We start from the raw sequence: 57,671 nt of genomic DNA on the forward strand, positions 1-57,671 counted from the left end.
CGATGACGATCCGGTCGTGCGGGACGCCGGTGAGCGCTCCGAGTTCGGCGTTGGCGCGCAGGTGGCGCCACTCGCCGTGGACCGGCATGAGGTTCTTGGGGCGGCAGATGTTGTAGAAGTACAGCAGCTCGCCCGCGGACGCGTGGCCGGAAACGTGCACCTTGGCGTTGCCCTTGTGGACGACGTTGGCGCCCCAGCGGGTCAGGCCGTTGATCACGCGGTAGACCGCGTTCTCGTTGCCGGGGATGAGGGAGGACGCCAGGATCACCGTGTCGCCTTCGACGATCCGGATCTGGTGGTCCCTGTTGGCCATCCGCGACAGCGCTGCCATCGGCTCGCCCTGGGAGCCCGTGCAGACCAGGACGACCTCGTGGTCGGGGAGGTCGTCGAGCGTCTTGACGTCCACGACCAGGCCCGGGGGCACCTTCAGATAGCCCAGATCGCGCGCGATACCCATGTTGCGGACCATGGAGCGGCCGACGAAGGCGACCCGGCGGCCGTACTCGTGGGCCGCGTCCAGGATCTGCTGGATGCGGTGGACATGGCTGGCGAAGCTCGCGACGATGATCCGCTTGTGGGCGCCGGCGAAGACCTGGCGCAGCACGTTGGAGATGTCGCGCTCGTGCGGGGTGAAACCCGGGACCTCGGCGTTCGTGGAGTCGGTGAGCAGGAGGTCGATGCCCTCCTCGCTCAGCCGGGCGAAGGCGTGCAGGTCGGTGAGGCGGTTGTCCAGCGGGAGCTGGTCCATCTTGAAGTCGCCGGTGTGCACCGCCATGCCGGCGGGGGTGCGGATGGCGACGGCCAGGGCGTCCGGGATGGAGTGGTTGACGGCGACGAACTCGCAGTCGAAGGGGCCGATGCGCTCGCGCTGCCCCTCTGCCACCTCGAGGGTGTACGGGCGGATCCGGTGCTCCTGGAGCTTGGCCTCGATCAGGGCGAGGGTCAGCTTGGAGCCGATCAGCGGGATGTCCGGCTTCTCGCGGAGCAGGAAGGGGACACCGCCGATGTGGTCCTCGTGGCCATGCGTGAGGACGATTCCCTCGATGTCGTCGAGGCGGTCCCGGATGGACGAGAAGTCCGGCAGGATCAGGTCGATTCCGGGCTGCTCCTCCTCGGGGAAGAGCACTCCGCAGTCGACGATCAGCAGGCGGCCGCCGTACTCGAAGACCGTCATGTTCCGGCCGATCTCGCCGAGACCGCCGAGCGGGGTGACCCGCAGACCACCCTCGGGGAGGGGCGGGGGCGGGCCGAGTTCGGGATGCGGATGACTCAAAAGACTCTCCTCACCACACGCGCCACGTACCGGTCGGGCACGTGGCGCGTGAGACGTTCGTGCAGAAGCAGTTGTCGTTGTGGGGTGCGGGCACCGGTGGCCCGCTTCTTCTGTTTTTCTTCAGTTGTGAAGCCCGTTGGTCTTCAGCTGTGAAGCCCGTGTGCTGCCAAGTCTGTTGTCAGAGCTGTACCCCGCCGGCGGCAAGATCGATCTTGAGCTGGGCGATCTCCTCGGGCGAGCACTCGACCATGGGCGAGCGCAGCGGGCCCGCGGGCAGTCCCAGGAGGGCGAGCGCGGCCTTGGTGGTCATGACGCCCTGGGTGCGGAACATGCCGGTGTAGACCGGGAGCAGCTTCTGGTGGATCTCGGTGGCCTTGACGACGTCCCCGGAGACGTACGCGTCGACGAGCGCGCGCAGGTCGGGGGTGACGACATGGCCGACGACCGAGACGAAGCCGACCGCGCCCACGGAGAGCAGCGGGAGGTTCAGCATGTCGTCGCCGGAGTACCAGGCGAGGCCGGACTGGGCGATGGCCCAGCTGGCGCGGCCGAGGTCGCCCTTGGCGTCCTTGTTGGCGACGATCCGGGGGTGCTCGGCGAGCCGGACGAGGGTCTCGGTGTTGATCGGGACACCGCTGCGGCCGGGGATGTCGTAGAGCATGACCGGTAGCTCGGTGGCATCGGCGACGGCCGTGAAGTGCCGGTACAGGCCCTCCTGCGGGGGCTTGTTGTAGTACGGCGTGACGACCAGCAGGCCGTGTGCGCCGTCGCGCTCGGCCTGGCGGGCCAGCTCGACGCTGTGGTGGGTGTCGTTGGTGCCGACGCCGGCGACGACGTGGGCACGGTCGCCGACCGCCTCCAGTACGGCTCGTACGAGGTCCGATTTCTCCGCGTCACTCGTGGTGGGGGACTCGCCGGTGGTGCCGTTGATGATCAGGCCGTCGTTGCCTGCGTCCACCAGGTGGGCGGCGAGCCGCTGCGCGCCGTCGAGGTCGAGTGCGCCGTCCGCCGTGAAGGGCGTGACCATGGCGGTGAGGACCCGCCCGAAGGGGGTCTGCGGAGTCGAGGTCGGAGCCATGGGTAACACGCTACTCGGTGCTCCCTGTGCGGTCTGCCCTCGGGGGGTCGGGAAAGTCAGGACAAATGCGGAGCCCGGCACTGCCTGCTCGGGGGTTCAAGCAGTGCCGGGTCCGTTTGATCAGGCTAGATGAACTTCTCTAAATGCCGCAATACGGACACTTCGCGAGGCTGACCCGTACATCCGTTCCTGGTGGGGGAACAGGGCTTCGTCGGCCTTTCCTACGGGGCCACGCGGCCGTTCGCATTGAAGGCCGCGTACGTGAGCGGCATGAGCTTCGCCCACTCCGCCTCCATCTTCTCGCCGACCATCTCGATCTCCCGCTGCGGGAAGGACGGCACCTTGGCCAGCTCGTGCTGGGTGCGCAGGCCGAGGAAGTGCATCAGGGAACGGGCGTTGCAGGTGGCGTACATCGAGGAGTAGAGGCCGACGGGGAGGGCCGCACGGGCGACCTCGCGGGCGACGCCCTCGGCGAGCATCTTCTGGTAGGCCGCGTACGCCTGCTCGTACGACTCCCGCAGGGTGCTGGAGACCGCCTCGTGCTGGGCCGGGGTGCCCTCGACGAAGACGTACTTGCCGGGGCGGCCTTCCTGGACCAGCTTGCGGTCGGTGCCGGGGACGTAGAAGACCGGCTCGAGCTCCCGGTAGCGGCCGGACTCCTCGTTGTACGACCAGCCGACGCGGTGCCGCATGAACTCGCGGAACACGAAGATCGGGGCGCTGATGAAGAACGTCATCGAGTTGTGCTCGAACGGGCTGCCGTGCCGGTCGCGCATCAGGTAGTTGATCAGCCCCTTGGAGCGCTCGGGGTCCTTCTTCAGCTCGTCCAGGGACTGCTCGCCGGCGGTGGAGACCCGCGCGGCGAAGAGGACGTCGGCGTCCGAAGCACTGGACTTCACCAGCTCGACGGTGACGTCACTGCGGAACGTGAGCGACTCGGGGGTGGTCACGGGGTTAGGGGTCCTTCCCATCACAGCTGTGGTTCGCGCCCACCTTACGGGGCACCCGCCCGGGCCACGGCAGGACCCGGCCCCAGAAATCCCACCACGGATTTTTTCCGACATGGGCACCTTTTGTGTCACTCGAGCGTCTGTACCGGTGAGGCCCACTCATTCGAGCCGAAAATGTTGATCATGAAAGGAGACGTACCGCGATGTTCCGTCGGCGTGAGCCCGTACCCTTCGCCTTCCTGGCCGAGGCTGACAGGTTCCGCAGCAATGTCACTCCCCCGCCCCGGCCGCGGGCGTCCTTCGGGGAGATAGCCGGGCGCTGGCTGCTCGGACTCACCCTGGTCGCCGGGCTGGTGGGAGCCCTGATACTCGGCATGCCGGCGATGTCCACACCGTCCAGTACGCCGACGCAGCAGTCCCAGGCCTCGCAGGGGCACTGAACCCTTCCGGCCGCCCAGGGTGGTGGGCGGCAACCGCGGCGGATAGCCTCACCGGGCACAGCCCACGCACGCATGGAGTGAGGACCAGCCGTGCCCCTGTCCTTCCTGACGGCCGACCGCACCTTCGAGGCCGCTTCCGAGAGCGCGCTGCCCTACGACGACCGGGAGCGCTGGCGGCGTCCGTACCGTCCCGGTCCCTGGCGTGTGGGTGCGGCGGCGCTGGTGCTGCTGCTCGCCTCCTTCGTGCTGTTCTCCGCGGTGCTCATCGCCCTGACCGGCTCGGTCTCCTCCGCCGTGGCCACGCTGGTCTCAGGGCTCGTGGTCATCGCCGGCGCGCTGCGGCTGCTGCGCATGGGCGTGTGGGCGAGTGGCCGGGGGCTGCGCCACGTCGGCTTCCTGGTGACACGTACGGTGCCGTGGGCGCGGGTGGTGTCGGTGCGGACGGTGCAGCAGCCGGTGCGCTGGCTGGGGCTGCCGCGAACCGTGCAGGGGCAGGCGCTGGTGCTCGTACGCAAGGACCGGCCGGCCGCGGACACCTCTGCGCTGCTGACCACGCACACGCTGGACTTCCTGGGCCGCCCGGCGGCGTTCGACCGGGCCGCGGACACGGTGGAGGCATGGGCGGCGGAGAACCGCCACCACTGACCTCGGGGTCAGCCCGTAGCGGCCGCCCCGCGTGCTGTGGGGCGGCCCCTACGGCGTGCCAGGCCCACGGCAGGGCGTGTGCGGGCCGGTGAAAGGATCGGCTGCGGGATGTCCTCCGCGTCGGAAGGGAGACCGCTGTTGTCCGGACGTACCGTGCTGATCACCGGAGCGTCGAAGGGGATCGGCCTCGGCACCGCACACCGTCTCGCCGCCCAGGGGCACCGGGTGCTGGGAGTCGCCCGCGGCGCCCCGGACGGTGATTTCCCGGGAGTGCTGCACGCCTGTGACCTCGCCGACGCGGAGGCCACCCGTCAGTTGCTGGACACCGTGACGCATGAGGAGCGCGTGGACGCGGTCGTCAACAACGTCGGCATCGCCGTGCCGGAACCGCTGGGCGAGATCAGGCTCGACACGCTGCAGGCCGTGTACGACCTGAACGTACGCGCCGCCGTACAGGTCACCCAGGCCTGCGTCGGCGGGATGCGGGAGCGCGGCTGGGGCCGGATCGTCAATGTGACGAGCCGCTCGGTGCACGGCGCGCGCCGGCGCAGCAGCTACGCGGCGGCCAAGAGCGCGCTGGCGGGCCTGACCCGGACCTGGGCGCTGGAGCTGGCCGCGGACGGGGTGACGGTCAACGCGGTGGCTCCCGGTCCGGTGGAGACCGAGCTCTTCCGCGCCTCGCACCCCGTGGGCGGCGCGGAGGAGGCCAGAGTGCTGCGCTCGGTGCCCGCGGGGCGCCTCGGCCGCCCGGAGGAGGTGGCCGCGGCCATCGCGTTCCTGCTGAGCGAGGACGCCGGGTTCATCACCGGGCAGCAGCTCGGTGTGGACGGCGGCGGCAGCATTCCGGGGCGGTGAGGGCCGGGGGCAGGTCGTCAGGCCTGGACCGGCTTGCCGTCGTGCAGGGCGATGGCCCTTTGCATCGCCTTGCGGGCGCGCGGGGTGTCGCGGGCGTCGTGGTAGGCGACGGCGAGGCGGAACCAGCAGCGCCAGTCGTCGGGGGTCGCCTCCGTCTCGGCCTTGCGCTTGGCGAAGACCTCGTCGGCCGAGTCGCGGTCGACCCGGCCGCTGGGCAGCCGCTTCAGCTCGTCCACAGGCAGGCCGCCCTCGGCGTCGAGTTCGGCGGCGAGGGCGTTGGCCCTGCGGACGAACTGGGTGTTCTTCCACAGGAACCACAGACCGATGACCGGCAGGATGAGGACCGCGACCCCGAAGGTGACGGTCACGGCCGTGCCGGACTGGATGAGCATGACGCCGCGGCTGCCGACCAGGACGAAGTAGAAGACCAGGACGGCGGCCGTGACGAGGTAGGTGATCTTCGCGCGCATCGGAGGGTCTGTCTCAGCTCAGGTCCAGGAAGTGCTCCAGGCCGAACGTGAGGCCGGGAGTGGTCACCACGCGGCGGGTGCCGAGCAGGATGCCCGGCATGAAGCTGCTGTGGTGCAGGGAGTCGTGGCGGATGGTCAGCGTCTCGCCCTCGCCGCCCAGCAGCACCTCCTGGTGGGCCAGGAGGCCGCGCAGGCGCACGGCGTGGACCGGGATCCCGTCGACACTGGCGCCGCGCGCGCCGTCCAGGGCCGTCTCCGTGGCGTCCGGCGCCGGGGCCGTACCGGCGGCCCTGCGGGCCTCGGCGATGAGCTGAGCGGTGCGCGTGGCCGTACCGCTCGGCGCGTCCACCTTCTTCGGGTGGTGCAGTTCGACGACCTCGACCGACTCGAAGTACGGCGCGGCGATCTGCGCGAACTTCATGGTCAGGACGGCGCCGATGGAGAAGTTCGGCGCGATGAGCACACCGGTCTGCGGGGACTCCGCCAGCCAGCCCGTCAGCTGCGCGAGGCGCTCCTCGGTCCAGCCCGTCGTACCGACGACCGCGTGGATGCCGTGGCGCACGCAGAAGTCGAGGTTGTCCATGACGGAGTCGGGGGTGGTCAGCTCGACGGCGACCTGGGCACCGGTCTCCGTCAGGGTCTGGAGCTTGTCGCCCCGGCCGAGTGCGGCGACCAGCTCCATGTCCTCGGCGGCCTCGACCGCCTTGACCGCCTCGGAGCCGATCCGGCCCCTGGCTCCGAGGACCGCCACGCGCAGCTTGCTCATCTCTTGCTTCCTTAGGGAGTGACCGGGAGGTGTTCAGGCGACGGCGTCGTGCAGCCGCGCGGCCTGCTTGTCCTTCAGCGGGCCGATGACCGACAGCGACGGGCGCTGTCCCAGGATGTCGCGGGCGACCGAGCGGACCTCGTCCGGGGTGACCGCCGCTATCCGGTCCAGCATGTCGTCGACGGACATCTGCTCGCCCCAGCACAGCTCGCTCTTGCCGATGCGGTTCATCAGCGCGCCGGTGTCCTCCAGGCCGAGGACGGTGGAGCCCTGGAGCTGGCCGATGGCGCGGGCGATCTCGTCGTCGGTGAGGCCGCTCGCGGCGACGTGGTCGAGTTCGTCGCGGCAGATCTTCAGCACGTCGTGCACCTGGCTCGGCCGGCAGCCCGCGTACACGCCGAACAGGCCGCAGTCGGCGAAGCCGGAGGTGTACGAGTACACGCTGTAGGCGAGGCCCCGCTTCTCCCGGACCTCCTGGAAGAGGCGGGAGGACATGCCGCCGCCGAGGGCGGTGTTGAGCACGCCCATGGCCCAGCGCCGGTCGTCGGTGCGGGCGAGGCCGGGCATACCGAGGACGACGTGCGCCTGCTCGGTCTTGCGGCCGAGCAGCTCGACCTTGCCGGACGTGCGGATCGTACGGCTGCCGTCGCGCGGGCCGACGGGCTGCGCGTCCGGGCTCCGCAGGGCGCCCGCCTTCTCGAAGGCCGCGCGGACCTGTCGTACGACCTTGTTGTGGTCGATGTTGCCGGCGCAGGCGACCACCAGGTGGGTGGGGTCGTAGTGCTTTCGGTAGAAACGGCGGATGCGGTCGGCGGTGAGGGCGTTGACCGTGTCGACCGTGCCGAGGACGGGGCGGCCGAGGGCGTTGTCGCCGAACATGGTGTGCGCGAACAGGTCGTGCACACAGTCGCCGGGGTCGTCCTCGGTCATGGCGATCTCTTCGAGGATCGCGCCGCGCTCGACGTCGACGTCCTCCTCAAGGATGAGCGAGCCGGTCAGCATGTCGCAGACCACGTCGATGGCGAGCGGCAGGTCGGTGTCGAGCACGCGCGCGTAGTAGCACGTGTACTCCTTCGCCGTGAACGCGTTCATCTCGCCGCCGACGGCGTCGATGGCGGAGGAGATGTCCAGCGCCGATCTGCGGTTCGTGCCCTTGAAGAGCAGGTGCTCCAGGTAGTGCGTGGCGCCGTTCAGGGCCGCCGTCTCGTCGCGGGAGCCGACGTGCGCCCAGATGCCGAAGGTCGCGGAGCGGACCGAGGGCAGGGTCTCGGTGACGATGCGCAGGCCGCCCGGGAGGGTGGTCTTGCGGACCGTGCCGATGCCGTTCTGGCCCTTGATCAGGGTTTGGGTACGGGCGACGGCCCGCGCCTCCGAAGAGGGGCGGGCCGTCACCTTGGAGCTACGGGACGTCACTGCTCGGCGTCGTCCTTCGCCTCGTCGGAGCCTTCCTCGCCCTCGATCACCGGAACGAGGGAGAGCTTGCCGCGGGAGTCGATCTCGGCGATCTCGACCTGGACCTTCTGGCCCACGCCGAGGACGTCCTCGACGTTCTCCACGCGCTTGCCGCCGGCCAGCTTGCGGATCTGCGAGATGTGCAGCAGACCGTCCTTGCCGGGCAGCAGGGAGACGAACGCACCGAAGGTGGTCGTCTTCACGACCGTACCGAGGTAGCGCTCGCCGACCTCGGGCATCGTCGGGTTGGCGATGCCGTTGATCGTGGCGCGGGCGGCCTCGGCGGAGGGGCCGTCGGCGGCACCGATGTAGATCGTGCCGTCGTCCTCGATGGTGATCTCGGCGCCCGTGTCCTCCTGGATCTGGTTGATCATCTTGCCCTTGGGGCCGATGACCTCGCCGATCTTGTCGACCGGGATCTTGACGGTGATGATCCGCGGGGCGTGCGGGGACATCTCGTCGGGCCGGTCGATGGCCTCCATCATCACGTCGAGGATGTGCAGACGCGCGTCGCGGGCCTGCTTGAGGGCCGCGGCCAGGACGGAGGCGGGGATGCCGTCCAGCTTGGTGTCGAGCTGGAGGGCGGTCACGAACTCCTTGGTGCCGGCGACCTTGAAGTCCATGTCGCCGAAGGCGTCCTCCGCACCGAGGATGTCGGTGAGGGTGACGTAGTGCGTCTCGCCCTCGATCTCCTGGGAGATCAGGCCCATGGCGATACCGGCGACCGGGGCCTTCAGCGGCACACCGGCGTTCAGCAGCGACATGGTGGAGGCGCAGACCGAACCCATGGACGTCGAGCCGTTGGAGCCGAGGGCCTCGGACACCTGGCGGATCGCGTACGGGAACTCCTCGCGCGTCGGCAGCACCGGCACGAGCGCGCGCTCGGCGAGGGCGCCGTGGCCGATCTCGCGGCGCTTCGGGGAGCCGACGCGGCCGGTCTCACCGGTGGAGTACGGCGGGAAGTTGTAGTTGTGCATGTAGCGCTTGCGGGTCACCGGGGAGAGGGTGTCCAGCTGCTGCTCCATGCGGAGCATGTTGAGGGTGGTGACGCCCAGGATCTGGGTCTCGCCACGCTCGAACAGCGCGGAACCGTGCACCCGCGGGATGGCCTCGACCTCGGCGGCGAGCGTACGGATGTCCGTCACGCCACGGCCGTCGATGCGCTTCTTCTCCTTGATGACGCGCTCACGGACCAGGGTCTTGGTCAGCGAGCGGTACGCGGCGGAGATCTCCTTCTCGCGGCCCTCGAACTCCGGCAGGAGCTTCTCGGCGGCGAGACCCTTGACGCGGTCCAGCTCGGCCTCGCGCTCCTGCTTGCCGGCGATGGTGAGCGCCTGGGCGAGCTCGGGCTTGACCGCGGCGGTCAGGGCCTCCAGGACGTCGTCCTGGTAGTCCAGGAAGATCGGGAACTCGCCGACCGGCTTGGCGGCCTTGGCGGCGAGGTCGGCCTGGGCGCGGCACAGGACCTTGATGAAGGGCTTGGCGGCCTCCAGACCGGCGGCGACGACCTCCTCGGTCGGCGCCTCGGCGCCACCCTCGACCAGCTTGATGGTCTTCTCGGTGGCCTCGGCCTCGACCATCATGATCGCGACGTCGCCGTCCTCCAGGACGCGGCCGGCGACCACCATGTCGAAGACGGCGTCCTCGAGCTCGGTGTGCGTCGGGAAGGCGACCCACTGACCGCGGATCAGCGCGACGCGGACGCCGCCGATCGGGCCGGAGAAGGGCAGACCGGCCAGCTGCGTGGACGCGGACGCGGCGTTGATCGCCACGACGTCGTACAGGTGGTCGGGGTTGAGCGCCATGACCGTGCAGACGACCTGGATCTCGTTGCGCAGGCCCTTCTTGAAGGACGGGCGCAGCGGGCGGTCGATGAGGCGGCAGGTGAGGATCGCGTCCTCGGAGGGCCGGCCCTCACGGCGGAAGAAGGAACCGGGGATCTTCCCGGCCGCGTACATGCGCTCCTCGACGTCCACCGTGAGCGGGAAGAAGTCGAGCTGGTCCTTGGGGTTCTTGGAGGCGGTGGTGGCCGACAGCACCATGGTGTCGTCGTCCAGGTACGCCACGGCGGAACCGGCGGCCTGCTTGGCCAGGCGGCCCGTCTCGAAGCGGATGGTACGGGTACCGAAGGCGCCATTGTCGATGACGGCCTCGGCGTAGTGGGTCTCGTTCTCCACTAGCGTTTTCTCCGTTACGTATCGTCTTTCGTCCCTTGGCTGCCCGTGTGGCAGGGGGACGGTGGTGGAGAAGCGCGCCGTGCGGTGCGGGCCGGTCTTCGATCGAAGCACCCGGGGCTCGCTTCCCCCCGGGGGCCACTACCGAGGACCGGCGGCGGCTAGGTGCGCTTCTCCTCGTTCTGTGTCGTACGTCGTTCCGTGTCGTACGTATTGCGTTGTGCTACCACACTACAAAGCGTGAGTGACACTCCGCACGTTTCCGCATGTACGACGAAGGGAGCGGCCCCCGGATCTGCTTCCGGGAACCGCTCCCCTCACGGCGTCCTACTTGGCGCCCGCCGCACCACGGCGGATGCCGAGGCGGTCGACCAGCGCGCGGAAGCGCTGGATGTCCTTCTTCGCCAGGTACTGCAGCAGCCGGCGGCGCTGACCGACCAGGATCAGCAGGCCACGACGGGAGTGGTGGTCGTGCTTGTGGGTCTTGAGGTGCTCCGTCAGGTCGGAGATCCGACGGGAGAGCAGAGCGACCTGGACCTCGGGGGAGCCGGTGTCACCCTCCTTGGTACCGAACTCGGCGATGATCTGCTTCTTCGTAGCGGCGTCGAGCGACACGCGTACTCCTCATAGTCTGTGAGTGCCACCGAGTGCCCCCGGTCTGCTTCTCGGGGGAGCTTCCGTTACTCGGGAGGCGGGATCCGCTGGGCGCGGCCTCCAGAGCCTGTTCAAGAGGGCTCCGGGGGTGCGTACACAAACGGCCGTCACACAGGGTACCAGGACGGTTCGGCCGTCCGTGTCACTGGCTCCGCTTGGCGTTCCAGACCAGGAGGACCACGATCAGGACGACCAGGACGAGGACCCAGATCCACACGTCACCACCGCCGCCGGATCCGTGGCTGCCGTAGTGGTGGGAGCCGTAGTGGTGGTAGCCGCCGTGATAGCTGCTGTGGTAACCGCCGCCGCGGCCGCCGCGCAGGGCGAGTACGTCGGTCGACGGCGGGGACCATGGGGCGGTGCCGGGCATGCTCATGACCGGGAATTTACGTGAGCATGGGTTGGCATGGCCGCGCCCGTTGCATGCCCGTGACGAAACCTCCGCTCCCTGGGCACAAGCGGTCGCCGGTCCGCACCCGTATCCGGCCGTACTCCTTCGTACGGGCGTTGACCAGGTCGTTTCACAGTACGCGCGCGTGGTCTCCCAGTAGGGTGACGACGCAACGCAGTCCGTATGCCGAAGGGGGCCGCTTCACCATGACCGAGACACAGGGCACGAGCGCCGGCGCGTCGGCGCCGGAATCTCAGGAAGACGTCAAGGCGCGCAAGGAGCGGGAGCGGGACGAGCTGTACGCACTCGACATCTCCGGCGTGGAGTGGCACTGCGCACCGGGCACGGAGGCACACGAGGAGCGGGTCGAGATCGCGTACCTGCCCGGCGGTGCGGTCGCGATGCGCTCCTCCCTCGACCACGCCACCGTGCTCCGCTACACCGAGGCGGAGTGGCGCGCGTTCGTACTGGGGGCGCGGGACGGGGAGTTCGATCTGGAGCCACATGAGCGCAATGGGGGGCTTGCCGGGCAGTGAGCGGCGCTGAGGTTGGCAAAACATGAAAAGGGCGGCACGCATGTGTGCCGCCCTTTCTCCGTGGCCTCTGCTTCCCGCGCGTCGGCCCTCAGCTGGTCATCGCCCGTGCACGCGCGTACACGTCGAACACGGCCAGCGCCAGCGGGATCAGAGTGAGCAGGACGAAGCTCTCGGCGATCTCCAGGAAACGGCCCCAGAAGGGGGTGACACCGCGGCGCGGAGTGATCAGACCGATCGCGGTGACGAGGGCGGTGGCCGCGCCGACCGCCGCGGCGAGCCAGATGCTGCGGATGTCGAGGGACGAGGTGTCGCCCTGGATGGCATCGATCAGATAGCCCCGGGGCGGGTTCAGGGCCAGCCCGAGACCGAGGAAGACGATGGCGGCGAGGCCGGCGGCCAGGGTGGCGCCCACCTGCGCGGTGTAGCGGAACAGGTGCGCCCGCATCAGCATCGCCACGCCGGTCGCGAGCGCCAGGAGCTGGGCCCAGACGTTGCTGGAGAAGCCGAGGACGATCGAGGCGCCGACGGCGACGAGGGCACAGCCCCCGACGAGCCCGACGAGCAGTTCGTGGCCGCGCCGGGCCTGGGCGGCCACACGGTCGGCGTCCACGGGCTCCTGCGGGGCGGGCTCGCCGGTGTCATAGCCGCCGCGGGAGGGGTTGGGCGGTTCGAAGCCGATGGGCAGCCGGGCGAAGCGCATGGACAGGCCCGGCAGGAAGGCCAGGGCGACGACGGACAGCGGGGCGCCGATGGCGGCCGTCTCGATGGGCTTCAGATCGGTGAGAGTCGCGATGAAGGTGGTGATCAGGCCGATGGCGGAGGCGAAGAGGAACGCCACGAAGGGTCCGTCGCCGCCGGGCGACACCAGGGTGAGCACCAGGGAGGCGACGAGGACCGCCGTGCAGGCGAGCAGGAACTGGAGCCGTCCGATGCCCTCGTGGTGGGCGAGCGGCAGCAGCCCGGACCCGGCCACGCCGATGTTCGGCAGGGCGCCGAGTCCCAGCGCGACCGCGGAACCCCGGTCGTCGTACACGCGCGCGCGTACACAGGCGATGGTGACCAGCAGGATGCCGGTGATGCCCGCGATGATGCCCTGCAGGCTGTGCATGTCATGGCGGATCTGGGAGCTCCAGGCCACGAAGGCGAGCAACGCGGGCAGGATGCCGCCCGCGACGAGGCCGGCGGCGCGGGTGAGGTCGCCGCTCCACAGGGTCCGGTCGCGGGTGACGGCGGAGGCCACCGCCTCGGAGACGTCGTCGAGGACGGCGGGCGGCAGCGACTCGGCGAACGGGCGCAGGGTGAGCAGTTCACCGTCGAGGATGCGCTGTGCCGTGAAGGACCGGGCGCCGTCGAGGACGGTGCCGTCGCGCCGTACGAGGTGGTAGCCGACCGGAGCGCCCTCGGCGGGGCTCTGCTGGGACAGCCGCAGAATCTCCGGGTACAGGTCCGCGACCGGTACGTCGTCGGGCAGCGCCACGTCGATCCGGCTGTCGGGCGCCACGATGGTGACCCGGCAGAAGCCGAATCCCATACCCGCCCCGGAAGGGGCTCCGGTGCCGTGTCCGCCGGGCGCGCCGGCCGGCGCGGAGGCCGTCATGCTCACCTGCTGTTCCCCCTCGTCGGTGGTGGGGCGGCCTGCGGTGCCACCGCGCACCTTCCGCCCGTAAAAATCCTGTGTAGGTTGTGCGGCGCCACACGCTCCGCCGGTGAACCGAGCAGTCGCATCCGGGGTTTGCGGGGAGGCGCCTCCTTCGAACCGTTGCGGATTGCCCGGGTTTTCCCGGAACGATTCGCAACTGCTCACGCGTCTCACCGGCACCCTACCGCCAGCCGTTGTCCGTGGTTGTCAGTAGGATCGCGCTTCGCGATCGACGTTCGCCTGACACGGGGCGGCGGACGAAAAATCTCGGTCCGGCAAGGGAATTGGTGCGTAGTGAGCCACATCGTCGTCAAGCGCCCACCGCGGGCACTGCCGAAGGAAGTGCCCACGGACGAGGTCCTGCTGCAGGCTCCGCCGGAACTTCCGCGCGGCCAGCAGGAAAGCGCTTGGATGCAGCTCCTGCCCATGCTCGGCATGGGCGGTTCCGTGGTGTTCTTCTTCAACCCCCAGGCCCAGCCCTTCATGAAGATCATGGGCCTGCTGATGGTGGCCTCGACGATCGCCATGGGCATCTCGATGCTGGTCCGCTACCGCCGCGGCAACCAGGGGCAGATGGCCGACATGCGCCGCGACTACCTGCGTTACCTCTCCCAGACCCGGCGCGCCGCACTCGGCACCGCCAAGGCCCAGCGCGACGCGCAGTACTACCTGCACCCTTCGCCGGAGCAACTGTGGGCGCTGGTCGCCGAGGGCAGCCGGGTGTGGGAACGGCGCACCGGCGACGAGGACTTCGGGCAGGTGCGGGTGGGCCTCGGCCCGCAGGCCCTGGCCACTCCCTTGATCCCGCCGGAGACCGCCCCGGTGGACGAGCTGGAGCCGCTGACCGCGGGCGCCATGCAGCGCTTCCTGGCCACGCACAGCACCCTTGACGAGCTGCCGATGGCCGTGTCGCTGCGCGCCTTCTACCACGTGACGATCAGCGGCGAGCCCGGCACCGTGCGCGGCGCCGCACGTGCCGTCACCGCCTCCCTCGCCTCGCTGCACTCCCCCGAGGACCTGGTCATCGCCGTCGTCGCCGAACGTCAGTCGGCGCACGAGTGGGAGTGGGCCAAGTGGCTGCCGCACGTGCAGGCGCCGGGCCTCGCCGACGGCGCCGGCAGCATCCGCCTGATCACCACCGACCCGGTGGAGCTGGAGGACCGGCTCGCCTCCCGTCTCCAGGGCCGCCCGCGCTTCCACCCCGGTGGTCCCCCGGTCCCGGAGCAGCCGCACGTGGTGGTGGTGCTCGACGGCGTCTCCCTGCCCCCCACCGCTTTGCTGGCCAGCCCCGAGGGCATGCAGGGTGTGACGGTCCTGGAGGTCGTGCCGGGTGACCTCACGGTCGGCCGGGGCGACCTGTCCGTCGTCGTCCAGCCCAAGGAGCTGCGCCTGGAGTCGGCGCACGGCATGGTCTACGAAGGGACCCCGGACGTCCTGTCGTACGAGGCCGCCGAGGCCCTCGCCCGTCAACTGGCGCCGCTGCGAATGGCGTCGGGCGGGGACGACGACGAACCGTTGCTGGCGAACCTGGAGTTCACCGACCTGCTGAACCTGGGCGACGCGGCATCGGTCGACCCGAAGCGGACATGGCGGCCGCGTTCGCAAGGGGAGCGGCTGCGGGTGCCGATCGGTCTGGGTGAGGACGGCCGGCCCGTGATGCTCGACCTCAAGGAGGCCGCGCAGGAGGGCATGGGCCCGCACGGCCTGTGTGTCGGTGCCACCGGTTCCGGCAAGTCGGAACTGCTGCGCACGCTGGTCCTCGGCCTTGCCGTGACCCACTCCTCCGAGACGCTGAACTTCGTACTCGCCGACTTCAAGGGTGGTGCCACCTTCGCGGGCATGGCCCAGCTGCCGCACGTGGCGGCCGTGATCACCAACCTCGCGGACGACCTCACCCTCGTCGACCGCATGGGCGACTCGATCCGCGGCGAGCTCAACCGCCGCCAGGAGCTGCTGCGCGACGCGGGCAACTACGCCAACATCCACGACTACGAGAAGGCGCGCGCCGCAGGCGCCCCGCTGCAGCCCATCCCCTCCCTCGTCCTGGTGATCGACGAGTTCAGCGAGCTGCTGACCGCCAAGCCGGACTTCATCGAGATGTTCGTGCAGATCGGCCGTATCGGCCGATCGCTGGGCGTGCACCTGCTGCTGGCCTCGCAGCGCCTGGAGGAGGGCCGCCTGCGCGGCCTGGAGACGTATCTGTCGTACCGCGTCGGTCTGCGGACGTTCTCGGCGGCCGAGTCCCGCGCCGCGATCGGCGTCCCGGACGCCTACGAGCTTCCGAACGTCCCGGGTTCCGGCTTCCTCAAGTTCGGCACCGACGAGATGTTGCGCTTCAAGGCGGCGTACGTCTCCGGCGTGTACCGCACCAGCTCGCAGCAGGCCGCGGCGCTCGGCGGCCCACTGCCCGTCGACCGCAGGCCCGTCCTGTTCACCGCGGCGGAGGTGCCGGTGCAGTACGCACCGATCCCGCAGCAGCGCCAGGAGGCGCCGACCGAGCAGCAGGACGACGCGCTCGCCGACACCGTGCTCGACGTGATCGTGCGGCGCCTGGAGGCGCAGGGTCCGGCGGCCCACCAGGTGTGGCTGCCCCCGCTGGACAGCCCGCCGTCGCTCGACGCGCTGCTGCCGGGCCTGGCCCCGGTACCGGGCCGCGGGATGACCCAGCCCGGCTATGAGGGCGCGGGCCGGCTGGTGGTCCCCGTCGGCCTCATCGACAAGCCCTACGAGCAGCGGCGCGACCCGTTGTGGCTCGACTTCGGCGGCGCGGCCGGTCACATGCAGATCGTCGGCGGCCCGCAGTCCGGCAAGTCGACCTTGGTGCGCTCGATCATCGCGTCGTTCGCCCTCACCCACACCCCGTGGGAAGTGCAGTTCTACGGCCTGGACTTCGGTGGCGGCGGTATGGCCGCGGTGGCCGGCCTGCCCCACGTGGGCGGCGTGGCCTCCCGCCTCGACCCGGAGAAGGTCCGTCGTACGGCGGCCGAGGTGTACGGCGTCATGACCCGGCGCGAGGAGTACTTCCGGTCCGCGGGCATCTCCTCCATCGCGGAGTTCCGCTCCCGCCGGGCACGCGGCGACATCTCGGTGACCGACCAGCCCTGGGGTGACGTCTTCCTCGTCATCGACGGCTGGGGCAACTTCCGCGCCGACTACGAGGCCTTGGAGCCGCTGGTCCTGGACATGGCTCAGCGCGGCCTCGGCTATGGCATCCACGTGATCATCACCGCGTCGCGTTCGATGGAGGTCCGGGCGAACCTCAAGGACCACCTGATGAACCGCCTCGAGCTGCGGCTCGGTGATCCCATGGACTCGGAGATCGACCGCAAGATCGCGGCCAACGTGCCCACCGGGGTGCCGGGCCGCGGCCAGACCCCGCAGAAGCAGCACTTCATGGCGGCGGTGCCACGCATCGACGGGCTCTCCTCCGACACGGACCTGGCTGAGGCGACGACGGCTCTCGCGGCCGAAGTCACCCGCCACTGGCAGGAGCCCGGCGCACCCGAGGTACGCCTGCTGCCCCGCGAGTTCCCTGCGACCCAGCTCCCGCCCGGCGACCGCTTCCCGAACCGGGGCATCTCCTTCGCCCTGGACGAGGACAACCTCGAGCCGGTGTTCGTGGACTTCGAACAGGATCCGTTCTTCCTGGTGTTCGGAGAGAGCGAGTCCGGCAAGTCGAACCTGCTCAAGCTGCTGATCAAGCGCCTCACCGAGCGCTACGACGGCCACAGCTGCAAGCTGTTCGTCGTCGACAACCGACGGTCGCTGCTCGGGGTGACCCCGGACTCGCACCTGGCCGAGTACATCCCCATGTCGAACCAGATGCAGCACCACATGGACGCCCTGGCCGACCTGATGCAGCGCCGCACCCCGACGGCCGACGTGACCCCCGAGCAGCTGCGCAACCGCAGCTGGTGGCGGGGCCCCACGGTGTACGTCGTCATCGACGACTACGACCTGGTGTCCACGTCCAGCGGCAACCCGCTGGCAGGCCTGACGGAACTCCTCCCCTTCGCCCGCGACGTCGGCGTCCGCTTCATCATCGCCCGCTCCACGGCGGGCGCCGGACGCGCCGGCTACGAGACCTTCATGCAGCGCATCAAGGAACTCGGCGCCCAGGGCGTGGTCCTCGCGGGCGATCCCGCCGAGGGCGAACTGCTGGGCGGAGTAAGGCCACGGCCGATGCCGACGGGGCGGGGCATCTTCGTGTCGCGGAAGCGGGGGAAGCCGATGGTGCAGGTGGGGCTGGTGGACTCCTAGGAGACCACCGCTTTCGGAGTCGTTCTCGGGCAACTGGGCCTGGCCCGACCTGGATGCCGCGGATCGTTCTGGTCCGCGGCATCCGGCGTTCTCGGGGCGCTGCGGGACCGAAGTGGAGGTTTCGGGGACGGTTGGGGTTGCCGCCGCGCCTGTGCCGACGCAGGAGCAGCTCAAGTCGGACGCGCTGGCGCGACAGCAGGCCGGGGCGGCGCATACGCAGCTCAACCACGTGCCGGACGATCCCGGAGGGGGCTCAGCCGCCCTTCCCAGCGAAGCAGTTCACCGAGGAAGTGTCCGCTCAGAACGTCGTCAGGGCCTGGACCCCACTGTCGTGCATGAGGAAGACGCGGTTGGCGGCGGAGGCCAAGTGACCATAGGTGAATTGGTCGACGTCGTACGCCCATCCCTGGCTGCCGTCGGTCGCCTTCGCTGTCTTGAGCTCCATCGGGTCCGTCTCGGAGTAACCGTTGTCCAACGCCCATACGCCGTGACCGCTCAGCACCACGCGGCTGTGGGTCAGGGCGGTCATCGGTGAGCTGTAGACCCCCAAGCGCTCGGGCGTCCACATGTCGCTGCCGTCGCGCTTGTCCCGCCGTGTGAGGTAGGAGCCCCTGGTGGCGTAGACCGCGTCCGTGGACACCGCCGGCGCACCGAAACCGTCTTCGTCGCCAGGCTTGGCGGCCCAGGTGATCTGCCCGTCGCTGAGCCGACGAGCCTCCAGCGTCTTGCCGTTGAGGTACACGGTGTCGCCGTCGGCCGCCGGGCGGACCGTGAAGTCGTCACTGCTGAGGTGAGCCGTCCGGCTCCACACCGTGCGGCCGTCGCTGGTGCGTAGGGCGAGGACGCTGCCGTTCGACGCCGGGATGATGACCCTGCCCTGGCCGACGGCGCCGGGCGGGATCACCTTCTGGCGGAAGTCGGCCGGAACGGTGGCCGTCCAGCGGACCTTCGCATCCGCGCGGCCGATGCTGCGCACTCTGCCCTCCTTGGTGAGGACGTACACCGCCTCCGCGTCGGCGCCGAGCAGCGTCATGGCCTCGGCGCCGGGGCATGTCCACTTGGGCTCGCCGGTGGACGGGACGAAGGTCCGCAGCACCCCCTGGCTGTCCGCGCCGGCCACGAGCCGGTCCGACAGGGACAGATAGCCGGCCTTCGCCACCATGCCGGGCGCCGTCCAGCGCTTCCTGCCGTCCCTGACGTCGTACGCGGCGATGCCGCCGCTCGCGGCGCCGAAGACCAGGACGTCGCGTACGGGCAGGAGCAGGGGCGAGTAGACGTCGGCCAGGTCGCCCAGTGACCAGATGCTGGCCGGTTGCCCGGTTCTGCTCGGATCCTTGTCGGGGTCTGGGTCCAACGGCTGCACGGGGGTACGCACGGCTGGGGGGATGTCGAAGGGGTCGCTCTTCTTGATGGTCCGGGACGTGGTGCCTCCGCGGGTACCCAACCACCAGGCCGTCGTACCGCCCCCGGCCGCGACGACGACGCCCGCCGTCGAGAGTCCGACGAGTAGGCGCCGCCGGCCGACGGAGGGTGCTCCGACCGTCGAGTGCGCCGTGATCTGCGTGGTCAGGCGATAAGCCTCGGCTTCCCGCTTCTTGATCGCATCGGCGATCTTCCCGCGCCGCCACGCCCGGTCCGCTCCCCTCGGTGCCGACATGGCCTGGGCGATCTGAGCGGGCAGCGGGCGGGCGGCCGGGTCCTTCGCGAGGCACGGAGCGATGAGCTCCTGCAACTGCGGTGGCATGTCACCGAGCCGGGGCTCACCGTGCACCACCTCGTACTGCAGCGCCGCCACGTGCCCGCCGTCGAAGGCTCGTCGGCCGGTGGCGGCGTACACGAGCAGGGCGCCGAGCGAGAACACGTCCGCGGGCGGGGCGACTCGTCGCCCGAGTACCTGCTCGGGTGCGCCGTAGCCCGGCGTGACCGGGATCTGTCCGGTGGTCGTGAGAGTGAGCCCGTGTTCCGGCCGGGCGATGCCGAAGTCGATGACGCGCGGCCCGTTCGAGGTGAGCACGATGTTCGGCGGCTTGAGATCCCGGTGGACGAAGCCCGCCGCGTGGATGTCGGCGAGGGTCAGCGCCAGGGAAGTGGCCAAGGCCCGCAGTGCCGGTTCGGCAAGTGGGCCGTATGTGTCGACCACCTGGTCCAAGGTGGGTCCCGCGAGGAACTCGGTGGCGATCCACGGCCGCGCGCCCTCGGTGTGCGCCCCGAGCACGGCAGCGACTCCCTTGCTGCGCACCGCCTGTGCGGCCTGTGCCTCGCGCACGAAGCGCTGGGCCAGGTCGGTGTCGTGGGCGAGTTCCGGCCGCAGCACCTTGACGGCGGCCAGGACGCCGGCGCCGTCCTGTCCGACGTAGACCTTGCCCATGCCGCCCTCGCCGAGGACGCCGAGCAAGCGGTAGGGGCCGAGACGGACAGGGTCGCCGGTACCGAGTGGTTTCATCGAGGGCTGGTCTTTCTGCCGAGAAGAACGGGGCGGTTCCCGGACGGCGGTGCGGACCTTGACCTGCTACAGGGTCCGTCCGTGGTCACTTCAGTGGGTAGGCGGAGAGGTCGTCGGGCTCCACACCGAGAACCAGACCCGACTGGGTGTCCGCGTGGAACTCCACAGCGGTCGTCTTGTAGGTCAGGGCGACGTTGTGGGCCGACAGCGAAACGGCCCGAAGCTGCAGTCCGTTCTTGTAGTACCCGTAGCGGGTGCCGATGATCGGCTGCCAGCCCATGTACGCCTGGTCCGCTTCGGCTGTCGCCTCGGTCCACAGGACCTTGCCGCGTTGCGTGTCCACCGCCATGAGCCCGACGCCCTCGGCGACGGCGTACAGCACACCCTTCGCCAGCGTCGGCGGGCTGTATCGTTGCCCGCTCTTGCTCGCCCAGACCTGAGTCCCGTCGCTCAGTCGCAGGGCCCGGAGCTGGGCGCCACCGACGTAGAGGTGCGTGTCGTCCGCGGCGATCTCGCTCCTGAGGGAGTCGATGTCCTCGATGTCATAAGGCTTGTCCCACAGGACGACCCCGCTGGCGATGTCACGTGCGACGATGTGCGGCTTGTTGTCCGTCACCTCCTGGAAGGTCACCAGGCGGCCGCCGGCGACCTTCGCGGCGAGGAAGTGCAGTCGGTGACTCTTGCTCGACCGCTTCGGCAACGGCTTCGTCCAGAGCGTCTTACCGCTCTTGAAATCGGCGGCCCGCAGGGTCCAGGTCTGCGAGGGAAGGAACCCTTGGTCCTCGAGGTCCTTCCCGTAGCCCAATGCGACGTAGGCGACGCCGTCGGTGATGCAGAGGAGCTGGTTCGGCTTGATGGTGGACGTGGCGGACGCGAATCGGGTCGAGGTCGGCCCCTCGTAGTTCTGACCTTCGTCCCAGATGTCGATCGACATCACGCCATGGGGCGTCTTGCCGTTCTCCGGGTAGTACTGCTGGAGCATGTACAGCCGGTCGTTCACCGCAGCCGCCTGCCACCAGTTCCCGCCGAACAGCACGTCCCGGAAAGTCCCGGTGGACGGGTTGAGGCGCTTCATGACGGCGTTGTAGGGGAGCCAGATCGATCCGTTGGCGCGATACGGGTGGATCAGTCCCCAGGAGTCCATCTCCATCGCCCCCTTACCGCCGTAATGCCACAGCGGGTCGAGGTTGCGCGTCTGCTGGGGCGCCTTCTTGGCCAGGGGCTTGGCACGCCCGCGGTACCACCACAGTCCCCCACCCGCGGCCGCGGTCACCGCGAGCCCCCCACCCGCCGCCAGGAACCCACGGCGCGAGAGGCCCCGCTTGGGCACCGAAGTGACCGTGGTGGGACCCGCCTCGGCTGCCGGCGCCGGCAGCCGTTGCGGCGTCAGCCGCCAGACGTCGGCGGCCCGCCGCCCGATGTCCGCCAGCAGCTCATGGGGCAGGTGGTCGGCGAACTCGCCCTTCCCGTCGTGCAGTTGGACCGCGAGTTGAGCCGTGGTGGGGCGAGCCCCAGGTTCCTTGGCCAGGCACTGGGCCAGAACGGGCACGAGAGCGGCCGGTACACCGCTGAGGTCCGCCTCCGCGTACCGCACCCGGTACAGCAGATCCGCCGTCTGCCCGTGCCCGAACGGGCCGCGCCCGGTGGCGGCGTACACCAGCACTCCGGCGAGCGCGAACACATCGCCGGCCGCGTCGTGATCCTGCCCGGTGGCCTGTTCCGGAGACATGAAGGCGGGTGTACCGACAGCGGCTCCGGCACGGGTCAGCCGCTCGTCGCCGATGGCCCGTGCGATGCCGAAGTCGATGACCTTCGGGCCGTAGGCGGTGAGAAGGATGTTGGACGGCTTGAGGTCGCGGTGGACGACGTCCGAGCGGTGCAACTGGCCGAGCGCCGAGCACAGGGCGGCGCCCAGGGCCCGTACGGACTGCTCGGGCAGAGGCCCCCCGCCTTCGACGGCCTCGTCGAGCGGGGGTCCCAGCACGTACTCCGTGGCCAGCCAGGGCGTCTCCGCGAGTGGATCGGCGTCCATCACCCGCGCCCCGAACTGGTCACCGATGACCCGGGCCGCGTCCACCTCCAGCCGGAAACGGGTGCGGGCCGCCGGGTCGGTGGCGATGGCGGCGTGCATGGTCTTCAGGGCGACGGTACGCCCGCCGGCGGAGCGCGCCACGTAGACGGTGCCCATGCCTCCGCTGCCGAGCCGGGCTATGAGCCGGAAAGGGCCGAGGGCAACGGGGTCGTCATGGGTAAGTGGAGTCGGCATAGGGTTCTTGTCGTCAGTGGCTGGGGTGGAGTACGGGCGCCGGGGTCGGCGCTTCGCCCAGCGGCCGGGCCGGATGCGCGGGTAGCCGTACCTCGGCGGCCAGCACGGACGCCGACTGGTGGACGATCGCGGCAATGAGTCGGGCAGGCAACCAACCGGGGCCCAGGAACGCGTCCGCACGCGAGGGCGGTGCGAAACCCACGGGAGCGTCCGACTGAGCACTCCCCGTCAACTCATCAATCACATCGATCAGTTGCGGCCGGTGGGCGGGGTCGCGGCTCAGGCACCTGGTGGTGATCGACCGCAGCCCGGAGGGAAGCTCATCCCGTTCGGGCATGGTGTACCCGGTGGCGGCGTAGGCGAGCGTCGCGCCGAGTGCGTATACGTCCCCCAGCGGGCGCGGCTGCCCACCGGCGGCCTGCTCGGGGGGCAGGCTGCCGGGGTCGAGCCCGGGTACATCCTGTCGGGCCGAACCGTCCGACACGGCAGCCCGTACCGCCCCGAAGCAGGTGAGCCGGGGTCCGTCGGTGGCGATCAGCACGGCGGCCGGGCAGAGCCCCGCGTGGGTCAGGTTCTGGCTGTGCACGATGGCCAGGTTCTCGGCCAGCGCGACACCGAGCGCGCGAACCGTCCGCTCGGGCAGCGGGCCGCCGTGCAGGGCGAGAGCGATGGGCAGCGGGAGCGCGGGCAGGTAGGGGCGCGCGTGCCACGGCTGCTCGCCGGGGGCGGCGAGTTCGACGGCCGGCAGGACCCAGGGCCCAAGGAGGTAGCGGGAGGCATCGGCTTCGGCCATGAAGCGCTGCGGGTCGGCGGTCGCCAGAGGGCTGCTGAGCAGCACGGTGCGGTCGCCGTCGGCGCTGCGGGCGATGAAGCGGTGCTCGGGGACGGGGGTGTGCGCGGGAAGGCCGGAGTCGAGCCGCGTGACGACCGTGTACGGGCCGAACTGCCGGGTGTCTCGGGTACTCGGTCCGGACCCTGACTCGCGCATGCTCACTCTTTACCTCTCTGGTTCAAAAGCTCGGCTTTGTCGCTCGGCACAACAGCAGGGTGGGCGCCTCCCGCGCGCGCCCACCCTGGAGTTGATTCTGCGAGCCTCGGCCTACTGGAAGTAGCTGGCCGCCTTCTTGTCGCCTTCCATGTAGGTACCGCCGGACTGGGCGACGACGTGGCCGATACCCTGCAGGGCCTGGTGGATGTGAGCGGCTTCCTTGTCCCAGCGCTGCAGCTTCTCGTGGAAGGTGCCCTGGGCCTGGCCCTCCCAGTACTGCTGGCTGTTCACCACCAGGCCGCGCAGGTCCTGCAGATCCTGCTCGAGCTGGCTCGCCTGGTTACCGATGCTGGTCGCCGCGGTGTCGAGCCCGTCATAAGTGACTGACAGCCCCTCAGCGTTGTTGGCCATGCCTCTTTACCTCGTCTCGCTGGTGTGTGTAGCTGATGACTGCGCCGGTTGCCCGGCAGACGCTTCTGAGACCTGTTCGGCTCAGTAGGAGCTCAGGGCCGACGGCGGGGTAGAGGAAGCACCGTCGTGGATGTCGATCTTGTTGACCGCCGCGCGGACCTCGTCTTCCTTGCTGTCCTTGATGTTGCGCGTCGTGGTCATGGCCTCGATGACGTCACCGAGGATGCCGCCGATGTTGCGCAGCGACTCGTTGATCTCGATCTGCTTCTTGTCGAACGCGGCACGGCCGATACCCTGCCACTGGCCCTCGAGGCCGTCGATGACGCCCTGGAGCGTGTGCACACGCTTCTGGATGTTCTCGTACTTCTCGAGCATCTGCTTCTCGAGACGGATTACTGCATCATCTTGGAGCTTCTGCGTTCCGCCGGCCATGGTCGGCCCTGCCTTTCGTGTGTCCGTTGTTGATCTGACGGTTTCGGCTCACCGCTGTTGCTTGTCGCGTCCAGCGGTGAGCCCACAGTGCCTGCCCTGTCCGAACGGCACCGGGGTGCTACGGCTGTTGATGCCGAGGACTTCACCTGGCGCGTCGCGCCCGCGCGATGGCCAGAGCGCCGCCGCCGACCACGACGACGGCGCCAACGGCGCCCAGTGCGATCCAAGTGGTGTTGCTGCTACCGCCACTTGACGACTCCACGCTCGATCCTGCCGCCGAGGTCGCGCCGGAGGAACCCTTTTCCGGGGCCTGTGACGGGGTTGATGCAGAGTCAGAGGAGGACGAAGCGGCAACCGAAGAACCGGACTTGGCCAGCAGGTCGCCGCCGTTGTCCTTCGCGAGCGGGTCGACGTGCGCCGGCCCGGGGTTGTAGTTGGCGTTCGCGAGAACCAGACGAGGACGAATGAGCCCGTAGCCGGCGTACTTGCTCGGGTTGTTCTTCGGCCACGTGCGACCGGCCGTGTCGATCAGGGCGCGGGTTACCTGGTTCACCGTCCAGTCGGGGTGGGCGGACCAGATCAGGGCGGCAGCTCCCGAGGTGATCGCTGCTGCCGAGCTCGTGCCGTTCATGTTGTCGCAGTACGAGTGGAAGGTCGCGTCACACCAGCCGGGGAATCCCTGGCCTGGGGCCGAGAGGTCGACGTAGTTTCCAGAGGAGGAGAACTTCGACACCGTAAGGGACTTGTCCGCTGCCGCTACGCCGACCACGTAAGGGAAAGCAGCCGGATAACCGATCGTGTCACCCGATTTCTGACCGTCATTACCGACTGCAGCAATCAGCAGCTTCCCCTTCGAGGCAGCGTATTCGATCGCAGCCTTTTCCTCGGAGCTCGGCCCCTCGGAACCAAAGGACATGTTAATGATCTTTGCGTCGGTGTCGGCTGCAGCCCTGATCGCCTGCGTGGGGTCAGGCGTTTTCTTCAGCTCGGACGCACTGCCCTTGAGGTCATCGAACTTTACACGGAACGGAATGATCCTGGCTCCAGGCGCCAGGCCCTTCAGGCCGCCCCCTGCTCCCGTCCCGGCGATCAACTCCGCAATGGTCGTACCGTGGCCGTCGTAATCGTCGGTGGTCCGATAGTCGACCGATTTCGGGACCTCGTCCGTCAGGACCTGCCCCTTGAGCGACGAGGTGTTCGCGTTCACCCCGCTGTCAATGACAGCGACCTTCACGCCCTTCCCCGTGCTGACCTTCCACATATTCTGGGCCTGCATCGGCCCCAGGTACCACTGCTTCGACTGGGCGTCGGCAGCGGCCGCACTCGGGGCCAGGCCCACAGTCGTGGCGGCCAGGGCGCCGACGGCCGCGGCCACAGCCCACACTCGTCTACCGCGGCGTGTTCCGTGAACCGTGGCCTGCTCGGCTCGTCGGCTGATCCCTGACTTCATCGTCTTTTCTGTCCTCGCTCGCGCTCAGTTGACCACCGGCGGCACATCACGCCGGGGCTTGTCGGGCAGGTGTGTCTCTTCGTCCTCGACGAGGTAGTCGGGCCGCGGCGATCCCTCCGTCTTCCGTGCGTCGCCGGGCTTTCCGTTGTGGCCGGCGCCGCGAGTGAGACCGGCACCACCACGGGTCATGCCGTTGCGCTCAGCGCCTGCCGCGGAGTTGCGCGAGGTGGGACTGCCGGTGACGGGCTCGGATGTTCCCGCACCAAGTCGGGAGCCGGTCGCTCTCGCACCGGGTCGCGCCGTGGACTCGGGCGGTCCGAAGACACCACGCTGGCCGAGCCGACCGGTCGTGGACCGGGAGTTGGCCTCCTCCTCCCCCCCGATGACCGTGCCTCGTGGAAGCCGAGACCCGTTCTTCGACGTGGGATTCGTGGCGGAGGGGCGCCCCCCGACGACTCCGTTGGACCGTCCGGCGCCGGTGGCCGGCCCGCTGCTCGTGCGTGCTGCCTCGGCACCTCCGGGCCGTGGCGTACCGCCTGTGACCCCTCGGCCCATCGGCGATGACGACCTCGCTCCGGAAGCGGTGCCCTTGGCAGTGGACTGGCCCGCCGACGCTGCACGGCCCATCTCGTCCATGGGCCCTCTCGCGGTGGCACGCCCGGAGCCCGGGTTGGTCAAACGGGACGTTCCCGTTCGCCCCTGGGCGGACGGCGGCGTACGGAACCCGCCGGCGCCGCTCAGACCGCGGCCCGAGGTGGCATTGGGCATCGGAAGCCGGTATCCACCGCCGCCGAACACATCGGGCTGACCACCAGTGGTGGGAGGAGTGCTCGTGACCGGCGGAGTATGGCTGGGCCCAGGGGTGCTGGTCGTGGGCGGAGGCAACGTGCCGGTGTGGTCGATGTGTGTGCCCACAGGCTGGTCGGGATGCGACGGGATCCGGTCGGTTATGTGCTGGGCAGGTGTCGGGCCGTCACTGGTGACGTGCCTGGGAGCATCACTGTTCGGAACCATCGCCGTCGCGTGATGACCGCCACCGGATACCGGTCCGGTGCCTCCGTGAGCGCCTGACCCCACAGCCGAGACCGGCTGGTCAACGCCATACCTCTTCGAGGGCTGCGGAACACCCACGTCGGGCATCGACGTGAACGCCGGAGTCTTGTCCTTCTCAGGCAGGAGCGACAGCACCTCTTCGGACACCGCGTAGTACGACGCCAACCGGTTCATCTGGTTGATCGCCTCTTGGCGGTCCTTCTCCACTTTTACGGCAGTGGCGTACCCCTCTTTGTCCGCCGCCTTCTCGGCCGCCGTGAACTTGTCGGGCCGAGTCCGGTTCGCCTCCGTGTCACGAGGCGGCATGGCGCCACGGACGGCGGCAAGACCGACGGCAGCGGCCGTGATCTGGTCACCCGCAGCTCCGGCGAACTCACTCAAATAGTGAGTATGTGTGACGAGCTTGCCACCCCATTCACGGAACGAGTCACCCGACTTTCCGACCCAATGGACCTTCTGGATGTGACCGTCGAGCTCATCTGCTGCCGCCTTGATGGCGTCGCGCGCGTCCCACAACGCCTTGCCGGAGGACTCGAGGTCCTCAGGGTCGGTCTGCTCAACCAGGTCGATCATCTTGTTGAGAGGAAGGTCGAGGTGGCCGAAGTCTGTCCGAGCGGCGACCCCTGCCCCGACAGGCGTGGCCCTGATCGCTGTGTCAACCCAACCGAAAAGCATCCCGCTGTGCGGGCTGCTCTCGTAGCCCCGAACCCAGTCAGTGGCTTTGTTCTGATCGCCGACTCGCTGCAGATCGGCATCATGCTTGTCGGTCATCGTCACGCCTTCATCTGTGTGCCGGTGCCGGTGCGCTGCTTGCCGTCATTGGTGTCCTGCGTGCCCTGGATGTGCTGCTGGATCGCCCAGAACCGCTGACGCTGCTCCTCTTCGAGGTTGTCGAAGCCAACGCGCGCACCCTGCACCGCGATACCGATCGCCTCGATCTGCAGATGCAGATTCCTGGACAGCTTCGTCAGTTCGCCGTGGACTCGCGTGTACTGGTAGTACAGGCCGTGCGCCTCGGGAAAGATGTCGGCCCCGCCCGAGGTCAAGGACGTCTGCCTGATCTTCTGAGCCTCGACCTTCGCCGGGTTGCCGGCGGACCCCTCAAGCGTCTTCAGGACGTTGTCCACTCGCTTCACGAACGCATCCAGCGCCTCACCGCTGGCTTCCAGGTTCGCCGCCCTGGTCGCCGACACGCCCCCCACCATGTCTGCCGGAAGCACGACGCTCCTCCCCGTTTCCCCGTACATCCATCGGTCCCGACAGGAGCCGGACCGACCAACCGCTCGCCGTACGATCACAAAGCGAGCCGCGCCTGACAACGCGTTTACCACTGTAGTCACCCCGCGCAACGGGTCCAACCGGGCTGTGTGTTAACTCAGTTACGAACCTGACCCGACATCACACTTTGCCCGGTTTGCCGGTGCGCCCAGTGGCTTCGCCCGGCCTTGATCACATCGCCAGGTGAGGCGACATTCCATCGTGGCCATGACCGACGCCTGCGACGCCGCATCGTTTGCGATCTTCATCGAACTTCTACAACCGTTCGACCATCGCTCCCCACCCAGTGGGCGAGGCGTCGGCCCGGTCTCTTGCCGTCCTGAACATCGGACATAATCGCGTGCCATGACCATACTGATGCCCGTGCTCATGATCCTGGTCGTCGGCGGGTTGTTCGCCTTCGTCATCTCCATGATGGTGCGCGCTCAGAGGAGCCGGGCCCGCGGTATGCAGGAGAGAACCGCGGCGATCCGGCTCGCGCAGGAGCGCGGCTGGAGCTACCAGCAGACCACGTACGGGACGATCGACCGGCTCTGCGGGATGGCACCGCTGCCCAACCGGGGCCACAACCTGCGGGCCTCCCACTACATCACCGGCGAATTCCGGGGCCGCCGCTTCTGCTGCTTCGAGTACACGACCGGCACTCTCAACATCAACGACGGCCCCGGCCGCACTCAGCCGGCCTTCTGGACGGTGTTCGCAGTCACCGCCCCGGCAGCCGGGCCGGAGCTGGTCGTGCGCCGGCCGCAGGCACTCGACGGGGTGACCCAGCACGGACGCCTTGTGCAGCTTGGTGTGCCCGGGTTCGACGAGGCGTTCAGGGTGTTCACGGACGACGAGTCGTTCGCCCGTGACGCGCTGACGAGTGGGGTGGCGCCCTTCCTCGTCACCGACCCGCGAGCCACCAAGGACGCCCCGGTCCGACTGCACAACGACGAACTGCTCACCTGGCGGCGCGGCCGGCTCAGCCCTGCCGACCTCGACGAGCGGCTCGGCTACCTGTGTGACGTCCTCGACCGGATCCCGGCAGGTGTCTGGTCGCCGGCCTGAGGCCCTCGACGCCTCTCAGGAGCCTTCGTCCGCCCGCACCGAGCGGACGAACTCCTTGAAGTCGTCCAGCACCGCCTCCAACTGCGTCGGCTTCGCCGTCAGCACGAGCTCGATCACCGCACGCTGGGACGGGCGGTCGACGTCCTCCATACCGAGGTACACCTGACTTTGAACCAGCTCGAGCGGCTCACCGTGCAGGGAGGTGGACAAGCGCAGGTTCTGCACGACACCCGGGGCATCGGTCAGACCGGGAATGTCAGGCGTGCCCACCTCTTCCTGCTTGGTGACCTCGACCGTCCCTGCCTCCGAGAGCCGCTGCACCGACTCGTCGGCGATCTGCCGCATGGTAGCGCTGTCGTTGCGCATCCGCCCGGCGATGGTGATGTTCGCCGTGAACCCGTCGATGGAGGCAGGATGAAGCGCGACGAAGGCGACTCCGGGCGCTCCCACCTCGTCCGGTGGCGCCGACCGCCAGCCGTCCGGCAACGAGAACGAGATCTTGACCGGCAACGTGGCCGTCATCGTGAATCCACTTCCTTCGTGAGCCTTGGTCCAGCCTAGAACAACTGGCCGAGCGAGTGGTCCCAGGCTGAACTGGCGGCGTCGCCGATCGCGTCGCCCGCATCGCTGACCGTGTCGACGACCTCGCCCGGGTCGACCGTGACCTGGAAACCGACCTTGCCGCCGATACCCAGGCCGGCGCCCAGCTCGCCACCGATGTGGTACTTGCCGTCGTCGCCCTTGCCGACGTCGATGCTGGCCGAGGCTCCGGCTCCGGCCCAGGCCTCCCCGGTGACACCGGCGCCGACACCGCCCACGGACGCGGATGCCGACCCCTCGGCCTTGGCGCCGATGAACCCCTCCGCGCCCCCGTGCAGCCCATCCTTGCCGATCGTGGCCTTCGCCTCGGCATTGGCACCGACGATGGCGCTGCCCTGCGCCTGAACGCCGATGTGCCCGTACTGTGCGCTGCCCGCGGCCTCAGCCTTCGCGAGGTACGCACTGCCCGTCGCCTTAAGCTCCGCGTTTCCGTCCGTGATACCGGCGGACAGACCACCGTCCACGCCGAGCACCGAGACACCGGTGCTCCCGGACAGCTTGACACCGCCCACCGTCGTCTCGCCCTTGGCGTCGGCGGACCAGACACTGGCTCCGCCGCTGACTTCCGCGATCTTCACGGACCAGCTGAGCTTCTTCTTCTCGCCGTCCGGGTCTTCATCAGTGGCGTTGGGGTTCTGGTGTCCCCATGTCCTCTTGTTCTTGTCGGCGGGGTTGTTGCCGTACTGCCAGAGCTCGTCTTCCTTGACGGTGGTCTGCCCGAGCCCGAGGTCCTTGGCGAGCTTGGCGGCCTGGGTCAGCCAGCTGGGGCTGTCCTTGGCGCCGCCGGAGAGGTTCTTCAGCTTGGTCGAGAGTGTCGTGGCCTCGTGCTCCAGCTGGGTGCGCGCGGCGTTGAGAACGTGCTGTGCTCCCGCGTGGTTCCCGGCGTCCCACTTGTCTATCGCGTCGGCGGCCTGCCCTTGGGCCCAGTGCAGCACGTGAATGTACGACTTGATCGCGGTCGACGCATCGGACATGTGGTCCGAGGCGATGTACCAGTTGCCCTTCTCGCCGTTCAGGCTCTTCCAGAACGCGGCGCTGGCCTGTCCGCTCCAGTCGGGGATCTTTACGTCCCGCAGGTTGGACCCCACCTTGTCGAACTTGTCCGACCAGTGCTTCAGCGTGTCGGCGAGCTCGGTCAGCGCGTGTACATCACCGGGAATGAGCTCCTTGGGGTCCTTCGTCGACCCGAGTGCCGCTGCCACTGCTTCCCCCGCTCTTGCCCTATTTGCCCTAGTTAGTCTTGACGGAGTTCGCCGCGTCGCGAACCCTTCCGTCCGTGTCCGTGAAAGTACCGTTCGCCGAGACGAGCCCCGCCGCCTTTCCGGCCGTGCTCCCGCTGAGAATCTGCGCGCCCGCCTGCCAGGTGGCACAGAACTCCACGAACGACGAGGCCGCCGAAGAGTGCCCGAAAGAAGAGCTCTGCCCTGCCGCCCCTTCGAGATCGAAGCCCTCGGTGGGACGCAAGGCCTCGACGATATCCTTGGCGCCTTTCTTGAGGTTCTCCGAGTCCGTGCCCAGATCAGGACCAGCCATCGACTGCCTCCACTTTATCAACTCCAGCCGCACGTACGTTCTTTGAGTGCTCTTTGATCGGCGCGCGAAGTCTAGCACCGGAGCCTCACTCGTTCAGGGAGCGGACTCAGCCCGCCTTCACCCGAAATACGTACGCGCAATTCTGGGCCAACACCCCTATCAGTGACCGTAATCGGCAGGCGGAGTGAAGGTTTTATGGAGTTCTCTGATCCACCGATTTCGTTCTGTCGATATGCTTCGGGCGCATCCTTTTCTTGATCTACGGAAGTGGAGTCCACCATGTCCAAGGCCCGTATGTCCGCAGCAGCTTGGAGCCTCACGGCCGTGGCCGCCGGCACACTGCTCGTCGGCTGCTCGGGTTCGGTGAGCGTGGGGAAGTCCGAGCCGAAGGTGTCCGCCGGCAAGCTGGCCACCACGGTTTCCGAGCGGCTCGCCGCGCAGACGGGCCGGCCCAAGCCGCACATCACCTGCCCCGAGGACCTCACCGGGAAGGTGGGCAGCAGCACCCGTTGCAAGCTGACCGCGGACGACGGCAGCACCCTGGGGGTGACGGTCACCGTCACTTCCGTTCAGGGCTCCCAGATCAACTTCGACATCAAGGCCGACGACAAGGCCTCCCCGGCCCCGAACTGACCGCAGCGTTCTTCGTAGGGTTGACCCCATGGGACTCTTCGACAGGCTCACGGGCACCCAGCACCCGCCGGAGGGAGTTTCGCCGGTCTCGGGTGAGGAGTTGCGGGCAGCCCTGCTCGGGCTCAATCAGCCCGATGTTCCGTACGTCGTCCGCTACGGCGGGGGTGAGGGGTGCGACCTGCTGGCGGAGTGGCGGTTGACGGAGCCCGCCTGGCAGCAGGTCTTCGTGCAGTCCCAGATCAGTCACGCCGTGCGGATCCGGATGCGGCTGGACCGCAAGGAGCACGAGGTGCGCGCTCTTGAGGAGCAGTGGGAGGTCAAGCGGGTCGGACATCCGACGAGGCTCGAGGTGACGTCCTCTTACACGCGCGGGCCGAGCCGGACCATCAGCCGCTCTGGGACCATCGGGCGGGGGGAGAACGGTCGGCTGCAAGTGACCGAGACCTTCCGCTTCGACAGCGCCGAGCTGCGCGAGCCGCTGCGCGACACCGTCCTGAAGTCCGGCTGGACCTGGCGCGCAGTGGTCTTCGGCAAGCTGTGAGGTCAGCCGGCCTGCCCACCACCGCCCCGGGTCAGCACTCGCCCTTCTGTGTCGTCACCGCGATCCGGTATCCCCGGTACGTCAGTGAGCTCTCCCCGCCGTTGAGTCCCGGCGGGGAGTAGTCGTCCTTCTTGGCGCGGCTGCGCTCGATGCGGGTGCAGAACGACGCGTCCGTGCCGTCCGCCGTGACGGTGAGGTGCGCGTCGTCGGCCGTGTCGGCGTCGGACGGGGTGACCGTCACTCCGTCCTGCGGGGCGTCGCCGCCGCCGTCCTCGACCACCTTGTCCTCGAGCAGCGAGGCGTAGTCGGTGACGTACAGCGGCGTGCCGGAGTCGTCGACCGTGAACCGGTAGCCGTCCAGGTCGTCCGTGGCCTGATGCACCGCGCTGGTCAGCTCGCCGTCGTCCCACGACATGCGGTCCGAGACGCCGAAGCCCTGTACGGGGGTGTAGAGGCCATAGCCGGCCGAGGCTCACGAAGAGGGTCCGCGCGAAGACGAAGGCGCCGTCGGGCAGCTCCGGGGCCGATGGACTGATACGCGCGCCAGGCCCGCACCCGGTCCGCCTTCACGCAGGCCATGGCCAGCAGCACGGCGTACAGGATCAGGCCCAGCACGTTCAGTTTGTCCACAGGGCGTTCATCGCCCGGCCCCCAGCCGGGCGCGCCTGCGCCGCGCGTCCCGTACCGCCACGGCCGTACCGCTCAGGCCCGCCACCAGGACCAGGCCGCCCACGACCACGTAGGTCGCCATGCGGCTGTCCCGTTGCTCCGCGGTCTCGCCGAAGTGCAGCGGCGTGACCGAGGGGGCTTCCGCCTTGGAGACGCCGCCCTCGGGTTGCGGTGACTGCACGGGGTGTTCCGGATCCACGTCCGACAGCGCCTTCACCGGGTCCACCACGCCCCAGCCCACCAGGCGGTCGTGCCCCGGGATCGAGCGCTCCGCGGTCTGCTCGATCTGGGCGACGACCTCCTGGGCCGTCCACTTGGGGTACTTGGCCTTCAACAGGGCCGCCACGCCCGCCACATAGGGGGCCGAGAAGCTTGTGCCGTTGTCCGAGCAGTGGCCGCCGCCGGGAACTGTGGAGATCATGTCGACACCGGGTGCGGCGACGCCCACGGTGTCCTGCGACTGTGAAAACGGCGCCCGTTCGTTGTTGCGGTCGGACGCCGCCACGGCCAGGACGCCTTGGTACGACGCCGGGTAGGTCAACTTCACGTTGCCGCCGAGGCCGTCGTTGCCGGCCGAGGCCACGACCACGACCTGGTTGCGCAGGGCGTAGTCGACGGCCGCCTGCAGCCTCGGGCCGCCCGTGACGGCGTTGGCCGTGTCCTGGGAGATGTTGATGACGTCCGCGCCCTTGGCGACCGCATCGCGAATCGCCTGGGCCAGGGTGTCCGCCGTGCCGTCGCCATCGGCGTCGTTCTGCTTGATCGGGATGATCGTCGCCTCCGGGGCCAGGCCGACGAAGCCCGTTCCCTTCATCGGGCGGGCCGCGATGATGCCCGCCACGCGCGTGCCGTGGCCGACCGTGTCCGTGGTGCCCGAGTTGTTGCCACGGTCGATCTTCTCGCCCTTGCCGTTCTTCGAGGGCAGCAGATTCTCGCCCTTCGACGCGTCCACGGCCTTGGTGAGCTGCGCGTTCTTGACGTCGACCCCGGTGTCGATCACGGCCACCTGGACGCCCTTGCCCTTCGACAGCGCCCACAACTCGTCCAGGTTGACGCGCTGCAGCGCCCACGGGCGGCCCGTGTACGGCTTCGACGGGAACGTGCACTGACCGTCGTCCGCCAGGGCGGGGCCGGCGGGGAGGGCGATCACCGTCGTGGTCGCGGTGAGGACCGTCGCGGCGGCCAGGGCCGCCGCTCGTGCCGCGCTCCCCGGCGTCCTTGCCTTCGCCATCAGCATGCTTCCGTTCTCCTCCGCCCGCCGCTTACGAGCCCTGCGGCTGCCGCGCCGCCGCCTCCGACAGGCGCGGACCCGTCGGCAGGAACGTCGACCACTCCATCGGGACCGGGGTGGGGGTCACCTTCTCGTAGCCGAGATGGGTCTGGGCGATCCTCGCCTCCTGCAGCTCCTCCTTGCGCTTCTGGGCAGAGGTGCCGATGCCCTCGTTGTTGCTGTCGCTGTCGCTGTTGGACTGGAGGGCGTAGCGCAGGCCGGTGTCCGTCACCAGGAAGACACCGCCGACCGAGGTCTCCGTGCCCTGGAACTGGCGGTAGAGCTGGCCGGAGCCCGGGGTGACGTACCCGCTGGAGGAGCCGGTGGGCAGCTGGGCCGGGAAGTCCGTGCCCACCCACGTCGACAGGGTGGTGCTGCCCTTGGCTCCGACCGAGCGCAGCACGTTGCAGACCGTGTTGCGGCCGCTGGTGGCGCTGGAGCCGTCGTTCACCGTCCTCGGCTTGTACGCCGGCCAGTTCTTGTCGCCCTCGAACGTGGTGCTGTCGGCGACCGCGCCGGGGCTCACCTGCTGGGCCTCACCGGCCTGGCCGACCTTCACGAGCTGTCCACTGTTGAGCAGGAGCGTGGCGGTGAACTCGGAGATGCGGGCCACCTTGCCCTGCAGCACGACGTAGTACTGGAGCGTCTGACCGTCGTACGCCTTGATGACCTCGCCGACCTTGTCGTACTGCGCCGGCAGCCCTGCGCCGGCCTTCGCGCCGGGCGTGCCCGGAACGGTGGGGATCGAGACGGCGTTGCCCTTGTGCAGGGTGGCGAGCCACTCCTGGGAGACCCGCTGCGGGGCGCGGCCCTGGGTGTCGAGGGCCTTGAGCAGTTCCTTGTCGTTCGGGTTGGCGATCTGGTACGCCGTGCCCTGTGCGTCGACGACGTACTGCGTCTTGCCGTCCGGGCCGACCACGTACATCAGGTCGCCGTGGGTGAGCCGGTCGGGTCCCTCCGTCTTGGACCATTCCTTCTTCGCGAGGACGAAGGCCGCCTTCTGGATGGCCCGGCCGCCGGCGCCGGGGCGCTCGCAGACCGCCCAGTGCTTGGCGGCCGAGGCCTCGTCCGAGGAGGGCAGGCGGTCGGGGGCGTAGGGGATGCCGATGGTCACGCCGTGCGGGGGCTTGCCGCTGTCCAGGACCTTCTCGTCGACGGTGATGACGCTGTCGTTCTCCGGGCTCAGCAGCAGCTTGGCGGAGGCCATGTTGAGGACCGGGTGCAGCTGGACCTGGTTACCCGTCTTCAGGACGACGTACCGCGTGGTCGACTCGCTGGCGACGATGACGTGTTTCTCCGGGTCGTCCCACCCCTTGGGCGCCGTCGGACTGAACATCCCGATCGCGCCGAACACCGCGAGCACCACGGCGCCGACGACGAGGCCGGGCACCAGCGCGCTCAGCGGCTTGGGGGCACCCTCCTCCGAGCCGGAGGGCGAAGGCTGAAGGAATGCTGCGAGCGTGCGGCGCTTCGCGAAGGTGTAGGCGCTGAGTTCGTCCCGCCGTGATGCCATCTCTGTCCGCTCTCTCCCCGTTGCGGAGCCGTGGGGGACCTGTGAAGATCCGTCCCCCGCCCTCGGTTGCCTCTGGTGACTCGACTGTCAGACCCGCCCCCTACTATGCCTGTTGCGTGGAGGTGCTTGTGGCACGGGTAGGGTGCTCACGGCTTGAAGGGACCGGAGCTCAAAGGGTTTCCGGGTGAGTTCGGGGGTTTTGGAGTGATGGCTTCCGCAACGCGGACCCGGTCGCGATCGCAATCGGGATCACGTCCTCGTCGCGCGCGCCGGTCGGTTGACCGCGGCTCGTCTTCCTCTCGGCCCTCCACCCAGCAGGCACCGGCCGCGTATCAGGGCGCGTTCGCGCCGCACCTGGAGTCCCGCTCGGGCCGTGGCGGTTCGTTCGGGCTGCAGCGGCTGGTGCTGCTGGAGATCGCGGCCGCCCTCGCGCTGTGCGGCTGGCTCGTGGGCATGGTCGCGCTGATCGCCGTCGCCCCGGTCGCCGTCCTGTTCGTGGTGCTCGCGGTCGTACGACGCCGTGGGCGGTCCCTGCCGGAATGGCTCAGCACCCTGCTGGCGCTGCGGGCCCGCAACCGGCGTGCGGCGAGCACACCGCTGCCGCCGGGAACCGACGCCGGGCTCGCACCGGCCGTGGAGTGCGACCCGACCCTGCGCACCTACAGCTACAGCCGCGGCGACGACCGCGACCAGCGGCCGATCGGCATGGTCGGTGACGGCGGCTTCCTGACCGCGGTGCTGCAGGTGGAATCGGACGCCGACGCGTTGCGCGCGGAGCGCGGCCGCAGACCGCTGCCGGTGGGCCTGGTGCGGGACGCCCTCGAAGTCGACGGGATCCGGCTGGAGTCGGCGCAGATCGTCGTGCACACCCAGCCCGCACCCGCGCTGCACCTGCCCCAGCAGTCGGTCGTGGTCAGCAACTACGCGCCGCTGCAGGCCCAGACCGGCTCCCCGGCGGTGCGTATCACATGGATCGCGCTGAAGCTGGATCCCGAGCTGTGCCCGGAGGCGGTGGCCGCGCGCGGCGGCGGAATGACGGGCGCGCAGAAGTGCCTGACCCGCGCGGCCGAGCATCTGTCGAGCCGGCTGACCGGCGCCGGGTTCCGGGCGAGCCTGCTCACCGAGGAGGAACTGACGGCCGCCATCGCGACGTCCGCGTGCGCCAACCCCATGGTGACGGCCCAGGCCGGGCGCGGCGAGGCGCCGCAGCGCCGCACCGAGGAGTCCAGCCGCAGCTGGCGCTGCGACAACCGCCGCCACACCACCTACTGGGTGCGCCGCTGGCCCCAACTGGGCGGATCCGGCGGCTCGCTGGCGCAGTTGGTGGCGCGGCTGACGGAGGTGCCCGCCCTGGCGACGACCTTCAGCCTGACCCTGGCGAAGGGCGCGCAGCAGGACGTGGCCATCACCGGCCATGTGCGCATCACCGGCCGCAGCAACCAGGAACTGACCGACGCACGGCGCAATCTGGAGCAGGCGGCACGGGAGTCGCGGACCGGCCTCGCCCGCCTGGACCGGGAACAACTGCCCGGCGTTCTGGCCACCCTGCCGCTTGGAGGTGCCCGCTGATGGCCCTGTCGACTTCCCCCACGCCGTCGCGCACGCCCTCACCGGCGCCGGGCGTCGGCGAACGGCTCCGCACCGGCTTCGGCCTCCTCGGCCCGCGCCATCCGCGGCACACCCTCCCGGTGGAGCAGGCCGACGCGCTGTCCCTGCCCATCGGCGACGACGGCGTGGTGGTCGGCGTCAACGCCGAGGGCCAGCCCGCCGTGCTCGGCGTGAACCGCCCCACGCCGTACGACATCGTGCTCATCGGCGGCCTGTGGACCGCGCAGGTCATGGCGCTGCGGGCGGCGGCGACGGGAGCACGCGTGGCGGTCGAGACGGGGCGCGCGCAGGCCTGGATGCCCATGGTGCACGCCATGGGCGGCGGGCAGAACGGCCTCGCGGTGTACGACGTCGGCCGGGTGCCCCCGCAGGGCGCCTCCGCCGGTACGCCCGTGTTGGTGGTGCGGGACTGCGGCATGCGGCCGCCGCGCGGACGCGTGGTGTCGGCGCCCTGGCAGTCCGTGCTGACGCTGCTGCCGTATCTCAGCCCGGTCGCGCCGCGGTTGATGCGTCAGGCGCGTCTGGTGGGCGTGCAGCGGGTGTCGCCGGACGAAGCGGTGGAGATCGGGCGGGTGATGGGGCTTCCGCGCCCCGAACTCGAGACACTGCCCACGCTTCCGGACGGCGTGACCCTCTGGTGCACCGAGCGGGACCGGCAGTACGTCGTGACCCGGGCGACCGACGCCGAGACGGGACTGCTGGGCGTGGCACGCCGGATGGACTGACTCGTCCAACTTGCCTGGTTTCTCACGGGCACTGTTGTCACGTTTTGATGTACGTCCAGGTGTGCCGTGGCGGTCTCCGGCCCGGTGTGACGCGTCGGACGGGCATGAAGGGGCAGCCGGGCCTGCCAGTCGCGTCGCTTTGGTGATTAGGCTGGGACCGGGCAGTCGCGAGTTCCCACGAGCCGGTGGTGCGCGCTCCGCGACAAAGGGGTCCATTGACCCAAGGGGGAAGCCCGGCGAATCGTACGACAGGAACGGTCGCCCCCAAGCACGGCATGAGGGTGTTCGACCACACCAGGAGGAACTGTGAACAGCGATCGGGACGGGATCCGCGGGGGCTGGGACACACCCGACGACGACCAGACCGACGCGGAGTCCGCCATCGAGATGACGGGCGAGTTCACGATCGACTACGCGCCGCCCGCCTGGTACACGCAGAACGCGCAGGGCTCGTCCGCCGCGCCTTCGCCGGCCCCGGCGCCCCCGCCGGCGCACGGCGCCCACTACGCCCCGCCTGTGCCGGACCAGGGAGCCCCCTACGCCGCACCCATGCCGCCCGCGCCGCCCGTCGGGAATCCCGTTCCGATGCCGCGCTTGCCGGAGGGCTTCGAGGCGCAGCAGCCGCAGACCGCCGAGCAGGCGCAGCCGGTTCAGCAGGCGCAGCCGGACGTGCCGGCGTCCGCGGTCGAGCCGGAGACGAGCAACGGGGACCTGGAGAGCGGGGCCACCATGCGGTTCTCCGCCGTGGCCCTGAAACGCGAGATGGCGGAGATCGCCGAGCGCGCGGCCGCGCTGCGGAGCGGCGCCGGTGACGAGGGCTGCACGGAGGGTACGGCCACGGGCGCCGCCTCCGCCGAGGGCGACGCGTCCACTCCGGGGGGGTCCGCCGAGGGCGCCGAGGAGCGGGCGGACGCGAAGGCCGCGGACGTGGTTCCCGCGGAGGCCGGCTCCGGGCACGACGCCGGTCCCGGTGCGGACGCGGCTGTCTCCGTGGCCGACTCGGACGAGGGCACGGACGCGGACGCGGACGAAGGCGAGGGCAAGGCCCAGGTCGAGGACGCTGCCGAGGGCGACGCCGGTGCCGGGGCCGGGTACACCGACGGTGCCCAGGACGGGGCCACCGACAACGCCCAGTCCGGCGACGCCGAGGCCGACGCCTCCGGGGCCGCGGACGCCGTGGCGCAGGATGCCGTCGCCGCCGGCGCCCCCACCGAAGCCACCCCGCAGGACGGCGTGCCTCAGCCCGGCGTACCCGCCGACGGCGCCCAGCCGGACGGCTCCGCCCCGACCGGCACCGCGCAGACCGACGCGCCCGAGGCCTCCGTGCCGCCCGCTCCGGGCCAGGACGCCCAGCCCGGCTGGACACCTCCGCCCGCGCCGCAGAGCGGGGTGCCCCCGCTGCCGCCCTCCTACCAGCCCGCGGCGCCCGCTCCGGCGGCCCAGTGGCCCGCGCAGCAGCAGCCCCAGCAGCCCGGCCCGATGCCCGGTCAGCAGCCGCCGTTCCAGCCGCAGGCGCCGCAGCCCGCGCCCGCCGCCTGGAACCAGCAGAACCAGGCGAACCCGGCGAACCAGCCCGGCGCGCCCACCGCACCGCAGCCGGGCCAGCCCGGTCAGCCGGGTCAGCCCGGTCAGCCGAACGCGGCCGGGCAGCCGACCGCGGGTCCTGGACCGCAGCCGCACCCGGCGGCCCCCGCCGCGGCGGGCGGTTACGGCTTCCCGCCGCCCCTCGCACAGCCGCAGCCGCAGCCGCAGCCGCAGCCGCAGCCGCAGCCCAACGGTCCCAACGCGGCCGGTGGCTACGGCTTCCCCCAGCCCGGCACCCCCAACCCCCAGCCCCAGCCCGGCGGTTACGGCTTCCCGCAGCCGCCCGCGCCACAGCCCCAGCCGCCGGCGCCCAACGGCCCCAACGCGGCCGGTGGCTACGGCTTCCCCCAGCCCGGCACCCCCAACCCCCAGCCCCAGCCCGGCGGTTACGGCTTCCCGCGGCCGCCGCAGGCACCGGACGGCGCGCCCTCCGCCCCGCAGGCCCCGCAGGCGCCACAAGCCCCGCAGGCGCCGGTGGATCCGCGGTCCGGTGCGGCGTGGCCGCAGCCCGTTCAGCACGACCAGCGGCAGCCGACCAACCCCGGTGCCGCGCCGCTCGGTTACACGGCCGCCGTGGAGCTGTCCTCGGACCGGCTGCTGAACAACAAGAAGCAGAAGGCGAAGAGCGGGCGGCCCGCTGCGGCGGGCGGCCGGTTCAAGCTCGGCGGCAAGAAGGAGGAGGCCGAGCGGCAGCGCAAGCTGGAGCTGATCCGCACGCCGGTGCTGTCCTGCTACCGGATCGCGGTCATCAGCCTCAAGGGCGGCGTGGGCAAGACCACGACGACCACCGCGCTCGGCTCCACCCTCGCCACCGAGCGGCAGGACAAGATCCTCGCCATCGACGCCAACCCGGACGCCGGTACGCTCGGGCGGCGCGTGCGCCGGGAGACGGGGGCCACCATCCGTGACCTCGTCCAGGCGATCCCGTACCTGAACTCGTACATGGACATCCGGCGGTTCACCTCGCAGGCGCCCTCCGGTCTGGAGATCATCGCCAACGACGTGGACCCGGCCGTCTCGACCACGTTCAACGACGAGGACTACCGGCGCGCGATCGACGTGCTCGGCCGCCAGTACCCGATCATCCTGACCGACTCGGGCACCGGTCTGCTCTACAGCGCCATGCGCGGGGTGCTCGACCTCGCCGACCAGCTGATCATCATCTCCACGCCGTCCGTGGACGGCGCCAGCAGTGCCAGTACGACGCTGGACTGGCTGAGCGCGCACGGATACGCCGACCTGGTCTCCCGCTCGCTCACCGTGATCTCCGGTGTCCGCGAGACCGGCAAGATGATCAAGGTCGAGGACATCGTGGCGCACTTCGAGACGCGCACCCGCGCGGTCGTGGTCGTGCCCTTCGACGAGCACCTGGCCGCCGGTGCCGAGGTCGACCTCGACATGATGCGGCCCAAGACGCGCGAGGCGTACTTCAACCTCGCCGCGCTGATCGCCGAGGACTTCGTCCGGCACCAGCAGGCGCACGGCCTGTGGACCAGCGACGGCAACCCGCCGCCGGTGGCCGCCCCGCCGATGCCGGGCCAGCCGATGCCGGGCCAGCCCTACCCGCAGGCACCCGGCCCCGAGCTGTACACCGGGCCGCCGCAGCCCTACCCGCCCCAGCAGGGCCAGCCGCCGTACCCGCAGGCACCGGGTCAGCAGCCCTATCCGCAGGCCGCGCCGGGTCAGCAGCCCTACCCGCCGCAGCAGCCCTACCCGCCGCAGCAGGGCCAGCCGCCGCAGCAGGGCCAGCCGCCGCAGCAGGGTCAGCCACAGCAGCAGGCCCAGCAGCAGCCCGGTCAGTCCTACGGCTACCCCCAGCCGCCGCAGGGGCAGCCGCAGCCCGGCTACCCGCCGCAGCAGTAGGAGTGGGCGGCAGGAGGAGTTGAGCGAAGGGCGGCCGGTGCGCATCGCACCGGCCGCCCTTTCGCGTCATGGCGGCGCCGGAGGTTTCAGCCCTCCGCCGCCACGATCTCCCGGCACTTCTTCACGTCCGCGGCCATCTGCTCCAGCAGGGCCTCCAGCGAGTCGAACTTCGCCTGCCCGCGCACGTAGGCGAGGAAGTCGACGGCGACGTGCAGGCCGTACAGGTCGAGGCCGACGCGGTCGATGGCGTACGCCTCCACCGTGCGCTCGGTGCCGTCGAACTGCGGGTTCGTGCCGACGGAGATCGCGGCCGGCATGGCCTCGCCCTCGACGTGCAGATAGCCGGCGTACACACCGTCGGCGGGGATGGCGGTGTGCGGGAGCGTCTCGACGTTGGCCGTCGGGAAGCCCATTTCGCGGCCGCGCTGGGCGCCGCGGACGACCACGCCCTCCACGCGGTGCGGGCGGCCCAGGATCTCGCGGGCGCCCTCGACGTCGCCCTCGGCGACCAGGCGCCGGGTGAGGGTCGAGGAGAACGGGAGGCCGCCGCCCGCCGCGCCGGTGACGTACAGGTCGACGACCTCGACCTCGAAGTCGTAGACCTTGCCCTGCTCGGCGAGGAACTCCACGTTGCCGGCGGCCTTGTGGCCGAAGCGGAAGTTCGGGCCCTCCACGACCGCCTTCGCGTGCAGCTTGTCCACCAGGACCTTCACCACGAAGTCGGCGGGCGAGAGCTTCGAGAACTCGGTGGTGAAGGGAAGGATGAGGACCGCGTCCACGCCCAGGTCCGCCATCAGCTCGGCGCGGCGGTGGTGCGGCGCGAGCAGCGGCGGGTGGCTGCCGGGGCGGACGACCTCGCTGGGGTGCGGGTCGAAGGTGACCACGACGGCCGGGACGCCCAGCTCGCGGGCGCGGTCGACGGTGTGCTTGATGATCAGCTGGTGGCCGCGGTGGACGCCGTCGTAGGAACCGATGGTGACGACGCTGCGCCCCCAGTCCTGGGGGATGTCCTCCAAGCCACGCCAGCGCTGCACTGTGACCGCTCCTCGAACCCGTGTCCAAATCGACGCCTAAGACTTGCGCAGGTCTAAGGGTGCCATGCCGGGTGCCCCGGGCCCGCATCGGTATCGGGGCTGTGACCGGGCGCACGTTCCCTGCGACGCCCTGTGGCCGCTCACGCCGGTACGCGGACGCCGGCGAGGTTCTCGAGCGTGCGGCGGGTGCTGGGGCCGACGACGGCGGCCCAGTCGTCCGGGGCGGCGGCCAGCCAGCCGGCCATCCGCACGGCGAAGCCGGGCACGTGCCGGCCCAGGTCGACCAGGCCGCGGTCGAAGCGGGTGGCGCCCTCGGGCGTGCGGACGAGGAGCAGACCGACGCGGTGGACGAGGCCGCGCACCTCCTCGTCCCGACCGTCGCCGTGGCCGCCGCCGTCGCCGTCGCCGTGCTCGGCGGCCGCGTGCAGGACGGCGTCCAGCACGGACGGTTCCTGTTCCCGGGCGAGCAGCAGCTCCAGGAGCTCCCGGCGCAGCGGACGGCAGGCGGGGGTGCCGGCGGCGGCGAGGACGGTGGCCAGGGCGGCGCGCAGCTGTTCGGGGGCGCCGTCGAGCAGGCCGGTGACCAGGGGCAGCAGGACCGGGCGGGCGGTGGGGCCCTGGGTGAGGCGGCGGTCGACGTGGGTGGCGATGTGCCCCGCGGTCGGCGGGCGCAGCCGTACCGCCTCCTGGAGCAGGGGCGCGACGCGGCGGGCGAGGGCCGGGGCGGTGACCTCGGTGAGGGTGCGCAGCGCCTCCTCCGCGTGCGGGCCGCACAGCCGGGCGCGGAAGGCCTCCAGGACCGGTTCGGGGTGGGTGGTCAGGGCGGGGGCCAGGGCGTCCGGCGGGAACTGCGGATCGCCGTCGGCGAAGTGCCGGAGGGCCGCCGCGAGGTGCCGGTCGCGGCTGCGCGGGTCGCGGACCAGCAGGGCGAGGGCGGCGCCGTGCAGGGCGCGGTCGGCGGGGCGGGCCAGCAGGGTGAGAGCGGCGTAGCGCAGCAGTTCGCGGTCGGCCTCCGAGCGGACGTGCGGGGCCGCGCGCAGTCCGTGGGCCACGGCGGCGGCCCGGCGGGCGGGGCGCTCGTCGTGCGCCCAGCGGTCGACGGCCCGGCAGACGGCTGACGGCTCGTCCTCGGCGAGGGTCGCGAGCAGTTCGTCGGCGCGCCGGTGCACGCTCGCCACCAGGGTCTCGGTGAGGTCGTCCAGCGCGCCGTGCCGGTGGGTGTGCAGCAGCGCCTGTGCGGCGGTCGCGACGGTGGCGTGCGGGGTCGCGGGCAGGGGCCGTTCGTCGTCGAACCAGCAGGTCAGCCGTGGCTGTACGACGGCGGGTGCGGCCTCGAGCAGCCGGGCGACGGCGTCCAGGTAACGCTCACCGGTCTCCGGGGGCGCCTGGTCGGCCAGCACGAGCCGGCGCAGCAGATCGAGCCGCTCGCTGTCGGACACCGGCAGGTCGGTCCAGAAGCCCGGACCGAACTCGCCCGGCACGGGCCGCCGGGAGCGGCGCCAGGCGACGATCCGGTCGGCGAGCAGTCGCAGCACCTCCGTGTACGGCGTCGCGTCCGGGACCTGCAGCAGGGTCTGGGCGAGCAGCCGGGCGGCCCACCAGGATCCGGGGGCGCGTTCCAGGGCGTCGGTCAAGTCCCGCAGCCGGGCGGCGAGTTGGCGGGCTCCCTGCTGCCGGGCGAGGAGCAGCAGGGCCTGGACGACGGGGCCGACGCGGTGGTGGGGCACCGGCACGGTGGCGGTGTCACGGTCGGCCCGGGGGCGGTGGACCAGGGCGCGCAGGGCCTCGTCGAGGTCGAGGTGCATGCCCTGGATCCAGTCGGCCAGCTCCTCGTGCGCGAAGCGGTAGCCCTGGCCGGCCGGGACGAGCAGGCCCTCGGTCAGTACGGCGGACGCCCAGCCGGTGCCGCCGCCGAGCCGGGCCGGGGCGGGCCCCCAGGGGAACACCGCCTCGAACGACGCCCGGTCCAGCTCGCCCTGCCCGGGCCCGAGGCTCCGCCGGGCGGCCTCGTGCACCTGCCCGGCCACGCGCGCGGCGAGCCGGCGTACGGCGGTGCCGCGCAGTCCGCTCTCGGCGGCGAGCCGGACCGCGATCCGCAGGCACATCAGGTCCAGGTGGGCGGCGAACACCTCGTGCCGGTCGACCGGGCCCGCGATCTCCGCGTCCGGGCCGGCGGCCCGGACTTCGGCCAGCAGCCGGAGGGTCAGCGGATGCCGCGCGTCCCGCTCGGTGAGAACACCCTCGGGAATCGCGAGCCGGATCCGCGCCAGGCGGGCCTCGTCCGGGGTCAGATCGGCCAGGTGCAGGCAAGGAGGGAGCGGCGCCGTCGGCCTGCCGGGGGCGGCGGCGGTACACGGCTCGGCGGGGGCTGCGGGGGCCGTGACCGAGGGAATCGGGGGAACTGCCTGAGCGGCGGGATCGACGGCACCGGCCGAGGCGGCGTCCGCGGCCGACGTGGGTGGCGTGGCCGCAGCCTCGGGAGTCCCCGGCCCCGCAGAGCCGGGGGAAGCCACGGGACCGGCAGGGGCACCGGCAGTCACGGAAGCGTCCGGAGCCCCAGCACCGGAAGGCGCGCCCCAAGCCACCGGACCGGTAGACGCACCCGACGCCACAGAACCGGCCGGAGCCGCGTGGTCGGCCGACGCGGCGGAAGGCCCGCGATCGGCCGGAGCCGGCCCACCGGCCGAAGCCCGCCGAGCGGCGGAAGTGCCCGGCACCCTGGAGCCGGGCCAGGCCTCGGCCGCCGTGGATCCCGTCGGAGCCCCGGAAAGAGCAGGGCCGGGGGAAGACACCGGAGCCGGCGGAGGGGCGACGGCCGCGGAGGGTGTCGGTGCGGTGGAAGACCCACGGTCGGAGCCCTGGGTCGACCAACCGGCCGAAGCCCGCCGAGCGGCGGAAGTGCCCGGCACCCTGGAGCCGGGCCAGGCCTCGGCCGCCGTGGATTCCGTCGGAGCCCCGGAAAGAGCAGGGCCGGGGGAAGACACCGGAGCCGGCGGAGGGGCGACGGCCGCGGAGGGTGTCGGTGCGGTGGAAGACCCACGGTCGGAGCCCTGGGTCGACCAACCGGCCGAAGCCCGCCGAGCGGCGGAAGTGCCCGGCACCCTGGAGCCGGGCCAGGCCTCGGCCGCCGTGGATTCCGTCGGAGCCCCGGAAAGAGCAGGGCCGGGGGAAGACACCGGAGCCGGCGGAGGGGCGACGGCCGCGGAGGGTGTCGGGGTGTGCAGCAGGTCGGCGGGGAATTCCGCGCCCGCTCGCTCCCAGTACTCCTCCCGGCAGGCCACCGCCAGGCGTGCCCCCGTCCTGCGCAGCCAGGCGGCAGTCTCCCTGGTCCAGTCGGGAAGGCGGTGGGCCAGGACGGGGGGCATCTCCTCGGGGCCGTCCAGGACGAGCAGGAGCGGGCGGCCGGACCGGGCGGCGAGGTGGGCCAGGTGTTCGGGGGTGAGGTCGCCGAGGGATTCGGGGCGGACGGCGCGGGCGGCGGCGACGATCCTGGCGGCCCGTTCCAGGGTGCGGCGGGCCGCGTCGGCCACCGAGTCGTCGGCGTCCTCCAGGTCGGCGCCGCGCAGCCACAGCGTCGGGGCGGCCCGCTCGCCGTGGGCCCGGCGGGCGGCGAGGGCCGCGAGTGCCGTCGTACGGCCGCTGCCGGGGGCGCCGACGAGCCCGAGCACGGCCCGGTCGCCGTCCGTGAAGGCGGTCAACTCCCCCATGACGGCGTGGCGTTCGACCGGTTCCACGGCGCCGGCGAGGAAGCTCTGCGGGCCGTCCTGGCCCACCGACGTGGCGGTCAGCTGCAGGATTCCCGCGAGGTTGAGGTCGGCGCCGTAGGCGGGCACGGTGGCCGCGTTGCGGTCGAGCAGCGTGCCGAGGGGGCCGTCGGCGGGCCGCAGCGGCACCGCGAAGCCCGTGTCCCGCTGCGCGGAGTGCAGGGCGGTGCCGAGCACTCCGATCACCGCGCCGGTCTCCGCGTCGAGCACCGGTCCCCCGGCCGCACCGCCGCCCAGCCGCAGCGCGTCCTGGCCCGCGGTGCCGATCGCCAGTTCCAGCACGTCCTGGAGGAGGTGGAAGCGGTCGGTGGCGGTGTACGTCACCTCGGTGGCGGCCAGGATCCGGGCCTCGCGCCAGCAGCCCGCGGGGATCCGTACATACGCCCCGGCGTCGATCCGCTCCCGCACGGACAGCGGCAGCGGTTCGAGGCCCAGGCCCTCGGTGCGGACCAGGGCCAGGTCGCGCCCGGGCAGCGGGGTGACGGCGTCGGCGGCGACCACACAAGTGCGGTCGGTGCCGGCGACGTGCAGCACCAGCCGGGGCAGGCCGTCGACCGTCTCATGGCTGGTGAGCAGGGTGCCCTGGTGATCGGCGAGGAAGCCGACGCCTCGGGGGCGGCCGGCGAGGTCGCGGATCTGGACGAGGGCGGGGTCGGTGCGGGGGGCGGCTGTGGGATTCGAGGGGCCGACGTCGATGCCGGCACCCATGGTCTTACTGGTACCCGTGGTGTAGGTGGTGGCGCCTCTTCCGGTGCACGGGCCCCGTCCCGCCATGGCCGTACCTCCCCGCCCTTGCCCGCGTGCCCTGTGCGACGACGGTAGGCCTGCGGTGATCGACGGGACAGATCGTGTGGCGAACGCGCCCCCTTCCGCTCCCCCGGTTCACTCCGAGCGCCTGCCCGGTCGGGTGAATAGGCGGGTGCCGCTGGATAACCCTAGGGGTGGGGGAACCGAGGGGGGACCGTGGAGCGGCGGCAGGAGCCCACCCCGTGGCCGGCCGCCGCTCCACGGACAATGCCCACGGCAGGTGTCTCGGGCGCCTCAGCCGAAGACGGCCAGGCTCTTGGCCTTGCCCTTGTGCTGTTCGACGAGCGCGAGGAAGCGGCCCTCGGCGTCGAAGACGGCGACGGGACCGGCGCCCGCGTACTCGTCGGGCATCTCCAGCCGGACGCCGTTCAGCAGCAGCCGGGCGCGCCGGGCGTCCACCTGCCAGCACGGGAACGCGGCCGCGGCGGCGTCCGCGATCGGCATCACGGTCAGCTCCTGCTGGAGCTGGTCCAGCGTCTTCGCCGCATCGATCCTGTACGGTCCGACGCGCGTCCGGCGCAGCGCGGTGAGGTGGCCGCCGACGCCGAGGTCGGCGCCCAGGTCACGGGCGAGGGCACGGATGTAGGTGCCGGAGGAGCAGGCGACCGAGACGATCAGGTCGAGGACCTGGGTGCCGTCGTCGGTCACGGCGTCCCGGACGTCGTACACCGTGAAGGAGGAGACGGTCACCGGCCGGGCGGGGATCTCGAAGTCCTCGCCCTCGCGGGCCCGCTTGTACGACCGTACGCCGTCGATCTTGATGGCGCTGACCTTGGACGGCACCTGCATGATGTCGCCGGTCAGCTTGGCGATGCCGGCGTCGATGGCGTCCCGGGTCACCTTGGCGGCGTCGGTGGACGAGGTGACCTCACCCTCGGCGTCGTCGGTGACCGTGTTCTGGCCCAGGCGGATGGTGCCCAGGTACTCCTTCTCGGTGAGGGCGAGGTGCCCGAGGAGCTTGGTGGCGCGCTCGACACCGAGGACCAGGACGCCGGTCGCCATCGGGTCGAGGGTGCCCGCGTGGCCGACCCGGCGGGTCCTGGCGATGCCGCGCATCTTGGCGACCACGTCGTGCGAAGTGAAGCCCGACGGCTTGTCGACGATGACGAGGCCGTCGGGCGTGGTGTGCTTCTGGGTCATTCCGCGGCGTCGCCGTCCGTGTCGGTCGTGTCGTCGTCCGCCGGCTTGCGGTAGGGGTCCGCGCCGCCGGCGTACGAGGCGCCGGTGGCCGTCTCGCGGACCTTCGCGTCGGACTGCCGCGCCTTGTCGAGGAGGTCCTCGATGGTCCGGGCGGTGTCCGGGAGGGCGTCCGCGACGAAGGTCAGGGTCGGCGTGAACTTCACACCGGCGGCGCGGCCGACCTCGGAGCGCAGGATGCCCTTGGCGCTCTCCAGGCCCGCGGCCGCGGCCTTCCGCTCCTCGTCGTCGCCGTAGACCGTGTAGAAGACGGTCGCCTCCCGCAGGTCGCCCGTGACCCGGGTGTCCGTGATGGTGACGTGCGAGCCGAGCCGCGGGTCCTTGATCCCGCGCTGCAGCTTCTGGGCCACCACCTCCCGGATGAGGTCCGCCAGCCTTTTCGCCCGCGCGTTGTCGGCCACTGGTCCGTCTCCCGTTCTTTCTTCTGCTTGCTCTGGTGTGGGGGCTGGTCGTCAGTCGTCTTCGCCGTGGAAGCGCCGTCGCACGGACAGCAGCTCGACCTCGGGGCGGCCGGCGACCAGCCGTTCGCACCGGTCCAGTACGTCGGTGAGGTGCGCCGCGTCGCCGGAGACCATGGCGAGGCCGATGACCGCTCGCCGGTGGAGGTCCATGTGGTCCACCTCTGCCGCGCTCACCGCGTACTTCCGCTGGAGTTCGGCGACGATCGGGCGGACGACGGAGCGCTTCTCCTTCAGCGAGTGGACGTCGCCGAGGAGGAGGTCGAAGGACAGAGTCCCCACGTACATGTATGTAGCCGGTTCACCCGCCGGTACGGGATCGATGGCCCCGGGCCCGTGTGGGCCGGGGACACCAAAAGGTTACGCGAACCTGCGCGGTCGCTCGACGGGGTTTCCGTGGCCCCCGCGACAGCGCCCGCAACGGCAAGCTGGCCGGCAGGACCGCAGTCCCGCCGGCCAGCAGCAAACCGTCGGCGATTACGCCCGCGGCTTCTCCCGCATCTCGTACGTCGCGATGACGTCGTCGACCTTGATGTCGTTGAAGTTGCCGAGGTTGATACCGCCCTCGTAGCCTTCGCGGATCTCGGTGACGTCGTCCTTGAAGCGACGCAGGCCCTCGATGGTGAGGTTCTCCGCGACCACCTTGCCGTCGCGGATGAGGCGGGCCTTGGTGTTGCGGCGCACCTCGCCGGACCGGATGAGGACACCGGCGATGTTGCCCAGCTTGGACGACTTGAAGACCTCGCGGATCTCCGCCGTACCGAGCTCGACCTCCTCGAACTCCGGCTTGAGCATGCCCTTGAGGGCCGCCTCGATCTCCTCGATCGCCTGGTAGATGACCGAGTAGTACCGGACGTCCACGCCCTCGCGCTCGGCCATCTGCGCCGCGCGGCCGGCCGCACGGACGTTGAAGCCGATCACGATGGCGTCGGAGCCCATCGCCAGGTCGATGTCGGACTCCGTGACCGCACCGACGCCGCGGTGCAGGACGCGGATGTCGACCTCTTCGCCGACGTCCAGCTGGAGCAGGGAGGACTCCAGGGCCTCGACGGAGCCAGAAGCGTCACCCTTGATGATCAGGTTCAGCTGCTGGACCTCGCCGGCCTTGAGCACCTTGTCCAGGTCCTCCAGGGACACGCGGCGCGTGCGCTTGGCGAAGGCCGCGTTGCGCTCACGGGCGGCACGCTTCTCGGCGATCTGACGGGCCGTACGGTCCTCGTCCACCACCAGGAAGTTGTCGCCCGCACCCGGGACGTTGGTCAGGCCCAGGACCTGGACCGGCGTCGACGGGCCGGCCTCGGCCACGTTGTTGCCGTTGTCGTCGAGCATCGCCCGGACGCGGCCGTACGCGTCGCCGACCACCATCGTGTCGCCGACCCGCAGCGTGCCTCGCTGGACGAGGACCGTCGCCACGGCACCACGGCCGCGGTCGAGGCGGGACTCGATCGAGATGCCCTGCGCGTCCTGGTTCGGGTTGGCCCGCAGGTCGAGCGAGGCGTCGGCCGTGAGGATCACGGCCTCCAGCAGCGAGTCGATGTGCAGACCCTGCTTGGCGGAGATGTCGACGAACATGGTGTCGCCGCCGTACTCCTCGGCCACCAGGCCGTACTCGGTCAGCTGACCGCGCACCTTGGTCGGGTCGGCACCCTCGACGTCGATCTTGTTGACCGCGACGACGATCGGCACGTCGGCCGCCTTGGCGTGGTTGAGCGCCTCGACGGTCTGCGGCATGACGCCGTCGTTGGCCGCGACGACCAGGATCGCGATGTCGGTCGACTTCGCACCACGGGCACGCATGGCGGTGAACGCCTCGTGACCCGGGGTGTCGATGAAGGTGATCTTGCGCTCTTCGTCGTTGACCTCGGTCGCGACCTGGTAGGCACCGATGTGCTGGGTGATGCCGCCGGCCTCGCCCGCGATGACGTTCGTCTTGCGGATGGCGTCGAGCAGGCGGGTCTTACCGTGGTCGACGTGACCCATGACGGTGACGACCGGCGGACGGACCACCAGGTCCTCCTCGTCGCCCTCGTCCTCGCCGAACTCGATGTCGAAGGACTCGAGCAGCTCGCGGTCCTCCTCCTCCGGGCTGACGATCTGAACCGCGTAGTTCATCTCGTCGGCGAGGAGCTGCAGGGTCTCGTCGGAGACGGACTGCGTCGCGGTGACCATCTCGCCGAGGTTCATCATGACCGCGACGAGGGACGCCGGGTTGGCGTTGATCTTCTCCGCGAAGTCGGTGAGCGACGCGCCGCGGGAGAGACGGATGGTCTCGCCGTTGCCGCGCGGCAGCATCACGCCGCCGACGCTCGGGGCCTGCATGGCCTCGTACTCCTGGCGCCTCTGCCGCTTCGACTTGCGGCCACGACGCGCCGGACCGCCGGGACGGCCGAAGGCGCCCTGCGTGCCACCGCGGCCACCGGGACCGCCGGGACGGCCACCGAAGCCGGGACGGCCACCGCCGCCACCACCGGGACCGCCGCCGAAGCCGCCACCGCCACCGGGACGACCGGCGAAACCGCCGCCACCGCCCGGACGGGCGCCGCCGCCGCCACCGGGACGGCCGGCGAAGCCGCCGCCACCCGGACGACCGCCGCCGCCGGGACGACCGGCACCGGCCGGGCCGCGACCGCCGCCACCGGGGCCGGGACGCGGGCCGGCAGCGGGACGCTGCGGCATCATGCCGGGGTTCGGGCGCGGACCGGACGGGCCGGGACGCGGACCGCCCTGCGGGCGGGGCATGCCGGCGGGCGACGGACGGGCACCGCCCGGAGCCTGCGGACGCGGACCGCCGCCCTGCTGGCCGGGGCCCTGCGGACGGGGACCGGCGCCGGGGGCACCGGGGCCACCCGGACGCGGGCCGCCCTGCGGGCGCGGGGCCTGCGGACGGGCCATGCCGGTGGAACCACCGGAGGTGAAGGGGTTGTTACCCGGACGCGGACCGGCCGGACGGCCACCCGGACGCGGGGCCTGGCCACCGGCACGCGGACCACCCTGGCCCGGACGGGCCTGGCCCTGACCGGGACCACCCGGACGGGCACCGCCGGGCTTCGGGGCACCCGGACGGGCGCCGGGACGCGGTCCCTGCGCGGCCGGAGCCTGCGGGGCCTGGGCGGCCGGCGGAGCGGTGAACTCCGGGGCGGCCGGAGCCGGACGCGGCGCGGGCTTCGGACCCGGCACCGGACGCGGGCCCGGGGCCGACGCGGGCGCCGAGGGGGCCGACGGTGCGGCGGGCTGCTGCGCAGCGGGTGCCGGGGCCGTCGGGGGCTTGGGGGCTGCCGGCCTCGGGGCCGGGGCAGCAGGACGGGCCGCCTGCGCCGGAGAGGGCGCGGCGGGCCTGGGGGCAGCCTTGCGCGGGGCGGGCTTACCGGCGGACTTGCCGTTGCCACCGCCCTGGAAGGCGTCGGTCAGCTTGCGTACTACGGGCGCTTCGATGGTCGAAGACGCCGAACGGACGAATTCACCGAGCTCCTGGAGCTTGGCCATGACGACCTTGCTCTCAACGCCGAACTCCTTGGCGAGTTCGTAGACCCGGACCTTAGCCACTTCGCTCCTTTGAGGTCCGGGTGAAGCCGGACCGTCGCTAGTTCATGGGCGTACTCATCGCGTACTCATCGAGTGCTCATCGCAATCTCGACCTGCTTTCGACTCGCGAGGTACCAGGCCGCACGGGGTATCCGTACGGCACGTCTTACGGTGTTGCCTGCTCGGCAACTGTTGTCTGCTCGACGTATCGGCGCAACGCCTTTGTGTCGAGCGGTCCCGGGGCGCGCAGTGCCCGCGGGAACGCCCGGCGGCGTACCGCCTGGTCGAGACAGACCAGGGCGGGGTGTACATAGGCACCCCGGCCGGGCAGCGTACCGCGAGGATCGGGGGCGCATGCGTCCTCGATCTTCACGATCCGCAGTAGATCGTCCTTGGCCGCCCGCTTCCGGCACCCCACACAGGTGCGTTCAGGGCATGCTCCGGCGTGCGTCCGGCCAGACACAGTTAAGTCTACCTCCCCGCACCGACCTCACCCCTTTGGGGCAAAGATCGAACGGCTGTTGTCGTAAACCAAGCGACCTGCGGCTTGGATCTATTCCCGGGGCCGCCCGGTCACTCGACGTCACCGGGCGTTGCCGGATTGTTACTCGGCCGCCTGTTCGGTGTCGGGCCGGATGTCGATACGCCAGCCGGTGAGGCGGGCGGCGAGGCGGGCGTTCTGCCCCTCCTTGCCGATCGCGAGCGACAGCTGGTAGTCCGGCACGGTCACCCGGGCGGAGCGGGCGGCCAGGTCCACGACCTCCACCTTGCTCACCCGAGCGGGTGACAGGGCGTTCGCCACCATCTCGGCCGGGTCGTCCGACCAGTCCACGATGTCGATCTTCTCGCCGTTCAGCTCGCCCATCACATTGCGCACCCGGCCGCCCATGGGACCGATGCAGGCACCCTTGGCGTTCAGGCCCGAACGGGTGGACCGTACGGCGATCTTGGTGCGGTGACCGGCCTCACGGGCGATCGCGGCGATCTCCACCGAGCCGTCGGCGATCTCCGGCACCTCCAGGGCGAAGAGCTTCTTCACCAGGTTGGGGTGCGTACGGGAGAGGGTGACCGACGGTCCGCGCACGCCCTTGGCCACCCGGACGACGTACGACCGAAGGCGCATGCCGTGCGGGTAGGTCTCGCCCGGCACCTGCTCCTGCACCGGCAGGATGGCCTCGAGCCTGCCGATGTCGACCAGCACGTTCTTCGGGTCGCGGCCCTGCTGGACCACGCCGGTGACGATGTCGCCCTCGCGGCCGGCGTACTCGCCGAGCGTCGCGTCGTCCTCCGCGTCGCGCAGCCGCTGCAGGATGACCTGCTTGGCGGTGGTGGCGGCGATGCGCCCGAAGCCCGACGGGGTGTCGTCGAACTCGCGCGCCTCCTGCCCCTCCTCCAGGTCCTCGGGATCCTCCTTCGCCCACACGGTCACATGCCCGGTCTCCCGGTTGAGCTCCACGCGCGCGTGTCGGCGGCTTCCCTCGGTGCGGTGGTAGGCGATGAGGAGGGCCGACTCGATCGCCTCGACCAGCAGGTCGAAGGAGATCTCCTTCTCCCTGACCAAGCCCCGCAGGGCGCTCATGTCGATGTCCACGGCTACGCCTCCTCCTCTTCCTTCATGTCCTTCTTGACCTTGTCGTCCTTGCGGTTGAACTCGACCTGCACGCGCGCCCTGGCGATCTCCGGGAAGCCGAGCCTGCGGGTGGTGGCCTTGCGGCCCTTCACCCCGGGCACCTCGAGGTCGAGGCCCTCGTCGTCGACGTCCAGGATCCTGGCGACCAGCTCGCCGCCCTCGGTCAGCTGGAACTTCACGAGCCGGTCGGTGGCGCGCACGAAGTGCCGGTGCTCGGTGAGGAGGCGCTCCGCGCCGGGGGTTCCGACCTCCAGGTCGTACGCCGCGTCGCCCATCGCGTTGGTCTCGTCGAGCTTCGCCGAGAGCGCACGGCTCACATCGGCGATGGCATCCAGATCCGCCCCGGTGTCGGAGTCGACGACCACGCGCAGCACACGCTTCCGTCCGACGGAGTCCACGGCGATCTCTTCGAGATCCAGCCCCTGGGAGGTGACGAGCGGTTCCAGCAGCTCTCGCAGCCTCTCGCTCTGGGTGGTGCTCATCCGGGTGACTCCTCGGCCGCGTGTGCTGTTGTGGGATGGGTCGCGTGTCTGGTCAAAGGGTATCCGGTCGCGAGGGGTGTTTGCGTGTTGCCTCCGGCGGCGGTCGGTCCACTGAGCCGGTGACAGGAGGCGGACGGATGCGCGGGTAACGTGATCACTGCGGGCCGCCCTCCCGCCTGTGTGTTCGTACGAGCCCCCGAGGACGTCAGCCGTGCCGTACCCCCCGCCGCCGCGCACCCCCTCGGGGCCGCGCAGAAGATCCCTGCTCGCCTCGGCCGCCGGGGCCGCCCTGCTGCCGGGCTGCACGGCCGATCCGGACTCCGGTGGCAGCGGCGCCTCGTCGGCGGCGGAACGGGCACGCGCGCGTGCGGCCCGGGACAGCCAGGGGCTGTTGGAGCGGTACGACGCCGTACTCGCCGCGCACCCCGGCCTGGCGACGCGTCTGGGCCCGCTGCGCGCGCAGGTGGCGGCCCATGTCCGGGCGTTCACGGAGGGTACGACGCCCACGCCCGCGAAGTCCTCGGCCTCCCCCTCCGCCCGTGCGACCGTCCCGGCCACCGAGAAGGACGCCCTCGCCGGCCTGGCCGCCGCCGAACGCGCCCTCGCCGACCGGCGCGCCAAGGCCCTGCTGGAGGTTCCGGGCGAGCTGGCGCGGCTGCTGGCGTCGGTGGCCGCGGCGGGGGCCACGCACGCTTACCTGCTGGCGGAGGGGGCGAAGTGAGCGACGGGACGAAGCAGGCCGAGCTGACCGCACTGCAGGCGGCGCTGGCGGCGGAGCACGCGGCGGTGTACGGCTACGGTGTCGTCGGCGGCCGGATCGGCGCGGCGCGCCGGACCGAGGCGCGGGCGGCGTACGACGCCCACCGGGCGCGCCGGGACGCGCTGATCCGCGAGATCCGCGACCTGGGGGGGCAGCCGGTCGCGGCGAACGCGGCGTACGCGCTGCCGTTCCCGGTGCACGACCCGGCCACCGCCGTGCGGCTCGCCGCCCGGCTGGAGGAGCGGGTGGCGGGTGTCTACGCGGACCTGGTGCGGGCCGCGGCGGGCGCGCGGCGCGGGGCGGCCGCCGCCGCGCTGCGGGAGGCCGCGGTGCGCGCGGTGCGCTGGAGCGGGGAGAGCGTAGCCTTCCCTGGGCTCGCCGAGCGGTCCTCCGATGACGGAACCGGTGCGGCCGGAACGGCGCCGTCGGCCACTGCCCCGGTGTCCCCGTGACCGCGTAGGCACCCGTACGACAGGACCCGGACTGGAAGGGAACGACTCGCGCATGGCTTTCGAACCGCCGCCGCGCCTGGTTCGGGCGCTCGGTGAGACGGCACCGGCCGGGGACGACTGGCTCGCTCAGCTGCCCGCGGCCGCCGAACGGGCCGTTGTCAGGCGCGAGTTGACCGTGGAGCGGGTTCAGGTGCCGGGCGGGCGCAGCAGCCTGGTGGTGCTGGTGCGGCGGGCCGACGGCACCCCGGCCGTACTGAAGCTGGCCCCGCCCCGGGCCCGTCCGGAGAGCGAGCGGGCGGCGCTGGCGCACTGGGGCGGGCTGGGCGCCGTACAGCTGCTGGAAGCCGACGCGGAGGACGGTGTGCTGCTGCTGGAGCGGCTGCACCCGGATGTGTCGGTGCGGTCGCTGCCGGAGGCGAAGGCGCTGCTGGAGGCGGCGGGCACGCTGCGGCGGCTGTGGGTCGAGCCGCCGGCCGGCCATGTCTTCGAGACCGTCGCCGAGCGCACGGGGCGCCAGGCGGCGGCGATGCGGGCGGGCGCGGAGGCCGAGCCCGAGGTGGCGCCGCTGGTCGACGCGGCACTCGCGGTCCGCGAGCGACTGCTGGCGGCCCCGCCCGAACACCGGTTGCTGCACGGTACGTTCCGGCAGAGCAAGGTGCTGGCCGGTGAGCGCATGCCGTGGCTCGCGGTGGGCCCCGACCCGGTGGTAGGTGAGTGCGCGTTCGATCTGGCGCGGTTGGTGCGGGACCGGGTGGAGGACCTGATCGCCGCTCCGTCCGGCCCGGCGACGACCCGCCGCCGGATCAAACGGCTCGCGGAGTCGCTGGAAGTGGACCAGGAGCGGCTGCGGGGCTGGACGCTGTTCCGGGCGGTGGAGTCGGGGGTGCGGGCACGGCGCGTCGGCCGTGAGAAGGACGCGGAACTGCTGCTGGAGTTCGCGAGCTGGCTGTAGGCATGGGTAGGCGTACTCATGCGCATGGGTAGGCGGACCCGTGCCGGCTGGGCCGGGTGCCGGGCAGAGTCGCCGCATGCGGACAACATGGCGCAGGGGGATGCTCACGGCGCTGGCCGGGCTGCTGGTGGCGGGCTGCTCCGCCGCGCAGCCGGATGCCGGCGAACGCCACCGTCTGGCGATGTCGTCGGCGGCGCGGCACCAGCGGGCAGCGGCGGAACGGGCCGTTCGTGAGCGGGCGAAGGCCTTCGCCGCGCTTCCCTCACTGGAACCCGTCCTGCTGCGGTTCAGCGACTTCTGCTTCGGCCCGCGCCAGCCCGATCTCTTCGACCAGTCCGAGGACCCCGACGTGGTGCACTGCCGGATGGACGCCATCGCCTACTACGGCGCGCCCCGTGGGGTGACGTCGACGCTTAGGGACATCGGCCGGGCGCACCTCGGCGACTGGGGCGGCCTGACGGGCGGGGGCCCGGACACCGGCGGGGTCGGCGGGCTCCGGTACGCCCTGGAGTACCAGCGGGACAAGGGTCGGCAGGCCGACGGGCTGCGCCTGTCCGAGCCGGAGCTCAACGATCCGTCGTTCACCGTCGAGTGGGACGACCCGTGGGACCCGGCGTGGCGCGTCCAGGACCCCACGCCGTGTCCCTCGCCCGCCCCGGACGGGCGGTGCGCTCTGGAGCCCGGCGGCACCACCCTCGCCGAGGCACGCGCCCGCTACGGCACCGTCTTCTCCGTCACCTTCAGAAGCCGGGAGTACTGGACGCTCTCCCGGCAGGAGTGGCGGCGCTCACGCGCGTGACCGCCGCCCTCACCGTCGTCAGGCCGTGAGGCGGGCGATCGCTTCCTCGACCGTCAGTTCCTCGCGCTCGCCGGTCTTGCGGTCCTTCAGCTCCAGGACGCCCTCGCCGGAGCGGCGGCCGGCGACCAGGATCTGCGGGACGCCGATCAGCTCCGCGTCGGTGAACTTCACGCCCGGGGAGACACCGGCCCGGTCGTCGACGAGGACACGGAGGCCGGCGGCGCGCAGCTTCTCGGAGACCTCGAGGGCCAGCTCGGTCTGCAGGGCCTTGCCGGCGGCGACCACATGCACGTCGGCCGGGGCGATCTCCTTGGGCCACAC

49 protein-coding genes (2 of these 49 only partly in view) are annotated in these 57,671 nt (G+C 71.0%); 15 read left to right on the forward strand and 34 right to left on the reverse strand.

Features of this window, described 5'->3' with window-relative positions; all coding sequences use genetic code 11:
* The 3 genes from FB563_RS05285 to thyX all read right to left on the reverse strand — a co-directional run.
* Positions 1 to 1,273, reverse strand: the 5' portion of a protein-coding gene (locus FB563_RS05285; RefSeq protein WP_055708245.1) for a ribonuclease J. Its footprint begins 413 nt before the window's first position; 1,273 of the gene's 1,686 nt are visible here — the first part of the coding sequence; the start codon lies at positions 1,271 to 1,273; the stop codon falls past the left edge of the window.
* Between the two features lie 178 nt (positions 1,274 to 1,451).
* A complete protein-coding gene (gene dapA / locus FB563_RS05290) occupies positions 1,452 to 2,351 on the reverse strand; it encodes a 4-hydroxy-tetrahydrodipicolinate synthase (protein ID WP_055708244.1) in 900 nt (299 codons plus the stop codon).
* Positions 2,352 to 2,572: 221 nt separating this feature from the next.
* Positions 2,573 to 3,322, reverse strand: a complete 750-nt coding sequence (gene thyX / locus FB563_RS05295; RefSeq protein WP_055708663.1) for an FAD-dependent thymidylate synthase — start codon at positions 3,320 to 3,322, stop codon at positions 2,573 to 2,575.
* Between the two features lie 182 nt (positions 3,323 to 3,504).
* Here thyX and FB563_RS05300 point away from each other — a divergent pair, with 182 nt between their 5' ends.
* The 3 genes from FB563_RS05300 (at position 3,505) to FB563_RS05310 (ending at position 5,241) form a co-directional block, all read left to right on the forward strand.
* A complete protein-coding gene (locus tag FB563_RS05300; protein WP_055708662.1) occupies positions 3,505 to 3,741 on the forward strand; it encodes a hypothetical protein in 237 nt (78 codons plus the stop codon).
* A gap of 90 nt (positions 3,742 to 3,831) precedes the next feature.
* Positions 3,832 to 4,386 carry a hypothetical protein gene (locus FB563_RS05305; protein WP_055708661.1) on the forward strand — a complete coding sequence of 185 codons (555 nt, stop codon included), beginning with the start codon at positions 3,832 to 3,834 and terminating at the stop codon, positions 4,384 to 4,386.
* A gap of 138 nt (positions 4,387 to 4,524) precedes the next feature.
* Positions 4,525 to 5,241 carry an SDR family oxidoreductase gene (locus FB563_RS05310; RefSeq protein ID WP_324615862.1) on the forward strand — a complete coding sequence of 239 codons (717 nt, stop codon included), beginning with the start codon at positions 4,525 to 4,527 and terminating at the stop codon, positions 5,239 to 5,241.
* 17 nt (positions 5,242 to 5,258) lie between these two features.
* On the opposite strand, the gene FB563_RS05315 is transcribed toward FB563_RS05310, so the two are convergent.
* The 6 genes from FB563_RS05315 to FB563_RS05340 all read right to left on the reverse strand — a co-directional run bounded on the left by FB563_RS05315 (position 5,259) and on the right by FB563_RS05340 (position 11,133).
* Positions 5,259 to 5,711, reverse strand: coding sequence for a tetratricopeptide repeat protein (locus FB563_RS05315; RefSeq protein WP_055708659.1), 453 nt, complete (start codon positions 5,709 to 5,711; stop codon positions 5,259 to 5,261).
* 13 nt (positions 5,712 to 5,724) lie between these two features.
* On the reverse strand, positions 5,725 to 6,477 hold the full coding sequence (dapB, locus tag FB563_RS05320) for a 4-hydroxy-tetrahydrodipicolinate reductase (protein WP_055708658.1): 753 nt from the start codon (positions 6,475 to 6,477) through the stop codon (positions 5,725 to 5,727).
* A 33-nt stretch (positions 6,478 to 6,510) separates the two neighbouring features.
* Positions 6,511 to 7,890, reverse strand: a complete 1,380-nt coding sequence (locus tag FB563_RS05325) for a M16 family metallopeptidase (protein ID WP_055708657.1) — start codon at positions 7,888 to 7,890, stop codon at positions 6,511 to 6,513.
* A complete protein-coding gene (locus FB563_RS05330; RefSeq protein ID WP_055708656.1) occupies positions 7,887 to 10,106 on the reverse strand; it encodes a polyribonucleotide nucleotidyltransferase in 2,220 nt (739 codons plus the stop codon). The genes FB563_RS05325 and FB563_RS05330 overlap by 4 nt, the downstream gene beginning before the upstream one ends.
* A 324-nt stretch (positions 10,107 to 10,430) precedes the next feature.
* A complete protein-coding gene (gene rpsO / locus FB563_RS05335) occupies positions 10,431 to 10,718 on the reverse strand; it encodes a 30S ribosomal protein S15 (protein ID WP_003997419.1) in 288 nt (95 codons plus the stop codon).
* A 181-nt stretch (positions 10,719 to 10,899) separates the two neighbouring features.
* On the reverse strand, positions 10,900 to 11,133 hold the full coding sequence (locus FB563_RS05340) for a hypothetical protein (protein ID WP_142218508.1): 234 nt from the start codon (positions 11,131 to 11,133) through the stop codon (positions 10,900 to 10,902).
* Between the two features lie 221 nt (positions 11,134 to 11,354).
* Here FB563_RS05340 and FB563_RS05345 point away from each other — a divergent pair, with 221 nt between their 5' ends.
* Complete coding sequence (locus tag FB563_RS05345) at positions 11,355 to 11,684, forward strand: DUF397 domain-containing protein (protein WP_055708654.1); 330 nt, start codon at positions 11,355 to 11,357, stop codon at positions 11,682 to 11,684.
* Between the two features lie 88 nt (positions 11,685 to 11,772).
* On the opposite strand, the gene eccD is transcribed toward FB563_RS05345, so the two are convergent.
* A complete protein-coding gene (eccD, locus tag FB563_RS05350; RefSeq protein WP_142219041.1) occupies positions 11,773 to 13,281 on the reverse strand; it encodes a type VII secretion integral membrane protein EccD in 1,509 nt (502 codons plus the stop codon).
* Positions 13,282 to 13,617: 336 nt separating this feature from the next.
* Between eccD and eccCa the strand changes: the two genes are divergently transcribed.
* Positions 13,618 to 17,583 (forward strand): type VII secretion protein EccCa, encoded by a 3,966-nt coding sequence (gene eccCa / locus FB563_RS05355; RefSeq protein WP_055708653.1) that lies wholly within the window; start codon positions 13,618 to 13,620, stop codon positions 17,581 to 17,583.
* Positions 17,584 to 17,881: 298 nt separating this feature from the next.
* On the opposite strand, the gene FB563_RS05360 is transcribed toward eccCa, so the two are convergent.
* The 8 genes from FB563_RS05360 to FB563_RS05395 all read right to left on the reverse strand — a co-directional run bounded on the left by FB563_RS05360 (position 17,882) and on the right by FB563_RS05395 (position 27,846).
* A complete protein-coding gene (locus FB563_RS05360; protein ID WP_055708652.1) occupies positions 17,882 to 20,026 on the reverse strand; it encodes a serine/threonine-protein kinase in 2,145 nt (714 codons plus the stop codon).
* 85 nt (positions 20,027 to 20,111) lie between these two features.
* Entirely contained in the window at positions 20,112 to 22,292 is a 2,181-nt protein-coding gene (locus FB563_RS05365; RefSeq protein ID WP_142218509.1) for a protein kinase domain-containing protein, read from the reverse strand.
* A 13-nt stretch (positions 22,293 to 22,305) separates the two neighbouring features.
* On the reverse strand, positions 22,306 to 23,280 hold the full coding sequence (locus FB563_RS05370) for a serine/threonine-protein kinase (RefSeq protein WP_055706801.1): 975 nt from the start codon (positions 23,278 to 23,280) through the stop codon (positions 22,306 to 22,308).
* Between the two features lie 111 nt (positions 23,281 to 23,391).
* Entirely contained in the window at positions 23,392 to 23,691 is a 300-nt protein-coding gene (locus tag FB563_RS05375; RefSeq protein WP_055706802.1) for a WXG100 family type VII secretion target, read from the reverse strand.
* 81 nt (positions 23,692 to 23,772) lie between these two features.
* Positions 23,773 to 24,066, reverse strand: a complete 294-nt coding sequence (locus FB563_RS05380; RefSeq protein WP_411573187.1) for a WXG100 family type VII secretion target — start codon at positions 24,064 to 24,066, stop codon at positions 23,773 to 23,775.
* Between the two features lie 199 nt (positions 24,067 to 24,265).
* Positions 24,266 to 25,498 carry a S8 family serine peptidase gene (locus tag FB563_RS05385; RefSeq protein WP_234357788.1) on the reverse strand — a complete coding sequence of 411 codons (1,233 nt, stop codon included), beginning with the start codon at positions 25,496 to 25,498 and terminating at the stop codon, positions 24,266 to 24,268.
* A 99-nt stretch (positions 25,499 to 25,597) separates the two neighbouring features.
* Positions 25,598 to 27,397 carry a WXG100 family type VII secretion target gene (locus FB563_RS05390; RefSeq protein WP_055706804.1) on the reverse strand — a complete coding sequence of 600 codons (1,800 nt, stop codon included), beginning with the start codon at positions 27,395 to 27,397 and terminating at the stop codon, positions 25,598 to 25,600.
* A 2-nt stretch (positions 27,398 to 27,399) separates the two neighbouring features.
* Positions 27,400 to 27,846, reverse strand: a complete 447-nt coding sequence (locus FB563_RS05395) for a hypothetical protein (RefSeq protein ID WP_055706805.1) — start codon at positions 27,844 to 27,846, stop codon at positions 27,400 to 27,402.
* Positions 27,847 to 28,249: 403 nt separating this feature from the next.
* Here FB563_RS05395 and FB563_RS05400 point away from each other — a divergent pair, with 403 nt between their 5' ends.
* Entirely contained in the window at positions 28,250 to 28,954 is a 705-nt protein-coding gene (locus tag FB563_RS05400; protein WP_055706806.1) for a hypothetical protein, read from the forward strand.
* 15 nt (positions 28,955 to 28,969) lie between these two features.
* Here the strand turns inward: FB563_RS05400 and FB563_RS05405 are convergent, their stop codons facing one another.
* The 3 genes from FB563_RS05405 to FB563_RS05415 are packed head-to-tail and all read right to left on the reverse strand — an operon-like array spanning position 28,970 to position 31,120.
* Positions 28,970 to 29,476, reverse strand: a complete 507-nt coding sequence (locus tag FB563_RS05405; protein WP_199832847.1) for a hypothetical protein — start codon at positions 29,474 to 29,476, stop codon at positions 28,970 to 28,972.
* 35 nt (positions 29,477 to 29,511) lie between these two features.
* Entirely contained in the window at positions 29,512 to 30,756 is a 1,245-nt protein-coding gene (locus FB563_RS05410; protein WP_055706807.1) for a putative T7SS-secreted protein, read from the reverse strand.
* Positions 30,757 to 30,784: 28 nt separating this feature from the next.
* Positions 30,785 to 31,120: a hypothetical protein gene (locus tag FB563_RS05415; protein WP_055706808.1), complete on the reverse strand. Its 336-nt coding sequence runs from the start codon at positions 31,118 to 31,120 to the stop codon at positions 30,785 to 30,787.
* Positions 31,121 to 31,366: 246 nt separating this feature from the next.
* Here FB563_RS05415 and FB563_RS05420 point away from each other — a divergent pair, with 246 nt between their 5' ends.
* Positions 31,367 to 31,720 (forward strand): DUF4333 domain-containing protein, encoded by a 354-nt coding sequence (locus FB563_RS05420; RefSeq protein ID WP_055706818.1) that lies wholly within the window; start codon positions 31,367 to 31,369, stop codon positions 31,718 to 31,720.
* A gap of 28 nt (positions 31,721 to 31,748) precedes the next feature.
* Entirely contained in the window at positions 31,749 to 32,261 is a 513-nt protein-coding gene (locus FB563_RS05425) for a hypothetical protein (RefSeq protein ID WP_055706809.1), read from the forward strand.
* A 31-nt stretch (positions 32,262 to 32,292) separates the two neighbouring features.
* On the opposite strand, the gene FB563_RS05430 is transcribed toward FB563_RS05425, so the two are convergent.
* The 3 genes from FB563_RS05430 to eccB form a co-directional block, all read right to left on the reverse strand.
* Positions 32,293 to 32,676: a hypothetical protein gene (locus tag FB563_RS05430; protein ID WP_055706810.1), complete on the reverse strand. Its 384-nt coding sequence runs from the start codon at positions 32,674 to 32,676 to the stop codon at positions 32,293 to 32,295.
* A gap of 222 nt (positions 32,677 to 32,898) precedes the next feature.
* The gene (mycP, locus tag FB563_RS05435) at positions 32,899 to 34,167 is read right to left on the reverse strand and encodes a type VII secretion-associated serine protease mycosin (RefSeq protein WP_055706811.1); all 1,269 of its coding nucleotides are present in this window, start codon (positions 34,165 to 34,167) and stop codon (positions 32,899 to 32,901) included.
* 25 nt (positions 34,168 to 34,192) lie between these two features.
* Positions 34,193 to 35,713 (reverse strand): type VII secretion protein EccB, encoded by a 1,521-nt coding sequence (gene eccB / locus FB563_RS05440; protein ID WP_055706812.1) that lies wholly within the window; start codon positions 35,711 to 35,713, stop codon positions 34,193 to 34,195.
* A 207-nt stretch (positions 35,714 to 35,920) separates the two neighbouring features.
* Here eccB and eccE point away from each other — a divergent pair, with 207 nt between their 5' ends.
* From eccE to FB563_RS05455, 3 genes are all read left to right on the forward strand, one after another.
* Positions 35,921 to 37,282, forward strand: coding sequence for a type VII secretion protein EccE (gene eccE, locus FB563_RS05445; RefSeq protein ID WP_079048821.1), 1,362 nt, complete (start codon positions 35,921 to 35,923; stop codon positions 37,280 to 37,282).
* Complete coding sequence (locus tag FB563_RS05450) at positions 37,282 to 38,046, forward strand: hypothetical protein (protein WP_055706814.1); 765 nt, start codon at positions 37,282 to 37,284, stop codon at positions 38,044 to 38,046. The genes eccE and FB563_RS05450 overlap by 1 nt, the downstream gene beginning before the upstream one ends.
* 306 nt (positions 38,047 to 38,352) lie before the next feature.
* Positions 38,353 to 41,493, forward strand: coding sequence for an SCO5717 family growth-regulating ATPase (locus FB563_RS05455; RefSeq protein WP_244329006.1), 3,141 nt, complete (start codon positions 38,353 to 38,355; stop codon positions 41,491 to 41,493).
* Positions 41,494 to 41,579: 86 nt separating this feature from the next.
* Here FB563_RS05455 and FB563_RS05460 read toward each other — a convergent pair whose 3' ends face one another.
* The 9 genes from FB563_RS05460 to rimP all read right to left on the reverse strand — a co-directional run bounded on the left by FB563_RS05460 (position 41,580) and on the right by rimP (position 54,387).
* Positions 41,580 to 42,527: a bifunctional riboflavin kinase/FAD synthetase gene (locus FB563_RS05460; RefSeq protein ID WP_055710607.1), complete on the reverse strand. Its 948-nt coding sequence runs from the start codon at positions 42,525 to 42,527 to the stop codon at positions 41,580 to 41,582.
* A 140-nt stretch (positions 42,528 to 42,667) separates the two neighbouring features.
* Entirely contained in the window at positions 42,668 to 46,999 is a 4,332-nt protein-coding gene (locus FB563_RS05465) for a hypothetical protein (protein WP_244329007.1), read from the reverse strand.
* 333 nt (positions 47,000 to 47,332) lie between these two features.
* Positions 47,333 to 48,238, reverse strand: a complete 906-nt coding sequence (gene truB, locus FB563_RS05470) for a tRNA pseudouridine(55) synthase TruB (protein ID WP_055708474.1) — start codon at positions 48,236 to 48,238, stop codon at positions 47,333 to 47,335.
* A complete protein-coding gene (gene rbfA, locus FB563_RS05475; protein ID WP_055708475.1) occupies positions 48,235 to 48,696 on the reverse strand; it encodes a 30S ribosome-binding factor RbfA in 462 nt (153 codons plus the stop codon). The genes truB and rbfA overlap by 4 nt, the downstream gene beginning before the upstream one ends.
* A gap of 51 nt (positions 48,697 to 48,747) precedes the next feature.
* Positions 48,748 to 49,041 carry a DUF503 domain-containing protein gene (locus FB563_RS05480; protein WP_030216812.1) on the reverse strand — a complete coding sequence of 98 codons (294 nt, stop codon included), beginning with the start codon at positions 49,039 to 49,041 and terminating at the stop codon, positions 48,748 to 48,750.
* Positions 49,042 to 49,230: 189 nt separating this feature from the next.
* Positions 49,231 to 52,296, reverse strand: a complete 3,066-nt coding sequence (gene infB, locus FB563_RS05485; protein WP_142218510.1) for a translation initiation factor IF-2 — start codon at positions 52,294 to 52,296, stop codon at positions 49,231 to 49,233.
* Between the two features lie 145 nt (positions 52,297 to 52,441).
* Entirely contained in the window at positions 52,442 to 52,738 is a 297-nt protein-coding gene (locus FB563_RS05490) for a YlxR family protein (RefSeq protein ID WP_079049035.1), read from the reverse strand.
* 141 nt (positions 52,739 to 52,879) lie between these two features.
* Complete coding sequence (nusA, locus tag FB563_RS05495; RefSeq protein ID WP_055709263.1) at positions 52,880 to 53,866, reverse strand: transcription termination factor NusA; 987 nt, start codon at positions 53,864 to 53,866, stop codon at positions 52,880 to 52,882.
* Positions 53,867 to 53,868: 2 nt separating this feature from the next.
* Positions 53,869 to 54,387 carry a ribosome maturation factor RimP gene (gene rimP / locus FB563_RS05500; protein WP_055709264.1) on the reverse strand — a complete coding sequence of 173 codons (519 nt, stop codon included), beginning with the start codon at positions 54,385 to 54,387 and terminating at the stop codon, positions 53,869 to 53,871.
* Positions 54,388 to 54,598: 211 nt separating this feature from the next.
* On the opposite strand from rimP, the gene FB563_RS05510 reads away from it, so the two are divergent.
* From FB563_RS05510 to FB563_RS05525, 4 genes are all read left to right on the forward strand, one after another.
* Entirely contained in the window at positions 54,599 to 55,108 is a 510-nt protein-coding gene (locus FB563_RS05510; RefSeq protein ID WP_055709265.1) for a hypothetical protein, read from the forward strand.
* Complete coding sequence (locus tag FB563_RS05515; protein ID WP_055709266.1) at positions 55,105 to 55,599, forward strand: ferritin-like domain-containing protein; 495 nt, start codon at positions 55,105 to 55,107, stop codon at positions 55,597 to 55,599. Before FB563_RS05510 ends, FB563_RS05515 begins: the two co-directional genes overlap by 4 nt.
* 52 nt (positions 55,600 to 55,651) lie before the next feature.
* Complete coding sequence (locus FB563_RS05520) at positions 55,652 to 56,551, forward strand: aminoglycoside phosphotransferase family protein (protein WP_055709267.1); 900 nt, start codon at positions 55,652 to 55,654, stop codon at positions 56,549 to 56,551.
* A gap of 76 nt (positions 56,552 to 56,627) precedes the next feature.
* Positions 56,628 to 57,350, forward strand: coding sequence for a hypothetical protein (locus tag FB563_RS05525; protein WP_142218511.1), 723 nt, complete (start codon positions 56,628 to 56,630; stop codon positions 57,348 to 57,350).
* Positions 57,351 to 57,368: 18 nt separating this feature from the next.
* Here FB563_RS05525 and FB563_RS05530 read toward each other — a convergent pair whose 3' ends face one another.
* Positions 57,369 to 57,671, reverse strand: the 3' portion of a protein-coding gene (locus FB563_RS05530; RefSeq protein ID WP_055709269.1) for a proline--tRNA ligase. 1,401 nt of this gene lie beyond the right edge of the window; 303 of the gene's 1,704 nt are visible here — the last part of the coding sequence; its start codon lies beyond the right edge, outside the window — the gene reads right to left on this strand; the stop codon is at positions 57,369 to 57,371.

The organism is Streptomyces puniciscabiei (assembly GCF_006715785.1).
Taxonomy (GTDB): Bacteria; Actinomycetota; Actinomycetes; order Streptomycetales; family Streptomycetaceae; genus Streptomyces; species Streptomyces puniciscabiei.

Excerpts from the sequence above, each read along its gene's own strand:
- dapA (WP_055708244.1), bottom strand. The coding sequence starts at position 2,351 with ATGGCTCCGACCTCGACTCCGCAGACCCCCTTCGGGCGGGTCCTCACC.
- thyX (WP_055708663.1), bottom strand. The coding sequence starts at position 3,322 with ATGGGAAGGACCCCTAACCCCGTGACCACCCCCGAGTCGCTCACGTTC.
- FB563_RS05300 (WP_055708662.1), top strand. The coding sequence starts at position 3,505 with ATGTTCCGTCGGCGTGAGCCCGTACCCTTCGCCTTCCTGGCCGAGGCT.
- FB563_RS05315 (WP_055708659.1), bottom strand. The coding sequence starts at position 5,711 with ATGCGCGCGAAGATCACCTACCTCGTCACGGCCGCCGTCCTGGTCTTC.
- dapB (WP_055708658.1), bottom strand. The coding sequence starts at position 6,477 with ATGAGCAAGCTGCGCGTGGCGGTCCTCGGAGCCAGGGGCCGGATCGGC.
- FB563_RS05340 (WP_142218508.1), bottom strand. The coding sequence starts at position 11,133 with ATGAGCATGCCCGGCACCGCCCCATGGTCCCCGCCGTCGACCGACGTA.
- FB563_RS05345 (WP_055708654.1), top strand. The coding sequence starts at position 11,355 with ATGACCGAGACACAGGGCACGAGCGCCGGCGCGTCGGCGCCGGAATCT.
- eccD (WP_142219041.1), bottom strand. The coding sequence starts at position 13,281 with ATGACGGCCTCCGCGCCGGCCGGCGCGCCCGGCGGACACGGCACCGGA.
- FB563_RS05360 (WP_055708652.1), bottom strand. The coding sequence starts at position 20,026 with ATGAAACCACTCGGTACCGGCGACCCTGTCCGTCTCGGCCCCTACCGC.
- FB563_RS05365 (WP_142218509.1), bottom strand. The coding sequence starts at position 22,292 with ATGCCGACTCCACTTACCCATGACGACCCCGTTGCCCTCGGCCCTTTC.
- FB563_RS05370 (WP_055706801.1), bottom strand. The coding sequence starts at position 23,280 with ATGCGCGAGTCAGGGTCCGGACCGAGTACCCGAGACACCCGGCAGTTC.
- FB563_RS05375 (WP_055706802.1), bottom strand. The coding sequence starts at position 23,691 with ATGGCCAACAACGCTGAGGGGCTGTCAGTCACTTATGACGGGCTCGAC.
- FB563_RS05380 (WP_411573187.1), bottom strand. The coding sequence starts at position 24,066 with ATGCTCGAGAAGTACGAGAACATCCAGAAGCGTGTGCACACGCTCCAG.
- FB563_RS05390 (WP_055706804.1), bottom strand. The coding sequence starts at position 27,397 with ATGACCGACAAGCATGATGCCGATCTGCAGCGAGTCGGCGATCAGAAC.
- FB563_RS05400 (WP_055706806.1), top strand. The coding sequence starts at position 28,250 with ATGACCATACTGATGCCCGTGCTCATGATCCTGGTCGTCGGCGGGTTG.
- FB563_RS05405 (WP_199832847.1), bottom strand. The coding sequence starts at position 29,476 with ATGACGGCCACGTTGCCGGTCAAGATCTCGTTCTCGTTGCCGGACGGC.
- FB563_RS05420 (WP_055706818.1), top strand. The coding sequence starts at position 31,367 with ATGTCCAAGGCCCGTATGTCCGCAGCAGCTTGGAGCCTCACGGCCGTG.
- FB563_RS05425 (WP_055706809.1), top strand. The coding sequence starts at position 31,749 with ATGGGACTCTTCGACAGGCTCACGGGCACCCAGCACCCGCCGGAGGGA.
- FB563_RS05430 (WP_055706810.1), bottom strand. The coding sequence starts at position 32,676 with ATGTCGTGGGACGACGGCGAGCTGACCAGCGCGGTGCATCAGGCCACG.
- mycP (WP_055706811.1), bottom strand. The coding sequence starts at position 34,167 with ATGCTGATGGCGAAGGCAAGGACGCCGGGGAGCGCGGCACGAGCGGCG.
- eccB (WP_055706812.1), bottom strand. The coding sequence starts at position 35,713 with ATGGCATCACGGCGGGACGAACTCAGCGCCTACACCTTCGCGAAGCGC.
- eccE (WP_079048821.1), top strand. The coding sequence starts at position 35,921 with ATGGCTTCCGCAACGCGGACCCGGTCGCGATCGCAATCGGGATCACGT.
- FB563_RS05450 (WP_055706814.1), top strand. The coding sequence starts at position 37,282 with ATGGCCCTGTCGACTTCCCCCACGCCGTCGCGCACGCCCTCACCGGCG.
- FB563_RS05465 (WP_244329007.1), bottom strand. The coding sequence starts at position 46,999 with ATGGGTGCCGGCATCGACGTCGGCCCCTCGAATCCCACAGCCGCCCCC.
- truB (WP_055708474.1), bottom strand. The coding sequence starts at position 48,238 with ATGACCCAGAAGCACACCACGCCCGACGGCCTCGTCATCGTCGACAAG.
- FB563_RS05480 (WP_030216812.1), bottom strand. The coding sequence starts at position 49,041 with ATGTACGTGGGGACTCTGTCCTTCGACCTCCTCCTCGGCGACGTCCAC.
- rimP (WP_055709264.1), bottom strand. The coding sequence starts at position 54,387 with ATGAGCACCACCCAGAGCGAGAGGCTGCGAGAGCTGCTGGAACCGCTC.
- FB563_RS05520 (WP_055709267.1), top strand. The coding sequence starts at position 55,652 with ATGGCTTTCGAACCGCCGCCGCGCCTGGTTCGGGCGCTCGGTGAGACG.
- FB563_RS05525 (WP_142218511.1), top strand. The coding sequence starts at position 56,628 with ATGCGGACAACATGGCGCAGGGGGATGCTCACGGCGCTGGCCGGGCTG.